49 protein-coding genes (1 of these 49 running past the window's edge) are annotated in these 57,671 nt (G+C 64.0%); 34 read left to right on the top strand and 15 right to left on the bottom strand.

The window, feature by feature from the left end; genetic code table 11:
- Window positions 1–157: the 5' end (the start) of an aquaporin Z gene (aqpZ, locus tag GM676_RS18225; protein ID WP_155465215.1), read on the bottom strand. 530 nt of this gene lie to the left of the window's left edge; only the first 157 of its 687 coding nucleotides appear in the window; the start codon lies at window positions 155–157; its stop codon lies beyond the left edge, outside the window.
- A 342-nt stretch (window positions 158–499) separates the two neighbouring features.
- On the opposite strand from aqpZ, the gene GM676_RS18220 reads away from it, so the two are divergent.
- From GM676_RS18220 to GM676_RS18155, 14 genes are read left to right on the top strand one after another with little or no spacing between them, the layout of a single operon-like run.
- Complete coding sequence (locus tag GM676_RS18220) at window positions 500–1,627, top strand: methyl-accepting chemotaxis protein (protein ID WP_371866283.1); 1,128 nt, start codon at window positions 500–502, stop codon at window positions 1,625–1,627.
- A 12-nt stretch (window positions 1,628–1,639) separates the two neighbouring features.
- Window positions 1,640–2,008, top strand: a complete 369-nt coding sequence (locus tag GM676_RS18215) for a response regulator (protein ID WP_155465211.1) — start codon at window positions 1,640–1,642, stop codon at window positions 2,006–2,008.
- Between the two features lie 15 nt (window positions 2,009–2,023).
- The gene (locus GM676_RS18210) at window positions 2,024–2,320 is read left to right on the top strand and encodes an STAS domain-containing protein (protein ID WP_155465209.1); all 297 of its coding nucleotides are present in this window, start codon (window positions 2,024–2,026) and stop codon (window positions 2,318–2,320) included.
- A 10-nt stretch (window positions 2,321–2,330) separates the two neighbouring features.
- A complete protein-coding gene (locus GM676_RS18205) occupies window positions 2,331–4,499 on the top strand; it encodes a chemotaxis protein CheA (RefSeq protein ID WP_155465207.1) in 2,169 nt (722 codons plus the stop codon).
- A 12-nt stretch (window positions 4,500–4,511) separates the two neighbouring features.
- Window positions 4,512–5,069, top strand: coding sequence for a chemotaxis protein CheW (locus GM676_RS18200; RefSeq protein ID WP_155465206.1), 558 nt, complete (start codon window positions 4,512–4,514; stop codon window positions 5,067–5,069).
- Between the two features lie 11 nt (window positions 5,070–5,080).
- The gene (locus tag GM676_RS18195) at window positions 5,081–5,890 is read left to right on the top strand and encodes a CheR family methyltransferase (RefSeq protein WP_155465205.1); all 810 of its coding nucleotides are present in this window, start codon (window positions 5,081–5,083) and stop codon (window positions 5,888–5,890) included.
- Entirely contained in the window at window positions 5,887–6,405 is a 519-nt protein-coding gene (locus tag GM676_RS18190; RefSeq protein ID WP_155465204.1) for a chemotaxis protein CheD, read from the top strand. Before GM676_RS18195 ends, GM676_RS18190 begins: the two co-directional genes overlap by 4 nt.
- Complete coding sequence (locus GM676_RS18185; protein ID WP_155465203.1) at window positions 6,402–7,475, top strand: protein-glutamate methylesterase/protein-glutamine glutaminase; 1,074 nt, start codon at window positions 6,402–6,404, stop codon at window positions 7,473–7,475. The genes GM676_RS18190 and GM676_RS18185 overlap by 4 nt, the downstream gene beginning before the upstream one ends.
- Window positions 7,476–7,477: 2 nt before the next feature.
- Window positions 7,478–8,737, top strand: coding sequence for an EAL domain-containing response regulator (locus tag GM676_RS18180; protein WP_155465202.1), 1,260 nt, complete (start codon window positions 7,478–7,480; stop codon window positions 8,735–8,737).
- Between the two features lie 25 nt (window positions 8,738–8,762).
- A complete protein-coding gene (locus GM676_RS18175; protein ID WP_155465201.1) occupies window positions 8,763–10,442 on the top strand; it encodes a HAMP domain-containing methyl-accepting chemotaxis protein in 1,680 nt (559 codons plus the stop codon).
- A gap of 18 nt (window positions 10,443–10,460) precedes the next feature.
- Window positions 10,461–10,973 carry a chemotaxis protein CheW gene (locus tag GM676_RS18170; protein WP_155465200.1) on the top strand — a complete coding sequence of 171 codons (513 nt, stop codon included), beginning with the start codon at window positions 10,461–10,463 and terminating at the stop codon, window positions 10,971–10,973.
- Window positions 10,974–10,982: 9 nt separating this feature from the next.
- Entirely contained in the window at window positions 10,983–12,659 is a 1,677-nt protein-coding gene (locus GM676_RS18165; protein ID WP_155465199.1) for a methyl-accepting chemotaxis protein, read from the top strand.
- 9 nt (window positions 12,660–12,668) lie between these two features.
- Window positions 12,669–13,409 carry a substrate-binding periplasmic protein gene (locus tag GM676_RS18160; RefSeq protein WP_155465198.1) on the top strand — a complete coding sequence of 247 codons (741 nt, stop codon included), beginning with the start codon at window positions 12,669–12,671 and terminating at the stop codon, window positions 13,407–13,409.
- Window positions 13,410–13,466: 57 nt separating this feature from the next.
- The gene (locus GM676_RS18155) at window positions 13,467–14,942 is read left to right on the top strand and encodes a methyl-accepting chemotaxis protein (RefSeq protein WP_155465197.1); all 1,476 of its coding nucleotides are present in this window, start codon (window positions 13,467–13,469) and stop codon (window positions 14,940–14,942) included.
- On the opposite strand, the gene GM676_RS18150 is transcribed toward GM676_RS18155, so the two are convergent.
- Window positions 14,943–15,755 carry a class I SAM-dependent methyltransferase gene (locus GM676_RS18150; protein ID WP_155465196.1) on the bottom strand — a complete coding sequence of 271 codons (813 nt, stop codon included), beginning with the start codon at window positions 15,753–15,755 and terminating at the stop codon, window positions 14,943–14,945.
- A 290-nt stretch (window positions 15,756–16,045) separates the two neighbouring features.
- On the opposite strand from GM676_RS18150, the gene GM676_RS18145 reads away from it, so the two are divergent.
- Genes GM676_RS18145 through GM676_RS18100 form a run of 10 tightly spaced genes read left to right on the top strand, consistent with a single transcriptional unit; the run spans window position 16,046 to window position 29,710 of the window.
- Window positions 16,046–17,683: a TldD/PmbA family protein gene (locus GM676_RS18145; RefSeq protein WP_155465195.1), complete on the top strand. Its 1,638-nt coding sequence runs from the start codon at window positions 16,046–16,048 to the stop codon at window positions 17,681–17,683.
- Between the two features lie 18 nt (window positions 17,684–17,701).
- On the top strand, window positions 17,702–19,039 hold the full coding sequence (locus GM676_RS18140; protein ID WP_155465194.1) for a TldD/PmbA family protein: 1,338 nt from the start codon (window positions 17,702–17,704) through the stop codon (window positions 19,037–19,039).
- Window positions 19,040–19,041: 2 nt separating this feature from the next.
- Complete coding sequence (locus GM676_RS18135) at window positions 19,042–20,679, top strand: TldD/PmbA family protein (RefSeq protein WP_155465193.1); 1,638 nt, start codon at window positions 19,042–19,044, stop codon at window positions 20,677–20,679.
- Between the two features lie 3 nt (window positions 20,680–20,682).
- Window positions 20,683–22,020 carry a TldD/PmbA family protein gene (locus GM676_RS18130; RefSeq protein WP_155465192.1) on the top strand — a complete coding sequence of 446 codons (1,338 nt, stop codon included), beginning with the start codon at window positions 20,683–20,685 and terminating at the stop codon, window positions 22,018–22,020.
- Window positions 22,021–22,028: 8 nt separating this feature from the next.
- Window positions 22,029–22,652 carry a DUF4159 domain-containing protein gene (locus tag GM676_RS18125; protein ID WP_371866282.1) on the top strand — a complete coding sequence of 208 codons (624 nt, stop codon included), beginning with the start codon at window positions 22,029–22,031 and terminating at the stop codon, window positions 22,650–22,652.
- Window positions 22,653–22,654: 2 nt separating this feature from the next.
- The gene (locus tag GM676_RS18120; protein ID WP_155465191.1) at window positions 22,655–23,656 is read left to right on the top strand and encodes an AAA family ATPase; all 1,002 of its coding nucleotides are present in this window, start codon (window positions 22,655–22,657) and stop codon (window positions 23,654–23,656) included.
- A 4-nt stretch (window positions 23,657–23,660) separates the two neighbouring features.
- On the top strand, window positions 23,661–24,590 hold the full coding sequence (locus GM676_RS18115; protein WP_155465190.1) for a DUF58 domain-containing protein: 930 nt from the start codon (window positions 23,661–23,663) through the stop codon (window positions 24,588–24,590).
- Window positions 24,587–25,777, top strand: a complete 1,191-nt coding sequence (locus GM676_RS18110; RefSeq protein ID WP_155465189.1) for a hypothetical protein — start codon at window positions 24,587–24,589, stop codon at window positions 25,775–25,777. The genes GM676_RS18115 and GM676_RS18110 overlap by 4 nt, the downstream gene beginning before the upstream one ends.
- On the top strand, window positions 25,761–27,896 hold the full coding sequence (locus tag GM676_RS18105; RefSeq protein ID WP_155465188.1) for a DUF4175 family protein: 2,136 nt from the start codon (window positions 25,761–25,763) through the stop codon (window positions 27,894–27,896). Before GM676_RS18110 ends, GM676_RS18105 begins: the two co-directional genes overlap by 17 nt.
- On the top strand, window positions 27,893–29,710 hold the full coding sequence (locus GM676_RS18100) for a hypothetical protein (RefSeq protein WP_229262755.1): 1,818 nt from the start codon (window positions 27,893–27,895) through the stop codon (window positions 29,708–29,710). The genes GM676_RS18105 and GM676_RS18100 overlap by 4 nt, the downstream gene beginning before the upstream one ends.
- Before the next feature lie 39 nt (window positions 29,711–29,749).
- Here GM676_RS18100 and GM676_RS18095 read toward each other — a convergent pair whose 3' ends face one another.
- Together GM676_RS18095 and GM676_RS18090 are read right to left on the bottom strand one after the other, a co-directional pair.
- Complete coding sequence (locus GM676_RS18095; protein ID WP_155465187.1) at window positions 29,750–32,479, bottom strand: TonB-dependent receptor; 2,730 nt, start codon at window positions 32,477–32,479, stop codon at window positions 29,750–29,752.
- A 179-nt stretch (window positions 32,480–32,658) separates the two neighbouring features.
- The gene (locus GM676_RS18090) at window positions 32,659–33,294 is read right to left on the bottom strand and encodes a pyridoxamine 5'-phosphate oxidase family protein (RefSeq protein ID WP_155465186.1); all 636 of its coding nucleotides are present in this window, start codon (window positions 33,292–33,294) and stop codon (window positions 32,659–32,661) included.
- A gap of 84 nt (window positions 33,295–33,378) precedes the next feature.
- On the opposite strand from GM676_RS18090, the gene pdxR reads away from it, so the two are divergent.
- Entirely contained in the window at window positions 33,379–35,028 is a 1,650-nt protein-coding gene (pdxR, locus tag GM676_RS18085) for a MocR-like pyridoxine biosynthesis transcription factor PdxR (protein WP_155465185.1), read from the top strand.
- Here the strand turns inward: pdxR and GM676_RS18080 are convergent.
- Both GM676_RS18080 and GM676_RS18075 read right to left on the bottom strand, forming a co-directional pair.
- Window positions 34,976–37,411, bottom strand: coding sequence for a TonB-dependent receptor plug domain-containing protein (locus GM676_RS18080; RefSeq protein WP_155465184.1), 2,436 nt, complete (start codon window positions 37,409–37,411; stop codon window positions 34,976–34,978). The two genes, pdxR and GM676_RS18080, sit on opposite strands and share 53 nt — an antisense overlap.
- 257 nt (window positions 37,412–37,668) lie before the next feature.
- A complete protein-coding gene (locus tag GM676_RS18075) occupies window positions 37,669–38,454 on the bottom strand; it encodes a spermine/spermidine synthase domain-containing protein (protein ID WP_155465183.1) in 786 nt (261 codons plus the stop codon).
- Window positions 38,455–38,917: 463 nt separating this feature from the next.
- Here GM676_RS18075 and GM676_RS18070 point away from each other — a divergent pair, with 463 nt between their 5' ends.
- Complete coding sequence (locus tag GM676_RS18070; protein ID WP_229262754.1) at window positions 38,918–39,787, top strand: hypothetical protein; 870 nt, start codon at window positions 38,918–38,920, stop codon at window positions 39,785–39,787.
- Window positions 39,788–39,844: 57 nt separating this feature from the next.
- On the opposite strand, the gene GM676_RS18065 is transcribed toward GM676_RS18070, so the two are convergent.
- The gene (locus GM676_RS18065) at window positions 39,845–40,336 is read right to left on the bottom strand and encodes a hypothetical protein (RefSeq protein ID WP_155465182.1); all 492 of its coding nucleotides are present in this window, start codon (window positions 40,334–40,336) and stop codon (window positions 39,845–39,847) included.
- A 5-nt stretch (window positions 40,337–40,341) separates the two neighbouring features.
- Window positions 40,342–41,382, bottom strand: a complete 1,041-nt coding sequence (locus GM676_RS18060) for a hypothetical protein (protein WP_155465181.1) — start codon at window positions 41,380–41,382, stop codon at window positions 40,342–40,344.
- A 612-nt stretch (window positions 41,383–41,994) separates the two neighbouring features.
- On the opposite strand from GM676_RS18060, the gene GM676_RS18055 reads away from it, so the two are divergent.
- From GM676_RS18055 to GM676_RS18045, 3 genes are read left to right on the top strand one after another with little or no spacing between them, the layout of a single operon-like run.
- A complete protein-coding gene (locus GM676_RS18055; RefSeq protein ID WP_155465180.1) occupies window positions 41,995–42,486 on the top strand; it encodes an Hcp family type VI secretion system effector in 492 nt (163 codons plus the stop codon).
- Between the two features lie 13 nt (window positions 42,487–42,499).
- A complete protein-coding gene (locus GM676_RS18050; protein ID WP_155465179.1) occupies window positions 42,500–42,988 on the top strand; it encodes a penicillin-insensitive murein endopeptidase in 489 nt (162 codons plus the stop codon).
- Window positions 42,989–42,990: 2 nt separating this feature from the next.
- A complete protein-coding gene (locus GM676_RS18045; RefSeq protein WP_229262753.1) occupies window positions 42,991–43,374 on the top strand; it encodes a hypothetical protein in 384 nt (127 codons plus the stop codon).
- Between the two features lie 23 nt (window positions 43,375–43,397).
- Here the strand turns inward: GM676_RS18045 and GM676_RS18040 are convergent, their stop codons facing one another.
- Genes GM676_RS18040 through GM676_RS18015 form a run of 6 tightly spaced genes read right to left on the bottom strand, consistent with a single transcriptional unit; the run spans window position 43,398 to window position 50,722 of the window.
- Window positions 43,398–44,786: a sensor histidine kinase gene (locus GM676_RS18040; RefSeq protein ID WP_155465261.1), complete on the bottom strand. Its 1,389-nt coding sequence runs from the start codon at window positions 44,784–44,786 to the stop codon at window positions 43,398–43,400.
- Window positions 44,786–46,132 carry a sigma-54-dependent transcriptional regulator gene (locus tag GM676_RS18035; RefSeq protein WP_155465178.1) on the bottom strand — a complete coding sequence of 449 codons (1,347 nt, stop codon included), beginning with the start codon at window positions 46,130–46,132 and terminating at the stop codon, window positions 44,786–44,788. Before GM676_RS18035 ends, GM676_RS18040 begins: the two co-directional genes overlap by 1 nt.
- A gap of 28 nt (window positions 46,133–46,160) precedes the next feature.
- On the bottom strand, window positions 46,161–47,396 hold the full coding sequence (locus GM676_RS18030; RefSeq protein ID WP_155465177.1) for an ABC transporter permease: 1,236 nt from the start codon (window positions 47,394–47,396) through the stop codon (window positions 46,161–46,163).
- Window positions 47,397–47,408: 12 nt separating this feature from the next.
- Window positions 47,409–48,725 carry an ABC transporter permease gene (locus GM676_RS18025; RefSeq protein WP_155465176.1) on the bottom strand — a complete coding sequence of 439 codons (1,317 nt, stop codon included), beginning with the start codon at window positions 48,723–48,725 and terminating at the stop codon, window positions 47,409–47,411.
- Window positions 48,726–48,735: 10 nt separating this feature from the next.
- A complete protein-coding gene (locus tag GM676_RS18020) occupies window positions 48,736–49,434 on the bottom strand; it encodes an ABC transporter ATP-binding protein (RefSeq protein WP_155465175.1) in 699 nt (232 codons plus the stop codon).
- Window positions 49,435–49,453: 19 nt separating this feature from the next.
- Window positions 49,454–50,722 carry an efflux RND transporter periplasmic adaptor subunit gene (locus GM676_RS18015; RefSeq protein ID WP_155465174.1) on the bottom strand — a complete coding sequence of 423 codons (1,269 nt, stop codon included), beginning with the start codon at window positions 50,720–50,722 and terminating at the stop codon, window positions 49,454–49,456.
- Window positions 50,723–50,894: 172 nt separating this feature from the next.
- On the opposite strand from GM676_RS18015, the gene GM676_RS18010 reads away from it, so the two are divergent.
- The 5 genes from GM676_RS18010 (at window position 50,895) to GM676_RS17990 (ending at window position 56,147) form a co-directional block, all read left to right on the top strand.
- Entirely contained in the window at window positions 50,895–52,349 is a 1,455-nt protein-coding gene (locus tag GM676_RS18010; RefSeq protein ID WP_155465173.1) for a MutS-related protein, read from the top strand.
- Window positions 52,350–52,397: 48 nt separating this feature from the next.
- Window positions 52,398–52,718 carry a GbsR/MarR family transcriptional regulator gene (locus tag GM676_RS18005; RefSeq protein ID WP_229262752.1) on the top strand — a complete coding sequence of 107 codons (321 nt, stop codon included), beginning with the start codon at window positions 52,398–52,400 and terminating at the stop codon, window positions 52,716–52,718.
- Window positions 52,719–52,769: 51 nt separating this feature from the next.
- Entirely contained in the window at window positions 52,770–54,035 is a 1,266-nt protein-coding gene (locus tag GM676_RS18000; RefSeq protein ID WP_155465172.1) for an SDR family oxidoreductase, read from the top strand.
- A gap of 149 nt (window positions 54,036–54,184) precedes the next feature.
- Complete coding sequence (locus GM676_RS17995) at window positions 54,185–55,774, top strand: methyl-accepting chemotaxis protein (protein ID WP_211923253.1); 1,590 nt, start codon at window positions 54,185–54,187, stop codon at window positions 55,772–55,774.
- A gap of 85 nt (window positions 55,775–55,859) precedes the next feature.
- A complete protein-coding gene (locus tag GM676_RS17990) occupies window positions 55,860–56,147 on the top strand; it encodes a type II toxin-antitoxin system Phd/YefM family antitoxin (protein ID WP_155465171.1) in 288 nt (95 codons plus the stop codon).
- A gap of 81 nt (window positions 56,148–56,228) precedes the next feature.
- Here GM676_RS17990 and GM676_RS17980 read toward each other — a convergent pair.
- Window positions 56,229–57,671: phosphoethanolamine transferase (locus tag GM676_RS17980; protein ID WP_155465169.1), on the bottom strand; the 1,443-nt coding region annotated here is incomplete at its 5' end.

Below are 57,671 nucleotides of genomic sequence, written 5' to 3'. Positions count from 1 at the left end.
TGGCGTAGGCCATGGTCAGCACGGTCAGGCCGAAGGCCAGCGAGACCCCGTGCAGGCCGATGCCGACGCCGGGGAAGGCCGCCGCCAGCACGGCGCTGCCGCAGCCGCCCAGCACCAGCCAGAAGGTACCGAAGAATTCCGCGCCATATTGTTTCATTTGTTCTCCTTGAGTGAATTGCACAATTCTTAACATTGCTAATTTACAGGCTTCGAGCGGAAATGTCGAGCGCGCCCGAGTGATGCAGTTGCGCAACATGTGCCTAGCAAAATGCACGTTATTGCAAACACAGGAGCCCTTTGGCGGCGCGCCCTGGCGCGATGCACGATCATCTATTTTAAGTTCCGGGAAATTCTCCGCGCGGCCAATTTGAACGGCTGCCGCATGCAACTACAGCTACAATGGACTGGCCCGCCGTGATGCGGAAGCCGGGGACATCAGAACTAAAAAATGAGGTGGCGTTCAGTGAAGAATCCAAGCCTTATCAGTAGCAAAACGCTAGTGCCGTTCGCCCTTGCCGGCGGCGGCGCGTTGGGCACCGTCGCGGCAGGCTGGAGCGCCTACGGCTGGTACACCGTGATCTGGGCGGCGCTGCTGCTGGGCGCGGCCTTCTGGCTGACGCGCGACAGCGGTTTCGCCACCGGCGGCGGTGGCGGCGACAACGCCATGATCGACGACTACCTGGCCGCGCGCGAACGCTTCGGCGACGCCGTGCTGCCGGTGTGGTGCCGCCATATCGAAAACTCGCGCACCCAGATGGAGGAGGCGGTCTCCGACCTGGCCGCGCGCTTCTCCAACATCGTCGACCGGCTCGACAACGCGGTGCACGTCTCCAGCGCCGACGGCGCCGGCGGCACCTCCATCACCGAGGTGTTCAGCCACAGCCAAACGCGGCTCGGCTCGGTGGTGACGTCGATGCAGTCGGCCATGTCCTCCAAGCAGGCCATGCTGGCGCAAATCAAGGATCTGGAACGCTTCACGCGCGAGCTGCGCGGCATGGCCGAAGGCGTGGCCAGCATCGCCGCCCAGACCAACCTGCTGGCGCTGAACGCGGCCATCGAGGCGGCGCGCGCCGGCCCGGCCGGGCGCGGCTTCGCGGTGGTGGCGCAGGAAGTGCGCCAGCTGTCGATGCGTTCGGCCGAGACCGGCAAGGAAATCACCAACCGCGTCGGCCTGATCAGCAGCGCCATCCTGGCCGCCAGCCAGGCCGCCGAACAGTCGAGCGAGGCCGAGGACAAATCGATGCAGTCGGCCGAGGGCATGATCGCGGCCGTGCTGAACGAGTTCCGCGGCATCACCGACGCCCTGGTCGCATCGTCCGAGCAGCTCAAGCGGGAGAGCGTCGGCATCCAGGGCGAGGTGGGCGAGGCGCTGGTGCAGCTGCAATTCCAGGACCGCGTCAGCCAGGTGATGACGCACGTGCGCGAGAACATGGAACGGCTGCCGGCGCTGCTGCGCGAGAACCGCGACCGCTACGCCGCCAGCGGCGTGCTGGAGGGGCTGGACCCGGAGCGGCTGCTGCGCGAACTGCAAAAAACCTATGCCATGGCCGAGGAACACGCCGTGCATGGCGGCGCCCGTCTTGCGGCCCCGGCCGCGGCGGAAGCCGATGAAATCACTTTTTTCTGAGGTAGGTGGAACATGGCAAAAACCATTATGGTGGTCGACGATTCGGCCTCGTTGCGGCAGGTGGTGGGCATCGCGCTGAAAGGCGCCGGCTACGATGTGATCGAGGGCCGCGACGGCGTGGACGCGCTGTCCAAATGCACCGGCCAGAAAATCCATCTGGTGGTGTGCGACGTCAACATGCCTAACATGGACGGCATCACCTTCGTCAAGCAGTTCAAGCAGCTGCCGCTGTACAAATTCACGCCGGTGATCATGCTGACCACCGAGTCGGCCGAGGGCAAGAAGGAGGAGGGCAAGGCGGCCGGCGCCAAGGCCTGGGTGGTCAAGCCCTTCAAGCCGGAGGTGCTGCTGGGCGCGGTGGCCAAGCTGGTGTTGCCCTGACTTCCGGAGGCGGCCATGGCGGATGAGATCACGCGGATTTCCCTGGACGGCGAGCTGACCATTTACCACGCCGCCGACCTGAAAGTGACCGTGCTGGACGCGCTGCGCAAGACGCGCGTGCTGGAAATCGATTTGTCCGGCGTGACCGAACTGGACACGGCCGGCCTGCAAGTGCTGATGCTGGCCAAGCAGAGCGCCGCCGCCGACCGGCGCGAGCTGCGGCTGGTGCGGCATAGCCCGGCGGTGGTGGAGATTGTCGAGATGCTGGACCTGGGCGCCTTCTTCGGCGACGCCGTGCTGATCCACGCTTAAAGGGGATGCCATGAACCTGGACGAAGCGCTACAGACCTTCATCGCGGAAAGCCGCGAGCTGCTGGAGGAAATGGAAAACGCCCTGCTCAATGTCGACCTGGCGGGCGACCAGAGCGAGGCCATCAACGCCATCTTCCGCGCCGCCCACACCATCAAGGGCTCGGCCGGGTTGTTCAGCCTGGATCACATCGTCGCCTTCACCCACGTGGTGGAAAGCTTGCTGGACAAGGTGCGCGACGGCAGCGTCACGCTCAACGACGAGATGGTGGTGCTGCTGCTGTCCTGCTGCGACTACCTGACCGGCATGGTGAACGGCCTGGCCGCCGGCCGGCACGAGCAAGACCCCGACACCGCGCCGGAGGGCGAGATGCTGCAACAGCAGCTGCGCCGCCACATGGATGGCGGGGCGGCGCCGGCGATTCCCGCGGTGCCGACGCTGCACGCCGAGCCCGGCGTCACGCGCATCGGCGCCGAACGCCCCGGGCAAATGCGCAGCGACTACTGGCACATCTCGCTGCGCTTCGGCCGCGTGGTGCTGCAAAACGGCATGGACCCGATCGCCTTCCTGCGCTATCTGGGCAAGCTGGGCCGCATTGTCGGCATCGCCACCGTGCCGGACGCGCTGCCGCCGGCCGAGGACATGGACGCCGAGCTGTGCTACCTCGGCTTTGAAATCGCCTTCGACAGCACGGCCGACCGCGAAGCCATCGCCGGCGTGTTCGAGTTCGTGCAGGACGATTGCGAGATCCGCATCATCCCGCCGCACAGCAAGGTGTCGGAATACGTCAACCTGATCCGCGCCCTGCCGGAGCAGGCGGCGCGGCTGGGCGAGATCCTGGTGCGCTGCGGCAGCGTCACCCAGCAGGAGCTGGACGGCGCGCTGCAACAGCAGTCCGGCCAGCACGAGGACGCGCCGGCCCAGCAACTGGGCTCCATCCTGGTCGGCGCCGGCAACGTGCCGCCGGTGGTGGTGGAGGCGGCGCTGGCCAAGCAAAAGCAGGTCAGCGAGCAGAAGGCGCAGGAAAGCCGCTCGATCCGGGTCGACTCCGACAAGCTGGACCGGCTGATCGACCTGGTGGGCGAACTGATCATCGCCGGCGCGCGCGCCAATATGATCGGCCAGCACATCCAGAACAGCGAGCTGCTGGAATGCACCTCCACCCTGAGCGGGTTGGTCGAGGACGTGCGCGACGCCGCGCTGGAGCTGCGCATGGTGAAGATCGGCGCCACCTTCAACCGCTTCCAGCGCGTGGTGCACGACGTCGCGCGCGAGCTGGGCAAGGACATCGGCCTGGTCGTCGACGGCGAGGATGCCGAGCTGGACAAAACCGTGGTGGAGAAAATCGGCGATCCGCTGATGCACCTGGTGCGCAATGCCATGGACCACGGCATCGAGCCGGCCGAGCTGCGGCTGGCGGCCGGCAAGCCGGCGCGCGGCATGATCAAGCTGAACGCCTTCCACGAGTCGGGCAGCATCGTGATCGAGGTCAGCGACGACGGCGGCGGCCTGCGCAAGGAGAAAATCCTGGCCAAGGCCATCGAGCGCGGCCTGGTCGATCCCGAGCGCAAGCTGAGCGACAGCGAAATCTACAACCTGATCTTCGAGGCCGGCTTCTCCACCGCCGAGAAGATCACCAACCTGTCCGGGCGCGGCGTCGGCATGGACGTGGTCAAGCGCAACATCCAGGCGCTGCGCGGCAGCGTCGACGTCGCCAGCCGCGAAGGGCAGGGCACCACCGTCACCGTGCGCCTGCCGCTGACGCTGGCCATCATCGACGGTTTCCTGGTGCAGGTGGGGGCGTCGGTGTTCGTCATCCCGCTCGACATGATCGAGGAGTGCATCGAATACGCCACCGAGCCGGGCCAGGACTACACCAATCTGCGCGGCCAGGTGCTGCCGCTGGTGCGCCTGCGCGCGCTGTTCCGGATAGCCGGGGCCGCCACCCGGCGTGAGAGCATCGTGGTGCTCAAGTTCGGCAACCAGCGCGCCGGGCTGGTGGTGGACACCCTGCTGGGCGAGTTCCAGACCGTGATCAAGCCGCTCAGCCCGATGTTCAGCGAAGTCAAATGCATCAGCGGTTCCACCATCCTCGGCAGCGGCGAAGTGGCGCTGATCCTGGACGTGGCGGCGCTGATGCACACCGTGGGCGGCAAGGGCGCCGTGGCCCTGGCCGCATAGGAGAGGAACAGCATGAGCAACGCCATCGACACCAATGTCGTCACCTACGGTAGCAGCGCCATCGTCGCCCTGCAAAGCGGCGCCGCCCTGCCCAGCCAGTTCCTGACCTTCATGCTGGGCGAGGAACAGTACGCGGTCGGCATCCTGCACATCAAGGAAATCATCGAATACGGCAGCCTGGCCACCGTGCCCATGATGCCGGACTGCGTGCGCGGCGTGATCAACCTGCGCGGCGCGGTGGTGCCGGTGATGGACTTGTCGGCCCGCTTCGGCCGCGCGCAAAGCGCCATCGGCAAGCGCAGCTGCATCGTCATCGTTGAAACCGGGGGCGGGGAGGGCGAGGGCAAGCAGGTGCTGGGCATGCTGGTGGACGCGGTCAACGCGGTGGTGGAAATCGCCGCCAGCGAGATCGAGCCGGCGCCCGCGTTCGGCACCCGCATCCGCCCCGACTTCATCGCCGGCATGGGCAAGCACAATGGCCGCTTCGTGATCCTGCTTGATCTCGGACATGTGCTGTCGAGCGAGGAGATCGTCGAGATGGCGCGCGGCACCGCGGCCGCCGTCGCCTGAGAGGTGGCGCCATGGCCGCCACCATGATCACCGAGCGCGAATTCATGCAGTTCCAGCGCTTCATCTACGATGCGGCCGGCATCACCATGGCGAACGGCAAGCAGGCGCTGGTCAGCGGCCGCCTCGCCAAGCGTCTGGCCCACTATCAGCTGAACAGTTATGGCGACTACCTGAAGCTGCTGGAAAGCCGCGCGCAGCCGGCCGAGTTGCAGATGGCGGTCGACCTGCTGACCACCAACGAAACCTATTTCTTCCGCGAGCCCAAGCACTTCGCCCTGCTGCGCGAGCTGGCCCAGGAAGCCGGCGACCAGAACCGCGCGCTGCGCGTGTGGAGCGCCGCCAGCTCCAGCGGCGAGGAGCCGTACAGCATCGCCATGGTGCTGGCCGACGTCATGGGCGAGGCGGCGCCGTGGGAAGTGCTGGGCACCGACATCAGCACCCGCGTGTTGCAGCGCGCCCGCTGCGGCCACTATCCGATGGAGCGCGCCGCGCAGATGCCGCAGGCCTACCTGAAACGCTTTTGCCTCAAGGGCCAGGGCAGCGAGGCCGGCACCATGCTGATCGAGCGCGGGCTGCGCCAGCGGGTGCAGTTCCAGCACCTGAACCTGAACGCGCCGCTGCCGAAGATCGGCCTGTTCGAGGTGATCTTCCTGCGCAACGTGATGATCTACTTTAACCTGGAGACCAAGCGCCAGGTGGTGGCGCGCCTGCTGGCGCAGCTGCGGCCCGGCGGCTATTTCCTGATCGGCCACTCGGAAACCCTGAATGACATCAACGACACGCTGACCGCGGTCGCCCCTTCGATTTACCGCAAGCCATGAGCGACAAGCTGATCGACATCTTCCTGATGCCCGGCGACTACTTCGTCGGCGACGACCAGTACCGCGTGCGCACGCTGCTGGGATCGTGCGTGTCGATCACGCTGTGGCATCCGGGCCTGCGGATCGGCGCCATGTCGCACTTCCTGCTGCCGGGCCACGGCCGCCGCAAGGCCGACCGCCCGCAGGAGAAGCCGGGCATGTACGCGGCCGACGCCATGCAGCTGCTGCTGGACGGGCTGGCGCGGCACGGCGTGCCGCCGGCCCAGTGCCAGGGCAAGATCTTCGGCGGTGGCGCCATGTTCCCGCGCAGCGCCCGGGTGCGCGACATCGGCACCCAGAACGGCGACTACGCGCGCGGCATGTTGCAGCGGCACGGCATACACGTGGTGTCCGAGAGCCTGTTCGGCGAAGGCCACCGTCAACTCATCTTCACCATCCGCAGCGGCGAGGTGCTGAGCCGGCAGGTGCCGCCGGAACCGGGATGGCGTAACGCGGGAGCAAGGACGCAGGCATGAATGCAATCAAGGTCATGATCGTCGACGATTCCGCCGTGGTGCGGCAGGTGCTGAGCGGCCTGCTGAACGCGGCGCCCGGCATTACCGTCACCCACGCGGTGGCCAACCCGCTGCTGGCCATGGAGCGCATGAAAACCCAGTGGCCCGACGTGCTGGTGTTGGACGTGGAAATGCCCAAGATGGACGGCATCACCTTCCTGCGCAAGCTGATGAGCGAGCGGCCGACGCCGGTGGTGCTGTGCTCGACCCTGACCGAGAAGGGCACGCAGACCTCGATGGAGGCGCTGGCGGCCGGGGCGGTGGCCATCATCACCAAGCCGCGCCTCGATCTCAAGCAGTTCCTGCACGACAGCGCCGACGAACTGGTGTCGGCGGTGCGGGCCGCCGCCGGCGCCCACGTCGGCAAGCTGGCCAACCGGCCGCCGCCGCCGCCGGTGACGGCCAAGCTGAACGCGGACGCCATCCTGCCGCCGGAAACCGCGCGGCCGATGACCGCCACCACCGAGCGCGTGGTGGCGATCGGCACCTCCACCGGCGGCACCCAGGCGCTGGAAGAAGTGCTGACGTCGCTGCCGCGCGTCTCGCCCGGCATCGTGGTGGTGCAGCACATGCCGGAAAAATTCACCGCCGCCTTTGCCGCGCGGCTGGACAGCGTGTGCGCGGTGCGGGTCAAGGAGGCGGCCAATAACGACCGCGTGCTGCAAGGCCAGGTGCTGATCGCGCCCGGCGGCAGGCACATGCTGCTGCGCCGCACCGGCGCCCAGTACTTTGTGGAAGTGGTCGACGGCCCGCTGGTCAACCGCCACCGGCCCTCGGTCGATGTGCTGTTCCGCTCGGCCGCGCGCGCGGCCGGCGCCAACGCGCTGGGCGTGATCATGACCGGCATGGGCGACGACGGCGCCGCCGGCCTGCTGGAGATGCTCAAGGCCGGCGCCCGCACCGTGGCGCAGGACGAGGCCAGCTGCGTGGTGTACGGCATGCCGAAAGAGGCGGTGAAGAAGGGCGGGGTCGAGAAGTCGGTGCCGCTGAACGCGATCTATCGCGAAATCCTGCAACAGCTCCAGTACTGATCATGAACGCCACGCCCGCCATCGCCAGCAACGTGCCTTCGTGGAGCGGACGCCGCGTGCTGGTGGTGGAGGACAGCGTGGTGCAGCGCGGCTACCTGGTCGGTCTGCTGCGCCAGCTGGAGTTCGGCGAGATCCTGGAGGCGGGCGACGGCAACGAGGCCCTGCGCGTGCTGGAGGCGCAGGCGTCGCCGATGTATCTGGTGCTGACCGACCTGGAAATGCCGGGCATGGACGGCATCGAGCTGACCTGCCAGCTGCGCGAGCGCCAGCTGACCGAAAACCTGATCGTGGTCAGCGCGCGCGACCCGCGCCTGCTGGAGATCATCGAGAACATGGCGTGCGAGGATGCCGCCATCGGCCTGCTGGGCACCCTGCTCAAGCCGGTGCAGCTCGATTCGCTGACGCAGCTGCTGTGCAAGGCCGGCGACCGCCCCGGCGACTGCGCGGCGGTGGCGCCGCCGCCGTCGCAAGCCTCGCTGGAAGAGATCGCGCAGGCGCTGGTGCGCGATGAGTTCGTGCCCTTCTTCCAGCCCAAGATCGCCATGCGCAACGGCCAGCTGAAAGGGGTGGAAGCGCTGGTGCGCTGGCAGCATCCGCAGCGCGGGCTGCTGTCGCCGGCCCACTTCATCGACGCGCTGGAGGGCACGCCGCTGATGGCCGACTTCACGCTGGCGCTGGTGCGGCATGTGCTGGAACAGATCCTCGACTGGCAGCGGCACGGCCTGCCGCCGTTGACGGTATCGGTCAACCTGTCGGCCGACAACCTGGCCGACCGCGGCTTCATCGACCGCCTGATGGCGCAGGTGTCGGCCTCCGGCGTGGCGCCGCCGGCGCTGGTGTGGGAGGTGACCGAGACCAGCGTCATGCGCCAGCTGTCGCAGGCGCTGACCAATATGGGGCGGCTGCGGCTGGCCGGCTACGGGCTGGCGATGGACGATTTCGGCATCGGCTATTCGTCCATGCAGCAGTTCGCGCGCTGCCCGTTCACGGAATTGAAGATCGACCGCGCCTTCGTCAACGGCGCGGCGCAGTGGCCGAACCGCCACATGGTGCTGAAAAGCGCGCTCGAGCTGGGCCAGAGCCTGGGCGTGGCCACCGTGGCCGAGGGCGTGGAGACGGTGGAAGACTGGAAGCTGTTGCGCGACCTCGGTTGCGACATGGCGCAGGGGTACTTGCTGGCCAAGCCCATGCCGGCCGCGGAGCTGGTGGGTTGGATCAGGCAGGACAGGCGCAGATTGCGGGCGCTGGCAGGCGAGGAATAACCATAACCACAGCTAGGGGATATACATGCTTTCGACGTTACAGGTCAGGACCAAGATTTTGATGTTGCTGGCGGTGGCCGTGGCCGCGCTGGTGGTGGTGGTACTCATCGCTTTTGCCGGCATGAAAACCCAAAGCGACATGCTGGCGGAAATCGGCAAGAACCGCATGCCGTCGGTGCAGGCGCTGCAAGCCATCAGCGAGGGGCAGACCGCGCTGCGTTCGGCCAGCCGCGCGATCGACGCCATGGCGGTGTATCCGGACGACGTGGCCGGTGTCAGCCACGAACTCAAGCGCAAGCAGGAGGCGTGGGCGCGCATCGACAAGGCCTGGAAAATTTACGATCCGCTGCCACAGACCAGGGAGGAAGAGGCGCTGTGGAGTAGCTTCGTCAAGCAGTGGGACGCCTGGAAGCAGCGTGACGCCGCGCTGACCGACACCGCCGGCCAAATCGTGCGCGCCGAGCCGGCCAGGCGCAAGGAGCTGTTCGCCAGCATGCACGCCGCCATCAAGGACAACAGCGCCGCCTTCCGCGAGGCCGAGGCCAGCCTGAACAAGCTGGTCGACATGAACGTGCAGTACGGCGACGACGCCGTCAAGACGGCCGATGCCGCCTCGGCCAGGGCGCTCGGCTCGATGTACCTGTCGTCCGGCGTGGCGCTGGCGCTGCTGGTGGTGATCGGGCTGTTCATCCTGAACGGCATCATGAAGCAGCTGGGCGGCGACCCGTCCTACGCGGCCGACATCGTGCGCCAGGTGGCGGACGGCGACCTGCGCATCGAGGTCGAGCTCAAGTCCGGCGACAGCGGCAGCCTGCTGGCGGCCATGAAGGGCATGATCGAAAAGCTGTCGCACGTGGTGCAGGAAGTGAACAACGGCGCCGAGGCGCTGGCCTCGGCCTCGGAGGAGGTCAGCGCCACCGCGCAGTCGCTGTCGCAGGCCGCCAGCGAGCAGGCCGCCGGCACCGAGGAAACCAGCGCCTCGGTCGAGCAGATGACGGCCTCGATCGCGCAGAACACCGAAAACGCCAAGGTCACCGACGGCATCGCCAGCAAGGCGGCGCTGGAGGCGCAGGAAGGCGGCGAGGCGGTCAAGTCGACCGTGGCGGCGATGCAGCAGATCGCCAAGAAGATCAGCATCATCGACGACATCGCTTACCAGACCAACCTGCTGGCGCTGAACGCGGCGATCGAGGCGGCGCGCGCCGGCGAGCACGGCAAGGGCTTCGCGGTGGTGGCGGCCGAGGTGCGCAAGCTGGCCGAACGCAGCCAGGTGGCGGCGCAGGAAATCGAGCAGGTGGCGTCGAGCAGCGTCGAGCTGGCGGAGAAGGCCGGCAACCTGCTGGACGCCATGGTGCCGAACATCCGCCGCACCTCCAACCTGGTGCAGGAAATCACCGCCGCCTCGGAAGAACAGTCGGCCGGCGTCGGCCAGATCAACGCCGCCGTCACCCAGCTGAGCCAGACCACACAGCAGAACGCCTCCAGTTCGGAGGAGCTGGCGGCCACGGCGGAAGAAATGAGCGGCCAGGCCGAGCAGCTGCAACAGACTATGTCCTTCTTCAAGCTGGCCGGCGCCTCGCATGGGGTGCGTACGCCGGTGGTGATGAAGAAGCCGCCGCGCGGCGCGCGTCTGGCGAGCGGTGGCGGCAACCGCCGCATGCCGGAAATGCACGAGCCGGACGAGTCGCACTTCGTCAAATTCTAGCCAGTCAGAGGTGAAGCCATGAGCAGCCTGACCGTCGCCGAGCCATCGGAATCCGCGCCGCCGCAGCAGGCGCCGGCGCAATACCTGAGCTTCATGCTGGGGCAGGACATGTTCGCCATGGGCATCCTGTCCGTGCGCGAGATCCTGGAATATGCCGGTGTCACGCCGGTGCCGCAGATGCCGCCCTCGATCTGCGGCGTGATCAATCTGCGCGGCACCGCGGTGCCGGTGCTGGACCTGGCGCGGCGGCTGGAACGCGCACCCTCGCCGATCGGCAAGCGCACCTGCATCGTCGTGGTGGAGGTGGCCGGCGACGAGGGGCCGTTCGTGATCGGCATCCTGGTCGACGCCGTCAACGCGGTGCTGGATATTCCGGCCGCCGAGATCGAGCCGGCGCCGCGCTTTGGCGCCGTCAGGGCCGACCTGTTGCACGGCATCGGCAAGGTCAACGGCCGCTTTGTGCTGCTGCTGAACGTGCAGCATGTGGTTTCGACCTTGCACTTGCAGGAATTCGTCGCGCACATCCCTTGAGGAGACATCATGTTTGCAAACATAACCGTCCGGACCAAGCTCCTGACCCTGATCGGGGCGGCGGTGCTGGCGCTGCTGCTGGTGGTGCTGATCAGCTTCCAGGGATTGAAAAAACAAGGCGACATGCTGGCGGAAATCGGCAGGAACCGCATGCCCTCGGTGCAGGCGCTGATGGCCATCAATGAAGGCAAGACCGGCATCCGCTCGGCCAACCGCGCGGCCGACGCGCTGGCGCTGTACCCGGACAACCTGGCCGAGATCGGGCAGCAGATCAAGCGCCGCGCCGAGATCTTCGGCGAGATCGACAAGGCCTGGAAAATCTACGAGCCGCTGCCGCAAACCGCCGACGAGGCGGCGGTGTGGAAAACCTTCGTCAAGGCGTGGGAAACCTGGCGCCGCAAGGATGAGGAGTTCGGCGGCCTGCTGACCCAGATCCAGAACGCGGAGCTGGCCAGGCGCAAGGAGCTGTTCGTGGCGCTGCACGCCAGCCTGAGCGACAACCGCACCGCCTTCCACGAGGTGGAGGCCAATCTCGACAAGCTGGTCGAGATGAACGTCCAGTACGGCGACGACGCCGTCAAGGACGCCGACGCCGCCTCGGCCGCCGCCACCTCGCGCATGATCACCGCCTCGGTGGTGGCGCTGGCGCTGCTGGTGGCGCTGGGCCTGCTGATCCTGCGCGACATCATGAAGCAGCTGGGCGGCGACCCGTCCTACGCGGCCGACATCGTGCGCCAGGTGGCGGACGGTGACCTGCGCACCGAGGTCCGGCTCAAGCCGGGTGACAGCACCAGCCTGCTGGCGGCGATGCAGGGCATGATTGAAAAGCTGTCGCGCGTGGTGGAGGAAGTCAACAATGGCGCCGAGTCGCTGGCGGCGGCGTCGGAGCAAGTCAGCGCCACCGCGCAATCGCTGTCGCAGGCCGCCAGCGAGCAGGCCGCCGGCACCGAGCAGACCAGCGCCTCGGTCGAGCAGATGACGGCCTCGATCGCGCAGAACACCGAAAACGCCAAGGTCACCGACGGCATCGCCAGCAAGGCGGCGCTGGAGGCGCAGGAGGGCGGCGAGGCGGTCAAGTCGACCGTGGCGGCGATGCAGCAGATCGCCAAGAAGATCAGCATCATCGACGACATCGCCTACCAGACCAACCTGCTGGCGCTGAATGCGGCGATCGAGGCGGCGCGCGCCGGCGAGCATGGCAAGGGCTTCGCGGTGGTGGCGGCCGAGGTGCGCAAGCTGGCCGAGCGCAGCCAGGTGGCGGCGCAGGAAATCGAGCAGGTCGCCAGCAGCAGCGTCGAGCTGGCGGAGAAGGCCGGCAACCTATTGGACGCCATGGTGCCGAACATCCGCCGCACCTCCAACCTGGTGCAGGAAATCACCGCCTCCTCGGAAGAGCAATCGGCCGGCGTCGGCCAGATCAACGCCGCCGTCACCCAGCTGAGCCAGACCACCCAGCAGAACGCCTCCAGTTCGGAGGAGCTGGCGGCCACGGCGGAAGAAATGAGCAGCCAGGCCGAGCAGCTGCAACAGGCCATGTCCTTCTTCAAGCTGGCCGGGGCGGGCTATCAGTCTTACACGCCGCCGCAGCGCAAGCCGGCCCGTGCCGCGCGCCTGGCCGGCATCGCGACCAGCCGCCGCATGGCGGACATGAGCGACCCGGATGAGGCCAATTTCAGCAAATTCTGAGGATGCGTAATGGGTTGGAAGACCTGGGCCGTGGCTTTGCTGCTGGCAACATCGGTGGCGCCGCGGCCTGCGGCGGCGCGCGGACCGTTGCGCATCCTCGGCTCGGATGCGGTGCCGCTGTTCTTCGTGCGCGATGGCGTGACCACCGGCTTTTGCGCCGAAATCGTCAAGGAAATCCAGCGCCGCATCGGCGACCGCACGCCGATTGAAGTGGTGCCCTGGGTGCGCGCCTACCGCACCGCCATGGCCGGCGAGAACGTGATGCTGGCCTGCCCCAAGCGCACGCCCGCGCGCGAGGCTTTGTTCAAGTGGGTGGGGCCGGTGATGGAAACCCACACCTATCTGTATGCGCTGCGCAGCACCGGCCTGCGCCTGCAAACGCTGGACGATGCGCGCAAGCTGGACGGCATCCTGCTGCCGCGCGCCTTCTATTCCTATGAATATCTGGAGCGGGCCGGCTTCACCAATCTGGAGCCGGTCGGCACTTCGCGCACCATGTTGACCATGCTGCTGGCCGGCCGCCGCCAGGCCATGGTGACCGACAGCGAACAGTTGCCGGCCCTGCTGGCGCAGGCCAAGGTGGCGCCGGGTACTGTGGTGCCGGTGCTGTCGCTGATGAGCACCCAGAGCTACCTGACCTTCCCGCCAGACACACCGGAAGCGCAGCTGGCGCCATGGCGCCATGCGCTCGACAGCATGAAACAGGACGGCACATTCGCGCGCCTGACCAGGCAATGGCTGCACCGTTAGTTTTGGTGAGAATTATGCCGCAATAAAGGTTCACAATGGCATGCAGGAGGACTCGCCATGCTCAATCGAATGAAAATGGAGACTCGGCTGCATGCCGGCTTTGGCGGCATTGTGCTGCTGGTGGTGGTGCTGGGCGTGATCGCGTTTGCGAAACTGACGTCGCTGCACGATCACTGGACGGACTTTGAAACCGTCACGCTGGCGCGCAAGAACGCCGTGCTGGAAGGCGTGACGGCCCACGGGCGCGCGGTGCGCCACTTCAAGAATTACATCCTGCGCGGTGCGGACAGCAATGCCCAGTTCCGCAGCGAGCTGGCTGTCATAGACAAAGAGATGGCGGCCTACCGCGACGCCGGGCCGCTGTCGGCCGAGGAACAGGCACTGCTGGGCGAGGTGCAGGCCGGCGTCAAGAGCTATGAGCACAGCATGTCGGAACTGGAAGCCATGCGCGAGAAGGGCATGACGGCGCTGGAGATGGACAAGAACATCAAGGGCGCCGACGAGGCCATCGCCGGTGCCTTCCGCAAGCTGCTCAAGGTGAACGACGCCGAGACCAAAAAAGAATCGGACGCCATGTCGGACGTCGCCAATTCGGCCAAGCAAATGATACTGGGCGTGGACGTGGTGATCGCCGTCCTCGGCTGCGTGCTGGCGGTGTGGCTGACGCGCAGCCTGTCGGGCATCGTGCGCGACGTGCAGCTGGTGGTGAGCAGCCTGTCCAGCGCCTCGCAGGAAGTCAGCGCCACCGCGCAGTCGCTGTCGCAGGCGGCCAGCGAGCAGGCCGCCGGGGTGGAGGAAACCAGCGCCTCGATCGAGCAGATGACGGCGTCGATCGCCCAGAACACCGAGAACGCCAAGATCACCGACGGCATGGCGGCGCAAGCCGCGCTGGACGCGGCGCGCGGCGGTGAGGTAGTCAAGGACACCGCCTCGGCCATGAAGCAGATCGCCGGCAAGATCGGCATCATCGACGATATCGCCTACCAGACCAATCTGCTGGCGCTGAACGCGGCCATCGAGGCGGCGCGCGCGGGCGAGCATGGCAAGGGCTTCGCGGTGGTGGCGGCCGAGGTGCGCAAGCTGGCCGAGCGCAGCCAGGTGGCGGCGCAGGAAATCGGCGAAGTGGCGGCCGACAGCGTCAAGCTGGCCGAGCAGGCCGGCGCCATGTTCGACCAGCTGGCGCCGAACATCCGCAAGACCTCGGAGCTGGTGCAGGAGATCACGGCGGCCTCGGAAGAGCAGAGTTCCGGCGTGCGGCAGATCAACAGCGCGGTGGTCCAGCTGAGCGAGACCACGCAGGTGAACGCGGCCAGTTCGGAAGAGCTGGCGGCGACGGCGGAAGAGATGAGCGCGCAGGCCGATCAGCTGCGGCGCCTGATGGCGGTGTTCCGCCAGTATGCGACCGACGAAGGGCCACGGGTGGCGGCGCGGCGGCCGGCGCTGCTCAAGCCCGCCGCCAGCAGCCGCCCGGCGCGCAACATCGGTCTGGCGTCCGACGGCGCGCCGGACGAAACCAAGTTCACGCGTTTCTGATCAAGGCTTGACGAACTTGAGCGTCATGCGGTCGCTCTCGCCGATGGCCTGGTATTTGGCGCGGTCTTCATCGCCGTTGGTGTAGGTCGGCGGCAGCGCCCACACGCCGTTCTTGTGATCGGCCGTGTCTTTCGGATTGGCGTTGACCTCCGACTTGCCGGCGAACTTGAAGCCGGCCGCCTCCGCCAACTTGATCACGTACTGCTCGTGCATATAGCCGGTGCTGGCCTTCTCATCCTGGGCCTTCGCGACCGGCAGGCGGTGCTCCTCGATGCCCAGCACCCCGCCCGGCTTCAGCACCGTGTACAGGTTGCCGAACAAGTCCTTCATCTTTTCCGGGCCGAGCGGAATCCAGTTGTGGATGTTGCGGAAGGTGACCACCATGTCGACGCTGTTGGGCGGCGCCAGTTCGTATTTGCGGCCCGGCGAGAACACGCCGATGGCCACCTTGTTGTACACCTCCGGCTTGGCGCTCAGTCGCGCCAGCCAGCGCTCCGCGCTCTTGCGCTCGTTCTCGTTGGGCGAGGCCAGGTCGCTGCCGCCGGTGATCAGCTTGCCGTTGGCACGCAGGTAGGGCGCCAGGATTTCGGTGTACCAGCCGCCACCCGGCGACAGTTCCACCACCGTCATGTTCGGCTTGATGCCGAAGAACGACAGGGTTTCATACGGATGACGGTAAACGTCGCGCTTCACATTGTCCGGCGTGCGCGACGGGGCGGCGATGGCCGCCTTCAACGCATCGTCGGCCTGCACGGCGCCGGTCGCGCCGAACATCATCGTGGTGGCCAGTGCGGCCAGTACGTATCGTTTCATGCACAGTCTCCTGTTTTGTTGGATGGGCGCGACGATCATCGGCCAAGCTTGTCACGAGGTCAAGCAAAATGAACGTCCACGCACCGGCCCTGTGCGCGGACACCCGGCGGACACCGCGCGGACACCGAAGCGGACACTCGCACCCGAAAAACAGGCACTTGCACAACATTGTTGGTTGGCATACATTTTGCAATCCGCTCCGGGCGGCAACAGATATTCTGATGTAACGTAAAGTAACAATATAAAAGAAGCTCATGGGCGGCTGGCCCACATACAACGTTGGAGAGAACATGGAACGACGTGCATTCCTCAATATCAGTAGTCTGGCTCTGGGCACGATGCTGCTGCCCGCGTTCGGCCGCGCGATCGCGGCGGAAGAACTGCTCAAGCCGGTGGATGTGAAATTCAAGAAGGCGCTGGCCGATACCGCCATGGGCGCGGCCACGCAGGCGGGCGCCTCGTACTGCGACGTGCGCATCGGCCGCTACCTGAACCAGTTCCTCACCACGCGCGACCTCAACGTCGAGAACGTGGTCAACACCGAATCGGCCGGCGTCGGCGTGCGCGTGATCGCCGGCGGCGCCTACGGCTTTGCCGCCACCAACGACATGACCCCGGACGGCGTGGCCGCCGCCGCGCGCCAGGCCGTGGCCATCGCCAAGGCCAACGCCAAGCTGCAAACCGAACCGCTGATCCTGGCGCCGGTGAAGGGCGTGGGCGAGGTGGCGTGGGCCACGCCGATCGTCAAGGACTGGCGCACGGTCGCCATCAAGGACAAGGCCGACCTGCTGATCGCCGCCAACAAGGCCGGCATGGAAGGCGGCGCCAGCTTCATGCAATCGCTGCTGTTCCAGGTCAACCAGCAGAAGTACTTCGCCTCCACCGACGGTTCCTACATCGACCAGGATATCCATCGCCTGTGGATGCCGTTCTTCGCCACCGCCGTCGACAAGAAGGAAAACAAGTTCCGCACCCGCCAGGGCCTGTCGGCGCCGGTCGGCATGGGCTATGAATACCTGGACGCGCGCCCCGAGCACAAGCTGCAAGCGGCCGGCGGCGTCACCACGCTGTACACCAAATCGTACGACCTGATCGAGGACGCGCGCCTGGCCGGCAAGCAGGCCAAGGCCAAGCTGAAAGCCAAGTCGGTCGAACCGGGCAAGTACGACCTGGTGCTGACGCCGGAACACCTGTGGCTGACCATCCACGAATCGGTGGGCCACCCGACCGAGCTGGATCGCGTGCTGGGCTACGAGGCCAACTACGCCGGCACCAGCTTCGCCACGCTCGATAAATGGCAGACCAAGTCCTTCAAGTACGGCTCGGAGCTGGTCAACATCGTGGCCGACAAGACCACCCCCGGCTCGCTGGGCGCGGTCGGCTACGACGACGAAGGCGTCAAGTGCAAGAACTGGGACATCATCAAGGACGGCATCCTGGTCAACTACCAGGCCACCCGCGACCAGGCCCACATCATCGGCGAAAAAGAATCGCACGGCTGCTCGTATGCGGACAACTGGGCCAATGTGCAGTTCCAGCGCATGCCCAACGTTTCGCTCAAGGCCGGCAAGAAGCGCATGACGCCGGACGAAATGATCAAGGACGTCAAGAAGGGCATCTACATCGTGGGCGACGGTTCGTTCTCGATCGACCAGCAGCGCTACAACTTCCAGTTCGGCGGCCAGCTGTTCTACGAAATCAAGAACGGCAAGATCGGCCAGCAGCTGGAAGACGTGGCCTACCAATCCAACACCCAGGAATTCTGGAATGCCTGCTTGGGCATCTGCGACGAGCGCGATTGGCGCATGGGCGGCTCCTTCTTCGACGGCAAGGGCCAGCCGCCGCAAGTGTCCATCGTTTCGCACGGCGCGTCCACCACGCGCTTCAACGGCATCAACGTGATCAACACCGCCCGCAAAATCGGCTAAGCCCTGGAGAGAGATAAGATGAAATTCCTGAGTCAAGAAGACACCAAGCGTATCAGCGACAAAGTGCTGGCGCTGACCAAGGCCGATCAATGCGAAGTGTCGATCAATGGCAGCCGCAAGGGCAATATCCGCTACGCGCGCAACGCCGTGTCCACCGCCGGCCTGATTGAAGATACCCAGCTGGTGGTGTCGGTCGCCTTCGGCAAGAAGCAGGGCACGGCCACCGTCAATGAGTTCGACGACAAGTCGCTGGAAAAAGCCCTGCGCCGCGCCGAAGACCTGGCGCGCCTGGCGCCGGAAAATCCGGAGTTCATGCCGACGCCTTCGAAACAGGAGTACAAGGGCTCGCAGACATTCTTCCAGAAGACCGCCGACATCGATCCTGAATTCCGCGCGCAAGTGGCGGCCTACAGCATCGAGAACTCGCGCAAGAACAAGCTGGTGGCGGCCGGCTTCTTCACCGATAACACCTCCTTCACCTCGATCGCCAACTCCAACGGCGTGTTCGGCTACCAGCAGGACACGGGCCTGGACTTCACCCTGACCGTGCGCACCGAAGATGGCCGCGGTTCGGGCTGGGTCAAGCGCAGCGTGGGCGACGCCAGCAAGTTCGACGCGCGCGCCGCGTCGGACGTCGCTATCGAGAAGGCGCTGCGTTCGGTCGACGCCAAGGCGCTGGAGCCGGGCCGCTACACCGTGATCCTGGAGCCGGCCGCCACCTCCGACGTGCTGGCCTATATGTTCAACGCCTTCGACGCGCGTTCGGCCGACGAGGGCCGCAGCTTCCTGGCCAGGAAGGGCGGCGGCAATCGGCTGGGCGAAAAGCTGTTCGATGAGCAGGTGAACGTGTGGGCCGACCCTTGGGACAAGGATGTCGCCGTGCTGCCGTTCGACGCGCAGAGCATGCTGGCGCGCGAGCGCCAGGACATCATCAAGAACGGCAAGATCGCCTCGCTGGGTTACTCGCAGTACTGGGCCAAAAAGATGGGCCAGCGCGCCGTCGGCACGCCGGGCAATATCATCATGGCCGGCACCAACAAGTCGACCGAAGAGCTGATCGCCAACACCAAGAAGGGCATCCTGGTGACCCGCACCTGGTACATCCGCATGGTGGACCCGCAATCGGTGCTGCTGACCGGTTTGACGCGAGACGGCACCTTCTACATCGAGAACGGCAAGATCAAGCACCCGATCAAGAACTTCCGCTTCAATGAAAGCCCGGTGACGATGCTGAACAACATCGACGAAATCGGCAAGCCGGAAATCCTGTCGGGCGACGAGTCGCAATTCCAGTTGCTGATCCCGGCCATGAAGGTGCGCGACTTCAACTTCACCTCCCTGTCGGACGCGGTGTAATCATGGAGCGCCGCTCATTCCTGAAAGTAGGCGCCGTCGCTGGCGGCGCCTTGCTGGTGCCGGTCTTCGGCAATGCCATCGCGGCTGAGGAGCTGCTCAACCCGATGGCGGTGCAATTCAAAAAGTCGCTGGCCGACGCCGCCATGAATGCGGCGACCAAGGCCGGTGCCACGTATTGCGACGTGCGCATCGGCCGCTATCTGAATCAATTCATCACCACGCGCGACCTGAACGTGGAGAACATCGTCAACACCGAATCCTCCGGCGTCGGCGTGCGCGTGATCGCCAACGGCGCCTATGGCTTCTGCGCCACCAACGTCATGACGCTGGACGCGGTGGCCGACGCCGCACGCCAGGCGGTGGCGATCGCCAAGGCCAACGCCAGGCTGCAAACCGAACCGGTGGTGCTGGCGCCGGTGAAGGGCGTGGGCGAGGTGGCATGGGCCACCCCGTTCAAGAAGGACTGGCGCGCCGTGCCCATCGCCGAGAAGGCCGAACTGCTCCTCGCCGCCAACAAGGCCGGCATGGAGGCGGGCGCCAACTTCATGCGCTCCATGCTGTTCCAGGTGAACCAGCAGAAGTACTTCGCTTCCACCGACGGCTCCTACATCGACCAGGACATCCACCGTCTGTGGTCGCCGTTCACCGCCACCGCGGTCGACAAGGCCAGCGGCAAGTTCCGCACGCGCGACGGCCTGTCGTCGCCGTCCAGCATGGGCTATGAATTCTTCGACTGCAAAGCGGAGAACCGCATCAAGGCCGCCGGCGGCGTCACCAAGCTGTACAAAGGCGCTTACGACCTGATTGAGGACGCGCGCGCGGCCGGCCGCCAGGCCAGGGAAAAGCTGACCGCCAAGACGGTCGAACCGGGCAAGTACGATCTGGTGCTGTCGCCGGAACACCTGTTCCTGACCATCCACGAATCCGTGGGCCACGCCACCGAGCTGGATCGCGTGCTGGGCTACGAGGCCAATTACGCCGGCACCAGCTTCGCCACGCTGGACAAGTGGAAGACCAAGTCGTTCAAGTATGGCTCGGACCTGGTGAATATCGTGGCCGACAAGACCACGCCAACGTCGCTTGGTCTGGTCGGCTATGACGACGAAGGCGTGGCGTCCAGGCGCTGGGACCTGATCCGCAACGGCGTGCTGGTGAACTACCAGGCCACGCGCGACCAGGCGGCGATGATCGGCGAAAAAGAATCGCACGGCTGCTCGTATGCGGACAGCTGGAGCAGCGTGCAGTTCCAGCGCATGCCCAACGTCTCGCTGGAAGCGGGCAAGAAGAAGCTGACGCCGGACGACATGGTCAAGGATATCAAGAAGGGCATTTACATCCTTGGCCGCGGCTCGTACTCGATCGACCAGCAGCGCTACAACTTCCAGTTCGGCGGCCAGCTGTACTTCGAAATCAAGAACGGCAAGATCGTCAACCAGCTGGAAGACGTGGCCTACCAGTCGAACACGCAGGAATTCTGGAACGCCTGCACGGCGCTGTGCGATGAACGCGACTGGCGCCTGGGCGGCTCCTTCTTCGACGGCAAAGGCCAGCCTAGCCAGGTCAGCGCCGTGTCGCACGGCTCGCCGACCACGCGCTTCAATGGCATCAACGTGATCAACACCGCTCGCAAGATTGGATAAACCATGAAGATGCTGACGCAGGATGAAGCAAAGCGTATCTGCGACAAGGTGATGTCGCTGTCGAAGGCGGACGAGTGCCGCGTGCAGATCAGCGGCAACCGCAATGGCAATATCCGCTATGCGCGCAATGCGGTATCGACGGCGGGCCTGATCGAAAACACGCAACTGACCGTGAGCGTCGCTTTCGGCAAAAAGCAGGGCACGGCCTCGATCAATGAGTTCGACGACAAATCACTGGAAAAAGTGGTGCGCCGCGCGGAGGATGTGGCGCGCTTGGCGCCGGAGAATCCCGAGTTCCAGCCGGCGATCAAAAAGCAGGAGTACAAGCCTTCCGCCACCTTTAGCGAGGCCACTGCCGCCATCGATCCTGAATACCGCACCGAAGTGGCGGCGGCCAGCATCAACGCGGCGAAGAAGCAGGGCCTGATCGCGGCCGGCTTCTTCAGCGACACCACCGGCTTTGAAACCGTCGCCAACTCGAACGGCGTGTTCGGCTACCAGACGTTGAGTAATCTCGGCTTCACCGTCACCACCCGCACCGAGGATGGACGCGGGTCCGGCTGGGTGACGCGCTCCGCCAACGATGCGCGCAAGTTTGACGCGCGCGAAGCCTCGGAAATCGCCATCGAGAAAGCGGTGAAATCGGTGGATGCCAAGGCGCTGGAGCCGGGCCGCTATACGGTCATCCTTGAACCGGCGGCGACCTCGGAAATCATCGGCCGCATGTTTGGCGCATTCGATGCGCGCCAGGCCGATGAAGGCCGCAGCTTCCTGTCGAAGAAGGGCGGCGGCAATCGCCTCGGCGAGAAACTGTTCGACGAGCAGGTCAACATCTGGGCCGATCCGTGGAATCCGGAGGTGCCGGTGCTGCCTTGGGATAACCAGGCCATGCTGGCGCGCGAGCGCGCGGACGTGATCAAGGGCGGCAAGGTCGCTTCGCTGGACTACACGCGCTACTGGGCCGAGAAGCAGGGCCAGCGCGCGGTGGGCCGCCACGGCAATATGATCATGGCCGGCGGCGGCAAGTCGACCGAGGAACTGATCGCGTCGACCAAGAAAGGCATCCTGGTCACGCGTACCTGGTACATCCGCCTGGTCGATCCGCAATCGCTGCTGCTGACCGGTCTGACGCGCGACGGCACCTTCTACATCGAGAACGGCAAGATCAAGCATCCGATCAAGAACTTCCGCTTCAATGAAAGCCCGGTGACGATGTTGAACAACATCGATGAACTGGGCAAGCCGGTGGTGATCGGCGGCGACGAAGTGCGCTACCAGATGCTGATTCCGCCGATGAAGGTGCGCGACTTTAACTTCACGTCCCTGTCGGACGCGGTATAAGGGTTGCCGTGGCCTCGTACGATTTCTATTTCACGCGCCTGACTTACGAGTCGGGCGACTGGGATGTGGATGTCCGCATGCCCAGCAACGTGCTCAATTCGCTGGTCGAGTACACGACCTTGCGGGTCGATCCCGTTGAACGCATCGTCGCGCTGTCCGACCCCAAGATGCTGGAGGCGCCGTTCTGCTATTTCGCCGGCCACAAGCTGGTGCAGTTCACGGCGGCCGAGCGCAAGAATCTGGAGCGCTACATCAAGGGCGGCGGCTTCCTGTTCGTGGACGACTGCAACCACGACATCGACGGGCTGTTCGCGAAATCGTTCGAGGCTGAAATCGCCCGCATCTTCGGGCCGAAGGCGCTGCACAAGATCCCCAACAATCATCCGATCTATTCGAGCTTCTTCAAGTTTGAAGACGGCCCGCCGAATACCGCCGTGGAGCTGAACGGCTGGGGCGACGATCTGGTGCATGACTACCTGAAGGCGATCGAGGTCGGCGGGCGCGTGCGGCTTTTGTACAGCAACAAGGACTACGGCTGCGAGTGGGACTACGACTTCCGCAACAAGCGTTTTCTCGCGATCGACAATACCCGCTTTGCGGTCAATATCATTCAATATGCGTTGGGAGCTTAGGAATGGCTGATGGTGCAATCGCCTGGAGCGAAAAAGAGATAGGCGACTTGACCGCCAAGGTGAAAGCGCTCAAGACCAGCATGGGGCGCGTGATTATCGGCCAGGAGAACGTGATCGATTCGCTGATCATTTGCCTGCTGGCCGGCGGCCATGCGCTGGTGGAGGGCGTGCCGGGCCTGGGCAAGACGCTGCTGGTGAAATCCTTGTCGCAGGCGACGGAGCTGGATTTCCATCGCGTGCAGTTCACACCGGATCTGATGCCGTCCGATATCGTCGGCACCGAGATCCTGGAAGAGGACCATGCGACGCGCAAGCGCGAGTTCCGCTTCCAGCAAGGGCCGGTGTTCACCCAGGTGCTGCTGGCGGACGAGATCAACCGCGCGCCGCCGAAGACGCAATCGGCGCTGCTGGAGGCGATGCAGGAGCGCTCGGTGACCTTCGCCGGCCAGACGCACAAGCTGCCCAAGCCGTTCTTCGTGCTGGCCACGCAGAATCCGATCGAGCAGGCGGGTACGTATCCGCTGCCGGAGGCGCAGCTGGACCGCTTCCTGTTGCGCATCGACGTGGTGTATCCGACCGAGGAGGAGGAGATCGCCATGGTGTCCGCCACCACGCACGCGGGCCTGAAAGACGCCGAGCCGGTGATGGACGTCGCCACGCTGCTGCGTCTTCAGCAGCTGGTGCGTGATATCGAGATTGGCGACCATCTGGTGGCTTACGCCACGCGGCTGGTGCGCGCCACGCGTCCGTCGCTGACGACGGTGCCGGCGGTGCAGAAACATATCGGTTGGGGCGCGGGGCCGCGTGCCGGTCAGGCGCTGGTGCTGGCCTCCAAAGCGCGCGCGCTGATGCAAGGCCGCCTTGCCGTTACGCGCGAAGACATCGGCGAGATGCTGCTGCCAGTGCTGGCCCACCGCGTGCTGCGCAACTTCGAAGCGGAAGCGGATGGCGTGGCCATCGCCGACATCCTGCAAGCGCTGCGCGAGCATATCCGCCCGGACTAAGCGCATGCTCTCATCCACGAAGCCGGCCGCCGGCCCGGCATCGGCCGGCGCCATGACCGCCATGATGGCCCAGACCAAGGATATGGACCTGGTGATCCGTCACGTGCTGGCGGGTCCGGGTCATGGCATCCACGCTGGCCGGGAGCGCGGCGCCGGTGTCGAGTTCTCCGAATACCGTGCCTACGCCCCCGGCGACGAATGGCGCCGCGTGGACTGGAAGCTGCTGGCCCGCGCCGACCGCTACTTTGTGCGCGAAGCGGAGCGCGACAGCCACGTGGCCGTCTGGCTCTGGCTGGACGCCACCGCCTCGATGGCGGAGCCAAGCCGCGACATCAACGGCATCGACAAACTCTGGTTCGCGCGCACCGTGCTGGCCTGCGTGGCCGCCATCGCCCAACGCCAGGGCGACGCCTTCGGCCTTGTGATCTGCACCGGCGGCAAAGTGGAATTCATGCCTGCCGCGCGCGGACCGCGCCAACTACAGCGCGTACTGGCCGCGCTGAACAAGGCCGAACCAGAAGGCAGCCTGCCATCTGCCGAAACGCTGCGCGCCAGCCTGCACTTCGCCCGCTCGCCCAGCATGATCTTCGCTGCCAGCGACTTTCTCGACTGGCCATCGCCGCTGAGCGAAGCCTTGCTCCGCCTGCGCAACATGCGCCACGACGTGCGGCTACTGACCCTGCGCACGCAGGCCGAAGTCGACGCCTCGTTCAAATCCGGCGCCGGATATCGCGACCCGGAGCAGAGCGATGGCTTGCACCGCATGAGCAATGCCGACCGCGAATCCTACAAACAGCAAAGCCGTGCGCACTTCGATGGCGTGGCGGGCAACTGCCGTCAACACAACATCGTCCACTACGAGGCGCGCATCGAGCAGCCCTTGCATGGCGTATTGCGCAGCTGGTTGCAGCTTGCGGGAGCGCGGGCTAAATGATCTTGAGTTCCTATCCTTTGTGGTGGCTGGCGCTGCCGGTGCTGTTGCTGCCGGTGTGGTGGCATCGCCAGAAGCGTCAGCGCATCAAGGCCGAACTGCTGGCCACCGCGCACTTCCTGCCATCCGCGCCACCGGAGCAACTGCGCATCTGGCAATGGCGCGACAAAGTGCTGCTGGTGGTGCGCTGCCTGATGCTGGTGGCGTTGATCGCCTGGCTGGCCGCGACCATCTTCCCGTGGCGCGGCGATACTGTGTTGGTCGATGCTGGCGTAGACAAATCGTGGGCAGAAAAAGAAATCGCCGCCGCCGGCTTTAGCGCCGCCTCTCGTGTGGGATTGCCGCCCAACGCTCTGCAATGGCTGCGCGCCAACGAACGCGATTGGCGCGCCGACGCTCGCCTTCTGATCATCGCTCGCGCCAACCAACTCGCCATGCCGGCCCGACTGCCGCAATATAACCACCACCTGGAACTGCGAACGCAAGCCGTTCCACTTTCTGCAAGTACGCCGTCGGCCGCGCCGATCGAACGTCGCGTTGCACTGGCGGTACCGGACACGCGCGCCGCCGCATGGCGCTCCCTGTTTGCCGCCTTCGGCAGCGCCGGCGAAGGCGTCGCCCACTATGTGCTCGTCCCTGAACCGGATGCCAAGGCCACGCTGATTGTCTGGGACACGCCAAACACCGCGCCGCCCGACAGTTTGCGCGCTCCTCACTGGTGGATCGCCACTGCGCCGGCCACCGCGCAATCGGTCACCGCGCAATCGGTCACCGCGCAATCGGCCACAGCGCAATCGGCCACAGCGCAATCGGCCACAGCGCAATCGGCCACCGCGCCATCGGCCGCTGCCGCCTCGCCGCTGCCGGCCACCTTCCCCGAGTTGGCCAACGCTGCCTCTCTGACGATCAACGGCATCACGCTGAAATACGCCGACTCGCCACGCGGCCGCCTGTGGACTTCGGAGGCCTTCCCGCCGCGCGACGCCGACACTGCCCGCGCGCTGTATGAAGCCTGGCAACTGCTGGCCGCTGCGCCCGCGCCAGCCTACCCAACGCCATCGCAAACCTTCACCGCTGCACGCAACTCGCTGCCCGCCATCGGTGACGCCAAGCCTGCTAGCTGGCTCGCCCTGGCTCTGCTGGCCCTCTTCATGATCGAACGGATACTCACCCATGCCCGGCGCCACTGACCACCTGCGCAGCCGCCTCTGGACCGCCATCCTGCGCCGCCGGGCGCCGCAATGGCTGGCCATCCTCGCGCCACTGGCCATCGCCGCCATCGCCCTGCACCCCGCCACCGCGACGACGACCGCCACCACCACAGCCGCCGCTGCGCCCATCGCCGCCAGCGCCGCGGCTACCGCCGGCGGCGCGGCCGCAGCCGGGGCCACCGCGCCAACCGCCGCATGGCTATTCGCGCTGGCCGCAACGGCGCTTTGTCTCGTCTGGATCGCTGTAGACGCCGCGCGCTGGCGCCACCGCATCAACCAGCAATGGCCGTCCTGGCTGAACGAAGCCATCCCGCAACTCGAGGACAGCAGCACCCTGCTGGCCGAAGAAGCCCGAACATCCATCGCAAAACTCCAGCAACAACGCCTGCAAGCCCGCCTGGCCGACATACTCACAGCCGACGACTACAAATCCATCGCCCGCAAGCGCACCCGCTTCGCCATCCTGCCGCTCGTTCTCAGCTTGCTGGCCGCCGGCAGTGCCGCCGCATGGCACGGCAAGCAAACCGCTCCCGCCGCGCCACCGCAAGCCATGCAAGCCAACAAGCCCATCGTCGACGGCGAAGTCCACCTGCGCGTGACACCGCCCGCATACACCGGTGTCGCCGCCTTCGAGACCGGCGCCCGCGACATCCAGATCCCGCAGTACTCCGAAGTCCGCTGGTGCATCAACAACCCGCGCGGCGCACAGCCCGTGGTCGAACTGGGCGACGGCCAGACACTTCCCGTGACGCCCGACTGCGCAAAACTCCGCATTGAAGACTCGCTGTTCTGGCGCATCCGCGGCACCCGCTACAACATCCGTGTCACACCAGACCAGCCGCCACAAGTCACCATCGCCGAACCAAATGAACTAATCCACCTGCTGGCGAAAGACGCCAAAACCGTCCAGCTCTCCGTCAGCGCCAAAGACGATTACGCCATCACCCGCGCCAGCCTGCACATGACCCTCGCACGAGGCAGTGGCGAAAACATCCGCTTCAGCGACAAGGAAGTCCCGCTGCCACAATCCGCCGATCCCAAAAAACGCGACTGGAGAAAACAGTGGACGCTGGCGGAACTCGGCATGGAACCCGGCGATGAACTCTACTTCTTCGTGCGCGCCACCGACAACGCCCCAAGTCCGCACATCGCGCAATCGCCAACCTACACCCTGCGCCTTCCCGGCCCGGACGCCGAAAGCCTCGACTCCACCGCGCTGCCGACCATGACCAAACCGGAAAACCTGCGCAGCCAACGCCAGATCATCATCGACACCGAACAACTGGTCGCTGACCTGAAAGCCCATCGCGACATGCCGGCCGCCACCCTGCGCAACCGCAGCGAAACCATCGCCGCCGACCAGACCAAACTGCGTCTGCGCTACGGCCAGTTCCTCGGCGAAGAATCCAGCCTGTTCGGCGAAGAAGAACACGAAGAACACCACGAAAGCGGCGGCGCCCCCGAACGTCCGGGCAGCGAAATCTCCGTCATGAAAGCCTTTGGTCACGCCCATGACCAGGAAGGCAACGCCACCATCTTCGACCCGCAAACCAAAGCCATCCTGCGCCGCGCACTGGCCGCCATGTGGGATGCCGAAAAAGCTTTGCGTGCCATTTCGCCCAAGACCGCGCTGCCGCCGGAATACAAGGCGCTGGAAGCGATCAAGGAACTGCAATCCGCCGAACGCGTCTACCTGCACCGCACCGCGTTTGCGCCGCCGGCATTGAAAGAAGAAAAGCGCATGACCGGCGACATTGTCGGCGCCATGAGCTACAAGCGCGAACAGGGCGCGGCCAACGACAGTGTGCCGGCCGAGGTGCGCGATCTGGTGCAAGCCCTGTCGCAAGACGGCGCCCTGCCGGCATTGTGGAGCAAGGCTGCGCGCGACACCATCGGCGCACGCATCACCGACCAGGAACAAAAGCTCAGCGCCCAGCGCACGGTGCAGGACGTGCAGGACGGCTGCGTGCCATGCCGCGCCGAGCTGCGCGCCTGGCTGCGTGGCACGCTGGCCGATGCGCCGGTGCTGCTGCAGGCACGTCCTTCGGCGGAGACGCCGTTCAGCAAGGCGTGGAGCGGCAAGGAGCAAGCAAAATGATCATCGCTACCGATTTCGCGGCGATAGCGCCACCGCTGGCCGTCGCGGCGGCTGGCGCGATCAGCGCCGCGCTGTATGGCCGCAAGAAGCAGTGGCTGAACGCCGCATTGGCCGGCATGGCTGGCGCCGCGCTGGCGGTATCGCTGGCCGACATGCGCATGCCGGCTGCCGCTGCCGCGCCGCTGGCCGTCAACACCGAAGCGGGCCGCATCAGCGATGCCGACCGGCTGGCGATTCCCGCCGCCAGCGCCATCACGCTGAGTGGTGACGGTGTACGTGAGGCGGAGTGGCGCGATCTGCCTGCGCGTCCGCTGCAATGGAAGCCTGCGCCTGCCGACTTGCTGTGGCTCGACTTCCCACGTTCGATTTCGCTGGGCCGTATTTTCACATTGTCGGTGCGCCGTTCGCCAGCGCAGGCTGGATGGCGCTTGCAACTGCTGGCCGAGAATAAGCAAGTGCTGGCGGATTCCGGTCCGTCTTCGTCGGCGCAGGCGGCGGTGCAGTGGCTGCCGCCGGTGGTGGAGAACATGGTGCTTCAAGCGCGCATGCTGGATGCCGCCGGCAAGACTATCGCACAAGGGCCGGTTCCCTTGCAGGTGCATGAGCCGGTGTCCTTGCAAATACAGGGCCGCTTCGATGCACCGTCGTTCGATGCGCGCACGTTGAATCAGTTGTTGTCGGACGGCGGCGCGATATTGGACTGGAATGTCACGCTCGGCAAAGCCATCACACGCAGCGAGACCGCGCGTGCGCCGCTCACTGCGCCGAATGCGATGTTTGTCGATGCGGCGTATGTTGAGCATCTGAGCCCTTCGGCGCGAGGGAGTTTGCTGGCGCAGGTGGGGCAGGGCGTGCCGCTGGTGGTGTTGGGCGGGAATGCTGCGGATGTCGGCGTGTGGCAGCGGGATTTTGGTTTGATGCTGCATCCGCAGTCGCCGACCACGGAGAAAGAGGATGTGCGTCAGTTTGGCGCGCTGGCCATGTCGCCGGCGGGATTGAATCCGGCGGAGAATGCGGCCGATCCTTGGTCGGTGCTGGCGCGCGATGGCAAGCAGCAGCCGTGGATGTGGAGCCGTGCTGTCGGCAAGGGGCGCGTGGTGTGGCTTGGTGTGACGGATTGGCACAAACATGCGATCAGCGCACCGCAGTCGCTGGCGTTGTGGTGGCAATCGGCGATGGACAGGATTGCGCTGGATAGCGTGCGGAAAACCGTTTGGCAGTTGAACGACCCGATGCCCGTGCCGGGATTGCGCAGCGAGGTATGCGCGCAGGGCGTGAAGGCTGGCGTGGCGCTGACGGCCGCAGGCGATGGAATGATGGCTTTGCAGACGCGCGCGGACAAGGCGGATGGCGTGTGCGCGGCGTTCTGGCCACGGAAGGCGGGATGGATCAAGTTCAGCGCGAAGGGCATGGAGGCGCCGGGAGCGGAGTACATCTACGCCGCCAACGACTGGCCGGCCTGGCAACGCGCGCTGCGCCACGAAGCCACCGCGTTATACGCCGCGCGCTCGGCGCCAGCGATCAAGGCGGCGGGGTGGGCGGCGGGTGGGCCGACGAACGGGGCAGCGGGTGGGGCCGCGAGTGGGACAGCGGCGATTGCTGTGAATGCGCCGATCACGGGGAATGCTGCGAACGCAGCGCGGGCGCCGGGAACGGCGGCGCTGGCGGACGGCGGCGCGGAGGATGCCGGTGTACCGGCGGGGCGGCGCTTGCCGGCCGCGCCTTTTGCGGTGCTGTTTGCGTTGTCCATGCTGGCCCTTTGGTATCGTGAGCAAAGCGCTGAAAAAAGCCCTGCACGCGAAGCGCAGGGCTAAAGCCGGCCCATACAACCGGGCCGGCGTCCTTGGCCGGACTTAGAACTTGTAGTTCAGCCCAAACAGGACAGTGCGACCGTACTTCGCATATTCCAGCTGACGGTCCTTGCTGTTAGCGTAGGTTTCATACGCCTCGTTGGTCAGGTTGTTCACTTGCAGCAGAACGCCCAGGCCTTTGTATGCGCCTTCGTTGAAGGTGTAGCCGATCTGGAAGTCGACCGGATGATCGCCCACCACATAGCGCAGTTGACGGTCGCCGGCGAAGTTGCCGATCTCGCCGACGTAGTCGGATCGCTTGCGGGTGCTCACGCGGGTCGAGAAGCCGGCTTTTTCGTAATACAGCGTCAAGTTGGTGACGTTGCGCGACAGGCCAGGCAGCGGGATCTTGCCGATGGTGGAGTTGACTTCCTTGATGTCGATATGGCTCTCGGTGTACGAGGTCGAAGCCAGCACGCCGAAGCCGTCCAGCGCTGGCGTCAGCATTTCAAACGGCACCGATACCGACAGCTCCGCACCTTTCAGCGTGCCGCCATTGCCGTTGTAGGCGGTGGTGTACTGGCCCTGGTTGGTGATGGCGATGGTGCCGGCCGTGTACTGCGAGAAGTCGCGCGTGTCGGAGAAGGTGTAGATGTAGGTGTCGAGCTTTTTGTAGAAGCCCGCCAGCGCCACATAGCCCTTCTTGGCGAAGTACTTTTCCCATGATACGTCGAACGCCTTGGCTTTCCATGGATCGAGCTTGGTGTTGCCGCCGCTGCCGCTAGGCAGGCGGCTGCCGGTATCGACGGTGAAGTTGAAGCCTGCATTCAGCTGGTCCACGCGCGGACGGGCGATCTGCTTGGCCAGCGAGACGCGCAGGGTCTGGTCGTTGGCCAGGCCGAAGGCCAGGTTCACGCTAGGCAGCACGTCGTTGTAGCTCTTGCCGTCGCTGATCGGATGCGCCGCACCGCCGTTGTCCGCATACAGCGATTCCGACGACTGGTTGGTGTGCACCAGCTGCGCGCCGACGTTACCGCGCAGCGAAACGCCACCCAGGTCCGAATCGATATTGGCGCGCACAAAGCTGGTGGTGATCTTCTCGGTCACGTCCCACGCGCGGCTGATGGTGCCGGCGTTGTTGGCCAGGCTGTAGTTGATCGGATCGAAGTACTTGGCGATCACCGCCGGTACATTCCACGACGGCACAATGCCCGAACCGGCGAAGCCCAGGTCCACCGGCGCGTACAGCAGGTCGCTGGAGATGGTCGGATTCCCTTTGGCGAACAGCTGGCCCGAAGGCTGGCGCTTGGTCTTGGTGCGGTTGCTATGGTTGATGCCGACATCGACGTTGTGGAACATGCTCTCCAGCGCATCCGGCACCGGCACGGTGGCCACCAGTTTGAAGCTCTTCAGCGTGTCGACCAGATGCGGCGAGTAAGTGCTGCCGTAGCCGTAGATCGAGTTACCGGTCAACAGCTTGGCCGGATTGCTGTAATCCAGCGTGCCGTGGATGGTGGCGAAGTCGCCGGTCTTCCAGCCCACCGTCATCAGCGGATCGTTGAAGGCGCCGCCGGTGGCGCTTTGCAGTTGCAGATTGTTTTCCAGGTAGGTCTCGTCACGCTTGGCGCGCGAGTAGTTGGCATCGGCCAGCAGGGTCCAGCTGCCGAAGTTGAAGCGGTTGGCCCAGCCAGCGGTGCGGATCTGATCCTGACGGTTGTTGTACTGACCGCGCACCAGCGGGTAGGCGCCGGTGGCGGTGCCGCCCAGCAGCGTGCCGTTCACCACGTTCACGGTCTGGTAGTTGAAGCCGACCGGGTTGTTGCTGCCGTTGTAGCCGCCCAGGTTCACTTCGAACTGGTTGTTGGTGTCGACCTGCTTGAATTCCGAGGCGAAGATGTCGACGGTGCTGGTCCACATTTTCGATGGACGGTATTCCAGCACGCCGATCAGGCCAGTGCGTTTCAGCACGCCGCTCTTGGCCAGCGACTTCACGCCGGCGGTGATGAAGGTGCCGGCCGGGACGCCCGATACCGCGCTTTGTGAGAATGGCTCGTAGGTGCCGGTCTCGTGATCGAGGATAGGCGATTCCAGATGGGCGATGCCCAGCGCCACACCGACCGTGCGGTTCGCAAACTGGTCGATATAGCTGGCGCTGACGCGGTGGCCGGTGTCCTTGGCGTTGGCGATCTTGCCCAGCGAGTTTTTCTCGCCGCGTGCGTTGATCGAGAAGTTACGGCCGCTGAATGCCAGCGGGCGCACGGTCTGCATGTCGATGGTGCCGGACAGGCCTTGGCCGATCAGGCCCGCGTCCGGGGTTTTGTAGATGGTGACGGCGCTCAGCAGCTCGGATGGGTACTGGTCGAATTCAACGCTGCGGTTGTCGCCGGTGCTGACCTGCTCACGGCCGTTCAGCAGCGTGGTGCCGAAGTCCGGCGACAGGCCGCGAATCGAGATCACTTGCGCACGGCCGGCCACGCGCTGCGCCGCCAGGCCTGGCAGGCGGGCGATCGATTCGGCGATCGACACGTCAGGCAGTTTGCCGATGTCTTCGGCGGAGATGGTTTCAACGATGGAGGTCGAATCCTTCTTGACCGAGATAGCGTCTTCGATGCCGCGCCGGATGCCGGCCACCACTACGGTGGTTGGGGCGGCGTCGCTGGCTTGTGGCGTGTCGGCGGCGTTTTCCGCGTGGACCGGCGCGGAAAGGGCGGAAATCAGCACCGCGCAGGCGGCGGCGACAGGGCTGAGCGGCAGCGCGGCACGCAGGCCGCACTGTGGTTGATTGAGCTGCATTGTAGTCTCCAGGGTTGTCGAATTGGCGCGTTCTTGCGACGCTTGAGTTCGATCTTATATTAAAACTAGAATGTCGGTCAAACAATGTTTGTGCCGAAACAGGGTTTTGGTCGACTACTTCGCCTTTGTAGTCGAGCGAAGTTGTATTTGTGATACATAATACAAGAAGATTATGTAACTTAACTACATAAAATCCACCGGCTTACATAATCAGGTTCAGGCAAGGTGCAGGCGGCGTCCGGCTGTGGCGCCAGCGGCGTGCGCGCCCACGGCAGCACGCCGGCCCACACTGGCCAGTTGAGGTCTTCGGGATCGTCATCGACGCCGTCGGAGCGGATTTTGCACGCGGCTTCGGTCAGCGGGATGCGCAACACGGTGGTGGCGGCGTATTCCTTGTCGGAGCCGGGGCGGATCTCCGCCTGGCGGCCAGGCGCCAGCTTTTCCATCAACGCTTCCATCGCGTGGCGCGCGGCGTCGCCTTCCACCGCTTCAAAACGGCCATAGATCATGGCCGAACGGTAGTTCATCGAGTGGTTGAAGGCGGAGCGCGCCAGCACCAGGCCATCGAGGTGAGTGATGGTGACGCAGCATTCGTTTTCCAACAGGTGCTTGACCATGCGGCTGCCGTTGGAGCCGTGGATGTACAGGTGGTCGCCTTCGCGCCAGCAGGCGGTGGGGATGCAGTGCGCGCCTTTGCCGTCGGCGAAGGCGATGTGGCACAGGTAGGCGTCATCGACGATGGCGTGCAGGGTGGCGGTGTCGTAGTGGGCGTTGGTGGCGACGCGGTGAATGCGGGTGCGGTCAGATGGTGCCATGGTTTCCTTTCATAAAAGCGCAATATAATGAAATACTGGCTCTATCAATAGATCCAAGGATTGCAAATTTTATGGAGCCATGAAATGGATTTTTCGCTGCTGTTTAATGGTTATGCCGAGCGGCATGGCGACGCGGGATGGCCGCGCCAGCGCATACTGCATGAGTGCCTGCGCACGGCCATCCGCGACGGCACGCTGGCAGCCGGCACCAGGCTCGCCGCCTCGCGCGCGCTGGCCGAGGAGCTGGGCGTGGCGCGCAACACCGTGCTGTATGCATACGACCAGCTGACCAGTGAAGGCTATGTGGTCAGCGACCGTCGCGGCACAGTGGTCGCGACGTTGACCGCTCCAGCAGCGGAAGGTGCGGCATGGCGTGCGCCGCAAGGGCGCGCTGCGGCGAAGGCGGCGGAGGCCGCAAGGACAGCGCGCGGCGGCGTTGCGAAGGCGGCGGAAGCGGTAGAGGCAGTGCGAGGCGGGGCGACGCGCGCGGTAGGGCTGGGGGCGGCGCCGGTGAGCTTGTCGCAGCGGGTACGCAATCTGCGGCCGTTGCCGGGCGAGGCTGACCGTATGGGCGCGTTTGTGCCTGGCGTGCCGGCGCTGGAACACTTTCCTATAACGCTGTGGCGGCGCATGCTGGAGCGCGCGCTGCGTGGTATGACGGTGCTCCAGCTGAATTATGGCGATCCCGCCGGCGAAGCGCCGCTGCGCGAGGCGATTGCCGATCACCTGCGCGCCTCGCGCGGCGTGCTGTGCGACGCCAGCCAGGTGTTCATCACCGACGGCACACAGAGTAGTCTGGATCTCTGCATGCGCGCCCTGGCCGACGCCGGCGAAACCATCTGGATCGAGAACCCTGGCTATGGTGGCGCATTGGCAGCCGCGCGCGCCGCAGGGCTGGCGGTGGCCGGCATCGACGTCGACGATGACGGCATAGCGCCACAGCCCGACGACTGGCTGCTACGCCCGCCAAAGCTGATCTACACCACGCCCTCGCACCAGTACCCGATCGGCAGCGTGCTTGGTCTGCGTCGCCGCCACGGGTTGATTGAAGCCGCGCGCGCGGCCGGCGCGCTGATTATCGAAGACGACTACGACAGCGAATTCCGCCACGACGGCGCACCGCTGCACGCCATGCAAGGCCTGGCGCCGGACGCGCCGGTGGTGTATCTGGGCACGTTCAGCAAGACCATGTTCCCCTCGCTGCGCATCGGTTTCGTGGTGGTGCCGGCATGGTTGGCCGGAGACTTCGCGCAGATGCGGGCGCAATCGTCCGCGCGCGGCCGCGTGGCCGAGCAGCTGGCATTGGCGGAGTTCCTGCGCAGCGGTCATTTCCTGCGCCACCTGCGCCGCATGCGCAGGCTGTATCGCCAGCGCCGCGATGCACTGGTAGCCGCATTACAAAAACATCTGGGATCGGTGGCCACCGTGCATGGCGGCTCGGCCGGCATGCACCTCTCATTGCGCTTCAACGACGCGCGCATCGACGACGTCGAGGTCACGGCGCAGGCGGAGCGGCACGGCATCGCCGTCAACGCGCTAAGCCAGCACGATACGCAGGGAGATTCGGGATGGAAGGGTTTGATGCTCGGCTACGCACAAGTGCCCGCCGAGCAGATGGAAGGACTGGTCAAACAGTTGGCGGCATTGATCCACCTTGCGGCGTATGCCGCCAACCGTTCAATCAAAACGCCGTATCAGCACGCACGTAGAACGAGCGGCCGTTCACGCCGATAGGGCAGGTTTCCCAGCAGCGGGTGAAGCCCAGTTTCGGGAACGAGCCGCCGTTGGTCCACTCGTTAGGCAACTGATTGAACACGTTGTTCACGCCGAAGCCCAGGAAGGTGCGCTTGCTGAACGCGTAGCGCACGGTGGTGTCCACCAGCCAGCGCGCATCCCACTTTTGCAGTGGGCTGAAGTTTTCAGCATACACTTCGCCGAAGTAGTTGGCGCGTGCGTTCAGGTTCCATGGGCCCACGGTGTAGTCCGCGCCCACCACGTGGTGCTTGCGTGGCTGGCCGCGTTCGATCAGGGTCACTTGCGACTGGTCGAACAGCTTCTCGCCGCTCAGCACCGAAGACGTCGAGTGGCGCTTGGTCACTTCGGTCTTGTTGAAGCCCAGTTGGCCCGACAGCACCAGGGTGGAAGCGTCAAACTTGGTGGTGTGCTCCGCCACGATGTCCAGGCCACGGGTGCGGGTGTCGACAGCGTTGGTGAAGAACTGTGCCTGGCCCACGCCCAGTGGTTTCAGGATGTTGGCGATCGGGCCGCCGCCGGCTTCAGGCGCGATCTCGCTGGAGAACACGATGCGGTCCTTGATCTTGATCTGGTACGCATCGGCGGTCAGCGACATATTCTTCGCCGGACGCAGCACGATACCGCCGCTGATGCTGGTCGAGGTTTCCTCTTTCAGCGGCTTGATGCCGAAGGCCTGGGTCACGGCGCTGCCTTGGCGCGCGGTCAGGGTTTCGGTCAGCACGCCGTTATTCAGGTTGGTCGACACGGAGCTGTAGAACTCCTGCTGCACGCTTGGTGCGCGGAAGCCGGTCGAGGCGCTGGCGCGGAAGCCAACTTCCTTGCTCGGGTCGAAGCGCGCACTCAGCTTGCCGGTGACGGTGTCGCCGAAGTCCGAGTATTTTTCGTAGCGCACCGCGCCGCCCAGGGTCAGCTCTTTCACCGGCTTGGTTTCGGCATCGAGGAACAGGGCGATGTTGTGACGGCCCGAATCCACCGCGGTACCCGGCGTGTAGCCCGGGAAGCCCTGGATGCCGGCAGCCGCCGTGGCGCCGCTCGGCGTCTTGATGATGATGGCCGGGTTGTTGGTGCGGCCGTACTGGTAGGAGATCGGATCGCCGGCGACGATCTGGTAGTTATCCTGGCGGTATTCGAAGCCGGTGGCCAGCGACACCTCGGTGCCGCCCAGTTGCACCGGACCCTTGACGTCGGCGTTGAAGGTCAGCTGGTTGAATTTCAGCGTGCCGGTATCGGCTTCGCGTGCCGATTCGGCGTAGATGCCGCCACCCGGTTTCGGCTCGTACCAGTAGGAGACGTTCAAGCTGTTGGATTCGTGGAAGGCCAGCTCGCTCTGGCCGTAGTTGATGCTGATGTCGGCCTTCCAGGTGTCGCTCAGGTCACGGCGGTAGCCGAAGGCGAACGAGGCGTCCTTGATGGTGGTGTCGATGGCCGGCAGGAAGCCGTTCGGGTACACGGCCGGCACGGTGCGGTCATCGCCGGCCGAGCGGAAGAAGCCATACGAATCGCTCTTGCGCTGCGAGACGCCGCCAAAGGCGTAGAACTCGCTGCGCGCGTCGATCGGCAGGGAGCCGTTCCACCACAGGTAAGCGTCCTTGGTGTTGCTGTCACCGATGTGCTGGGTCACGCGCGGTGGGCTCACGCGCAGCGAGTCCGGGCCGGCGCGGTTGGTCTCTCCGCGCTTGCGCCATTCGGCGGTCAGGTTGATGTAGCCGCCGTTGTCGCCCAGCGCGAAGCCGCGATTGACGCTGGCCGAGTACATGTCGCCGTCGCCTTCCGAGGTGGTGCCGACCTGGCCGCTCAGCGCGGTCTCGCCGATGTTCGATTTGAGGACGATGTTGATCACGCCTGCGATCGCGTCCGAGCCATATTGGGCGGCGGCGCCGTCGCGCAGCACCTCGATGTGGTGGATGGCGGCCAGCGGGATGGCGTTGATGTCGGTACCGGCCGAACCACGGCCGATGGTTTGCTGCACGTTGACCAGCGCTTGCTGGTGGCGGCGCTTGCCGTTGATCAGCACCAGCACCTGGTCAGGACCCAGCGAACGCAGGGTGGCCGGACGAATCGAGTCGGTGCCGTCGCTGATGAAGGTGGTGGAGAAGTTGAACGACGGGTCCAGCGTTTGCAGCAGCTTGCCCAGCTCCAGCGGGCCGGCGGTTTGCAGGTCTTTCAGGCCGATCAGGCCTACCGGCGCCGAGGTGTCCAGCGCGGTTTTGGCGACCGAGCGTGAGCCCAGTACGACCACGGTTTGTTGATCATCCGCTTTGCTGGCGTTGTCGGTGGACGATTGCGCGAAAGCGGTTTGCGCGGCCAACAGCAGGATGGCGCTGGCCAGCAAGGTGCGTTTGAATTGTGGTGCTCTTTGCATTGGTTTTCTCTCTAGGTATTTGAAGACGGCCAGCGGAGTAGGGCCGTTGATAAAAATACTAAAGGGAGGCTTCAAGGAGCGACAACGCGGCTCGCACCACAATGTTGCGGAATGTGTACATTTACCAATATTTCGTGCACTGTAACGCAATGTATCGTAAAGTGACCGGCGGCCCGGCACGTGCATGGTGCGCATATGCACAAAAGTGTGGCGTGCATGCATCGGTATGACGCGGGCGCATATCGATATGCGGAAAACTACTGGTGGTCGCGCATCCAGCCTTTCAGGCCGTTGACCCAGTTTTTCGCCGGCAGGTTCAAGGTTTTCCTGATCTCCGACGCCCGTTCATACAGCACGCTGAAGTCCAGCGAGGGCGCGTTTTTAAACGCGATGACCACGATGTTGGCGTCGTGGACTTCCGGCAGCCACACCACGGCGTCGAACACCAGCTCCATGGTTTGCAAGTTCTTGTCGTAGTTGGTGAAGTCATCGCCGAACACATTGGTGGTCATCATGCCGCCGTCGCGCAGCACGTTGGCGCAGCCTTCGTAAAACTCCTGCGAGTCCAGCACCGGACCGCGCGCCTCTTCATCGTACAAATCCACTTGCAGGATGTCGACCGTGTTGCGGTTGGCCGGATCGAGCACGAAGTCCATGGCGTTCATTTCGCGCACGTTGAGGCGCTCGTCGTTGGGCGGCAGCGCGAACTGCGATTCGCACATGGCGATCACGTTGGGATTGAGTTCGATGGCGGTGACGCGCGCCTGCGGCAGGCGGCGATAGCAGAATTTGGTGAGCGCGGCGCTGCCCAGGCCCAGTTGCACGATGTGCCGCGGTTGGTCGTTGAAGAGCAGCCACATCATCATCATCTGCACGTATTCGAGCTCGATGTTGTCTGGCTTGGCGATGCGCATCGCCCCCTGCACCCATGAGGTGCCGAGATGCAGGCTGCGCACCCCTTCAAACTCCGTGGTGGTAGCGGGAGGATAACCGGGCTGATCGAACCGAATGTTGGCCGTATATGAGTTTGAAGACTTGGACATAGCCCGCTAGTTTAGCAGGCTGGTTATGGACGTGGCCCTTCTTCTTTGCGGCGCTAACGGCGCGATCGAACTCACATTCGCTTAGTGTGAGCTTCCCGCATGGGCGGACCTCCGAATTTTTAGATTGTCATTGATGTAAACGCCCTATCCAGTCCTTGGGGCTTAGTACATTGGGAAAGTGGCTTAGGCAGTCACAATGGTTATTAATTGTATTTGGCACACATTCTCGTCTGATTGGCTTGGGTCGTGCGTCTGATTGTGGCCTGAGCACTATAGGACACCGCCACTGACGTTCCCGCAGGTTAGCCGATATCGTTATCCGTAGTAGACCTAGGTGCATTCAGGCGATGACTGGCAGTCATGTGCCGCTTGAGAAATTTATCTAATAGAGAAGAAAAACTTTCCATGTGGTAACTTATGCTGTATATTAAAACAGTATTTTTGAAGCTGAGGGGAAGAAAATATGCTGGAAGCATTGGTTAGCGTACTTGGCAACTCACATTTTGAAGCATGGGTGGCTGGTCCATTGGTTGGCGTCATTTTTGCGTGCATTTTTTCGGCTTTGGGCACCGCTCCACCAAGCGATGGAAGAGCAAGTCACCTATCGCCGCAAGATGCACGAGAACGAATTGAGGATTCCCGAGACCGGCGAGAGCGCCGCAACAGTAAGGAAGTCCACCACCATCATTACCACAGAGGGGGAAGTAATTCGAATGATGATGGCTCATCCCTCTTCATTATTGTGGGGGTTGCGTTACTGATCGCAATGTTTTTATTCGCAGCGTTCCTGCCACAGATCGCGTTCGCGCTTTACTGCTTTATTTCCGGCGTCGCGATGTTTTCGATGACGGCATCATTGCTGGCGTGGTTGACCGGGCAGTTCAACACTATTGACTGGTGGCGACATGCCATTTTTCCGTTCTTCGTATCGGTTGGCTGTTTTTGGGTCACGGAACAGGCCATTCAGGCGATTAGTCCAGATGTGGTCGCATTTGCCCAGCGGCTGCTCGGCAACAGTCCACTGTCCGTCGCCGTCGTCATCAGTGGATCGTTCAAATTCTTCCATGTGCTGGGCGACCGTTATGTTCATTGGATGATGTTTGATATGCTTGCTTTTCTTTGCATCGCGCTTTGTGCCGTGGTAACGCTTTTTCAATGCGTATATTACGTGGCCTTATCGAATACTCGAGTCAGCGGCGGCACTGGATGGCAGTTGTTGACGGCTTGGACTGAACGATTCAGCGGCATGGGTACGGTGATTTTTGTATCACTTCTATTACTTGCTGGATGGTTTCTCGCCACAGGAGGGATGTATCGGCTAGTCCACCAGTAGCGCCGGATGACAATCCTGGTCGCACACGAAATAAGGGCCTCTGATGAGGCCCTTTTTCTATCCTCGACCGTTAGAATGGATCGCCCGTCGTAGTCGGTCACGCGCTGCTGCCACGGTCGTGTTGGTCATCAAGATGTCCATCGGCAGCAATACCATCTGCAAAATGATGACTTGCCAGTAGGTCAGCAAGCAAAAGAGGCAAAACAGCGCCTGCTGCATTCCAGTGTCGGCGGGAGTCGTAGCCTTGATCCAGGCGAACACCGGTCCCAGGACAACAAGTACGACAAGCAGAAGTGCAGAATTGGCGCAAGGCATCAGCACACGGCGCAGGTTGCTCTCGCCCATGGGCACGCCAGCGTTGCGCAAACCGAATTTTAGTACTTCGGGAAACACAACAGCCAACAGCGCACCCATGACGCCAAACACAATCGAGGTGGTCGTGCGGAGCGCTTCAAAGTAGGGCCACTGGTCTTCCAGCTTGATGACGGCACCGAAGTGGTAGCCGATGTACCCGGATAGCGCGCCGAACACCATGTGGAACCAGATCATTTCATCTACCCCAAAGCAAGGATTTCCGCTCGGTGAACTTGAAGTTGCCCGAGCAGAGCGGCGAGGTTAATCAACTCGTCATCCACCCATTCTACGTCAAGTCGCTTGTTTTCGCGCGCGTGAGACTTGCGCAGCCACTTCTTCTGGCCGTCGTTAAGACGGAATCCCAAATCGTTCTCACTTGAATCGCTGATGTCTTCCTCCCACTCAGCGATGCTTGCGTTAAGCTCGTCCAGCGTCAACGCAATTGGGAATTCGACACGGATGGGCGCGTCTACAACGTTTGGCGCTGGTGCCTTTGCAATGCGTGCCACGTCGAGCATCGATTGAAGCCAATTCCGCTGTGCCGGTTCCATGGTTGAGATCACAGTTTTGCACATCACCTTGGATATCGCGCCAACGTTTTGGCGCAAGTAGTCAAGATCGCCGCCACGGGGGATCGACTTAATGTTAAACGTCGGCCGAATCCCAGCAGGATGAACGTCGGCATCAGGTGCTGCGCGGTAGCCATTGATGACTAGCTCGTTGTTCGGCCCTTCGTCGCCGAGTACCACATGATCGGGATTGATGAACTTCAGGAAGCCCGTCAGGTAATTGCCGAAGTTAATAAGGCCGTGGCTCAGGTGCTTGAGGCCAATGGCCGCCACGCGGCGCTCGGCCGGCATCACCCAGAAATACGTCGCAAAGCCGGGAATGCGATCACGGTCGAGCTCGGTGACCTCGGCCGAAGCCGCCCCAACCACGTCGCCGATACCTACAGAAGAAACGTGATGTCGGTTGCCTGGGAGACGGTTCCAGATACCCACCAAGTAATCACCGTGCGCACCATGATGGATATCCAACAGATAGGACTCTGCGACTTCGTCTCCTTCATTGGCGCCATAGGTTGCGGTCTGCCCCAGCAGTTTGCCGTCCACCCAGTTCTCTAATGCGGCAAAGGTCGTGGTCACGCCGCCGAACAATGGGGCGCGGTCTTCTGCACCACGGTACGCGTAGTAACCGCATCGGCTGATGTCATAGACCCAGATGGATACGTCCTGAAGCATGGGATGTCCTAGAAAAGATCCCATTATATGAAAATTTCCATGATGAAAAGTCTCAAATAATCACAGCCCCGAACGGGTTGCATCTGAATGAGGCGCTAAAGCTCCAAGGCTTTTCATCGGTGATCTCCGCATTGAAGACTATCGTAGGCAGCACGACTGGAGTGCGCGGCCATCTATGACCATCGCCGATCAGAGTTCGACGATTTGGTGAACGATGGCCTGTATCAAGCGTTATATGACCCATCCTAATTCCTATTGCCTTAGACAGCTTGCTCTTGTTGGCGCTGTCCACGCACACGAAATAGTCTGGTCGTTTCAATGCCAACAGGCGACTGGCAGTTGCCACGCCGCCTCCACGTTCAGCTTCATCAAACGCAATAAGAAATTTGCGTTTAAATCCCTCAAAGTCTGCTTCGTTGATTACGCTTGTTCGTGGGATAAAATCCAGTGCGGCACTTAAGCGGTCTGCGCGCGATCTGAAGATGGCGTGTTGTCACGCCTTGATGCGTCATGTTGCGGCTGCCCAATTTGTTTTTTGCTTGATGTACCCCAATTTATCCAAGTGAGGTCTACGCAAGAATGCTCTGACACACCTCTTAATTTGGAGTCATCATGGCAATCGACGTATACCTGCAAATCGACGGCATAAAGGGCGAATCGGCCGATTCATCCCACATAGGCTGGATCGAAGTAACCTCAGCGTATTTAGGCGTGGCGCAACCCAAGAGCGCAACGGCATCGACAGCTGGGGGCCATACCGCCGAAAGATGTGAACACCGGACACTCTCTATCACTAAGCTTACCGACCTGTCTTCGCCAATTCTGATGCAGACCAGTTCCGCAGGCAGGACGATTCCTAAAGCTAGGATCGAATTCATGCGCGCTGATGGGCAAGGCGAGCGGGTAAAGTATTACGAAGTCGAGTTAGAGAATGTGCTAATCGCCAATATGGAACAGGTGGTGAGTGAGGGGAATATTCTGCATGACTCCGTCGGACTGAAGTTCTCGCGGGTGAAATGGAAATATACGCAACAGAAAATTGGCGGCGGTGCTGGAGGCAGTACCACCGGCGGTTGGGATCTCGCCACCAATAGAATCATCTGAGGGGGCTTCTATCATGGTAGAAGATGATTCGCTGCGTCCGCCAGAGGATTCGCGCCACTTTTTCATGTTGCCTCAGACTCCGATGGACTCGGGCTACTATGTCTACGGTGAGCTACATAAAAAGCCAGCGAGAGGCGCATACCAGTACGCTTCCCCGCTGATGATGACCGCGATTTTGCGAGTGGCGTTTGAGTGGCAGGCTATTGATAAGCGCAGATTTGGCGTTGGAGACATCAGTATCGCCGGGGGGGGCGCAACCCCAGATCATCGCTCACACAAGAACGGCCTTCAGGTGGACGTTCGTCCGTTGCGTAAAGACGGTCTTGAAGAGGGTGTGATTTGGTCGGACTCGCACTACGACAAAGAGGGGACGAAACGGTTGATCGAAATGTTCCGTACCTTTGCGCCTGTCGTTCAGATATTCTTCAATGACCCGAACATCCCCTTCGTGAAGAAGATGAAGAATCACGATAATCATTTTCATGTCGAATTGCGAGGCTAAGCATGAAAAAATGCATCTGGCTGATTTCCGTCTTGAGCACAGTTCTTTTCTCAGTGCTGGCATATGCAGGCGGTGGCGAGTGGCGCCCCTTGCGTGCAAGGTACTTGATTCATTCTGAAACCGCTACGTATCCCGAAGCGCCGACGAAGGCCGATAGCGTGCTAACGGTCGTCATTGATGGGCAAGCGGCGAAAGAACTTTTCGATTTGGTCGGTCCAGATTCTCATCCAACTTGCAGTTCTGAGAATGGGGATCGCGACCGGCGTAAAAAAGGAGTCGAATGCTCATATACAGCGAAGCTGAGTGATCCGAAGGAAAGTCACTATCGTTGTTGGATCGGCCTCAATCTTCGGACCGGTGAGGGCGATGTGAGGGTAAGCTGTTAATGCTTTCCCATGTGCCCCTGTTCTCAGGCCAGCGGCAGGATCATGGTGACGGTCAGGCCGCCGCCGTCGCGGTTGGTGAGGGTGATGCGGCCGCCGTGGGCTTCGGCGATTTCGCGCGCCAGGGCCAGGCCCAGGCCGGTGCCGCTGCGCTTGGTGGAATAGAACGGCACCAGCGCGTTGGTCAGCACGGCGTCGCTCATGCCGGGGCCGCGGTCCTGCACGTCGATGCGCACCCCTTCGTGCAGGCGGCGCACTTCAAGGCTGACCTGATCGGCGGGCGAGCCGGATTCGTGGGCGTTCTTCAGCAGGTTCAATAGCGCTTGCTCCAGCTGGGCGGGGTCGAAGGCGCATGGTTCGGCGGGCGCTTCGCCGATCTGCTGGAATACGACTTGCTCGCCCAACTGGGTCAGGAAGGGTTGCCAGTGCTGGGCTTCCAGTCGTGGCGCCGGCAGCTTGGCAAAGCGCGCGTAGCCGAGGATGAAGCTTTCCAGATGACGCGTGCGCTCTTCGATGGTGGCGAGGATTTGCGGCAGGCGTTCGGTCTGGCCACGCCTTACCAGTTCCGCGCCGGAGTGGGCCAGCGAGGTCAATGGCGCCAGTGAGTTGTTGAGCTCATGGCTGATGACGCGGATGACTTTCTTCCACGTTTGCACTTCCTGCCGGCGCAGTTCCATGGTCAGTTGGCGCAGCAGCAGCAGTTCGTGTTTGCGGCCGTTCAGGTTGAAGCTGCGGCGGGCCAGGTGGTAGACGTCTTCGTCTTCGCCGTCCTTGGTGGTGAACAGGCCGTCGCCGCCGCGCGCGAGGGCTTCCAGCAGGGCGGGCGAGGCGTGGTTCAGCACCTCGTCGAGTTTGTGGCCTTCCAGCTTGCGGCCCTGGTTCAGCAGCTGACGCGCGGCGATGTTGGCGTAGACGATGGGACCGGACTCGCTCACCAGCAGCATGGCGACCGGCGTGTTTTGCACCATGGTGTCGAGCAGCAGTTCGCGCTGCACGAGGTCGAGGCGCTGCTGGCGCAGCACGTCGCCGAGGGCGTTGTGGGCGGTGACCAGATCGCTCAGTTCATCGTTCTGCGGCCAATGCAGGCTGAAGGAGAAGTCGCCGTCCTTGTAGCTGGTGACGGTGCCGGTCAGGGCGCGGAACAGCGACAGCATGCGTTCCAGTTCGGCGCGGATGGTAATGATGGAGATCGGCACCACGCACAGCAGGCAGATCGCCAGCACCAGGCCGGGGTTGTGGGGGAAGAAGTGATCGCTCGCCAGCGCGATCAGGATGCCGAGCGTGAGCAGCGTGCCCACCAGCGCGGTCCAGCGCGTGAGCAGCGAAAGCCGCAAGCCGCGCGGCCGGCGCGCCTCCGGCCCGAGCGGCGCGCTTTGGCGCGGCGGTGTGGGGCGGTCGTCGCCGGGGGCGTTCATCACGGACGAACGATGCCGAGCCGCTCCATGCGGCGGTAGAGGGCCTGGCGCGACAGGCCGAGTTCCGCCGCCGCTTGCGCCACCACGCCGCCCGCGCGGCTCAGTGCCAGGCTGATGGCGTCGCGGTCCGGCTCGCGGCTGGCTTCATCGCTGCCGTTGCCGCCGCCCACCGCCGGCGGCAGACCGAGGTCCGCCACCTTGATCACATCGCCGCTGGCCAGCAGGCCGGCGCGCATCATCACGTTCTTCAACTCGCGCACATTGCCAGGCCACTGGTGCGCCAGCAGCGCCGCCTGCGCGTCGGCATGCAGCTGCTTTTCCGGCCCGAGGAAGTGCATCGCCAGCGGCAGGATATCCATCGGCCGCGCCGCCAATGGCGGCAAGCGCAACTCGATCACATTCAGGCGATAAAACAAATCCTCGCGGAAGGTGCCGGCCTTGATCATGGCCTGCAAGTCCGCGTTGGTGGCGCTGACCACGCGCACCTTCACCTGCCGCTCGCGATTGGACCCCAGCCGCTCGAAGCGCCCGGTCTCCAGCACGCGCAGCAATTTCATCTGCCCCGCCAGCGGCAGGTTGCCGATTTCGTCAAGGAACAGCGTGCCGCCATCGGCCGCCTCGAACTTGCCCTCGCGCGCCTTGGAAGCCCCGGTGTAAGCGCCAGCCTCCGCGCCGAACAACTCCGCCTCAATCAGCTCGGATGGAATCGCGCCGCAATTCAACACCACGAACGGCCCGTTGCGCACCGAGGAATTGGCCTGGATGATTTCCGCAATCCGTTCCTTGCCGGTGCCATTGGGGCCGGAGATCAGCACCGGCACATCCGCCCGCGCCACCTGGCAAGCCAGGTGAATCACCCGTTCCGTGGCCGGGTCCTGGAACACCATGCCGCGCAAATCATGGCCGCGTTCCAGCTCGCGGCGCTGGCGCAACTCGCCCCGCACGCGCTGCTGCAAGGCGCGCTTGGCCTGACCCAGTTCGATCAGATTGTTGACGGTGGCGATCAGCTTGTGGTCATCCCACGGCTTGGCCAGATAGTCGGCGGCACCGGCCTTGATCAGATCCACCGCCGCGTTCAGATGCGTCCACGCGGTGAGCAAAATAACCGGCAGGTCCGGATAGCGGTCGCGGATCGCATTGAACAGCGCCGTGCCTTCCTCGCCCGAGGTGGTGTCGGCCGTGAAGTTCATGTCCTGGATGACCAGGTCCACACTGTGCTGTTCCAGCATCGCCAGCCCGGCTTCGGGCGAGGCCGCGCGCAGCGCCTCGATATCGTGCAGCGAGAACAGCACGTCGAGGGCCACGGCAACGGCGGCATTGTCGTCAATGATTAATACGGTAGGCATGCCGCAAGCATAACATTCCCGCGCGCGTTCAGGCGCTGCGCGTGGCCGTCGCCGGCGAGATGCTGGCCGCGCGCCATGCCGGGCCGTACACCGCGCTCACGCCCAGTGCCCAGAAGATGGCGGCGCCACCCAGCAGATAACCGGTCGGCAGGCGCGGCATCTCCAGCTGGCTGACCAGCAGCTGATTCAGGCCGAGCGCGATCAGCAGGCCGGCCGCCACGCCGGCGCTGGTGATCATGAAGTTCTCGGTGATGAAGTAGCGCAGGATGTCGATGCGGCGCGCACCCAGCGCGCGCCGCACGCCGATCTGCTTGCGGCGCTGCGTCACCCACAGGCTGGCCATGCCGACGATGCCGCTGGCGGTGATCAGCAACAGCAGCACGCTCACCGTCACCAGCATCCACGCCAGCGCGTTGTCGGCGCGATAGCGGTCGGTGCGGAACTCGGTCACGCTCTTGGCGCGCGTGACCACCGGCGACGGCGACGCCTTGCGGATGGCTTCCTCGGTTTCCTTCATCACCCGGTCCAGCTGTCCCGGTTCGGCGCGCACGGTGTAGCTGACCACTTCATTGCCCGTCAGACGCGCGGGCGTGATGATGGAGTATTCGCCGGTGTCGCCGATCTGGGCGTTCGGGCTTTGCAGCCGATCCACCACCCCCACCACCTGCACGCTGCGCGACTTGTCGCCGACGCCGAAGTACACCGTCTTGCCGACGTAGCTGCTTTGGCCCGGCCACATTTTCTCGGCCAGGGTGCGGGTGACGATGCCCACTTTCGGGAAGTCGTCGCTGGTGTTGACATCGATCTCCGGCACCTCGTTCGGATAGAAGTCGCGGCCCTCGGTCAGTTTCAGGCCCCAGGTCTTCACCAGCGAGTCGGCGCTGTTGTAGCTGGTCGAGGTGGCGGTGGTGCGGGTCTGCTTGCGGTCCACCGCCAGCCCGGTGTAATTCCCGGAGCGCGACAGCGGCATCTGGCTGGTCTCGGCCACCGACAGCACACCCGGCACAGCGCGCAGCGTGGCGGCGTCCCTGCGCTGCGTGGCCAACTGGTCTTCGTGGCCGCCTTGCTTGAGGTGGCGCACCGAGATCACGTAGATCTCCTGCTCGCGTTCCAGCCCGGTCGGACGGGCCGCCACGGCTTGACGCACCTGCACGATGTGCAGCGCGTTGGCGAGGATGCCGAGGCTGAGCGCGACCTGGATCGCCACCAGGATCGGGCCGGTTTTATTGCGCAGCAGCGCGGAAAGAATAGGGCGGATTTCCATGATGGCGTTCGCTTATTGGGATTTGAGTTGCAGGGCCGGCGTCACCTGGCAGGCGCGCCAGGTCGGCAGCAGGCCGGCCAGGATGGCGGACAGCACGGCCAGCGCGAAGGTGGTCAGCAGCATCACCCAGTCCATGTGCGCCACCAGCGTCAGCGCCTTGGACTGCATGGCGATCAGGGCCAGCGCGCCGAAGGCCAGCAGCAGGCCAAGCACGCCGCCCACCAGTCCCACCACCGTGGTCTCGATCAGGAACTGCGCGAAGATCTCGCGGCGCGAGGCGCCCAGCGCGCGGCGGATGCCGACTTCCGCGGCGCGCACCGAGAACTTGGCCAGCAGCAGGCCGATGGTGTTCACCAGGCACAGGACCAGGAAGCCGAACGCCAGCCAGGCCGACAGCTTGTTGTCGTTGCCGACCACCTTCATGTAGTCCAGCCATTCGCGCACGTTGTACAGCATGTTCGGGGCGGCGCGTTTCAGGCGGCCCAGCTTGCGCTGTTCGGTGGCGTAGGAATCGAGGAAGCTTTGCAGCTCGGCGCGGTCGGAGGCGCCGCGGGTTTCGATCCAGGCCTGAATCCAGGTGCACTCGGAATCAAGGAAGGCCTGGTAGCCGGGCGCGACGTCGTCGTAGCAGCTGGTGCTGCCGTTGCGCTGGAATTCGTGGCGGATGGCGCTGGCGAATGGAATGAACATTTCATCCTCTTCGCTGAAGGCGCCGTCGTTGCTGCCGATGATGCGGTGGAAGCGCGGGACCACCTTCCATGTATCGAGCACGCCCACCACCTGGTACTGGAAGCCGCCCATGGTCAGGCGCTTGCCCACCGGGTCGGCGTCGCCGTAGATCTTTTCCGCCAGCTTGCGGCTCAGGACCACAACGTCGGCGCCGGTCTTGTCGTCCCCCGGGTTCCAGCCCTGGCCGTGCAGGAAGGGGGCGTCGAACATATTGAAGAAGTCCGCGGTCGGGGCGATGCCGCGCGCGTTGAACACGCCGATGTCCTTGCGCTCAGGTTCGATCGCCAGGCTGATGCCGAAGATGATGGTGCGGCGTTCGCCGGCCTTGCTGTTCAGCAGATTGGTGGCGTCGCGGTAGCTCAACTGATTGTCGTCCGGCTTGTCGCCCGGCTTGTAGTTGTCGGGCTGACCGTTGTCGATCAGCGGTACGAACAGGCGGTCGCTCTTGTGCGGGATCGGGTCGCCCGACATCACGTGCAGGATGGTCAGGGTGGCGATGCTGGCGGCCACGCCGACCGCCAGCGTCAGCACCATCAGCGCGGTCAGCGCCGGGTTGCGGCGCAGGCTGCGCACGCCCAGCAGGAAATAGTATTGGAACATGCCGGGCTCCTCAAGCAACGTTGGACAGCGACGGCGCCTTGCGCACCAGATCCGACACCTGGCCGTCGATGATGTGCACATTGCGTTGCGTGCGCACCGCCAGTTCCGGATCGTGCGTCACCATCAGGATGGTGGTGCCCTGGGCGTTGATCTCTTCCAGCAGTTCCATCACGCCGCGCGCCATCTGCGTGTCGAGGTTACCGGTCGGCTCGTCGGCCAGCAGCAGCTTGGGCGAACCGGCCAGCGCGCGCGCGATCGCCACGCGCTGCTGCTGGCCACCCGACAGTTCGGCCGGGTAGTGCTTCATGCGCGAGGCCAGGCCCACCTTGGACAGCGCGTCCTCGATGCGCTCCTTGCGTTCGGCCGAGTTGAAGCCGCGATAGCGCAGCGGCACGTCGACGTTATCGAACAGCGACAGGTCGGGTATCAGGTTGAAGCCCTGGAAGATGAAGCCCAGCTTCTCGTTGCGCAGGCGCGAGCGGGCGTTGTCGTCCATGCCTTTGACGTTGATGCCGTCGAGGATGTACTCGCCGTCGGTGAATTCCTCCAGCAGGCCGGCGATGTTGAGGAAGCTGGTTTTGCCGGAGCCGGAAGGGCCGGTGACGGTGACGAATTCGCCTTGCTTGACGTCGATCTCGAAACCGCGCAGCGCGTGGGTCTCGATCATGTGGGTGCGATAGACTTTGCTCAGGTTTTTCATGCGCAGCATGGAGGGCCTCTTCAGAAAGTTATTGATTGATCGAGACGCGTTCGGCGTTCTCAAAGGTTTCGGTGCCGGCGACGACAATCTTGTCGCCTTGTTTCAGGCCGCCGAGGATTTCCACGGCGGAGACGCTGGTGGCGCCCAGCTTGACCGGGGTGCGGATGGCGATGCCGTCGCGGACCACGTAGGCGTAACGGCCGCCTTCCGATTCCACGAACGGGCCGCGCTGCACCATCAGGGTGTTGGGTTTTTCGTCGATCAGCAAGCGCGCGGTGACGCGCTGGTTCTGGCGCAGGCCGGCCGGCTGTTCGCCATTGAAGCGCACCCGCGCCAGCACCTGGTTCTTCACCACTTCCGGCGACAGCGCGGACAGCTTGGCGGTGGTGGTGCCGGTGCCGTAGTTGACTTCCGCGTTCATGCCAAGGCCGATGTCGGAGACGTAGGTTTCCGGGACTTCCAGTTCCACTTCAAGGCGCGACAGGTCGACCAGCGTCATCAGCGGCGTGTTGGCCGGGACCACGCTGCGATCAGCCACGGACAGCGTGCCGATGAAGCCATCGACCGGCGCGCGCACGGTCAGCTCGTCGACGCGGCGCTGGGCGTTGGACAGGGTGCTGCGCTGCTGGTCCAGCTGCTTGATCTTGGATTCCAGCTCCAGCGCCACGTTATCGTTTTCCAGCGCGGAGGCTTCCTTGGCGTGCTTGGCGCGGATGACGGCGGAATTGACCGCATCCTTGGCGCGCTGATATTCGATCTTGGCGACCGCGCCTTCGTTGGCGACGGCGTCGTAGCGCTCCAGCGTGCGCTGGGCCGAGACCTGGTCGATTTCGGCGGTGTCGGCGTCGCGCTGGGCCAGCAGCTGTTGTTTGCGGGCCAGGATGCGCTGGCGCGCGACGTCGGCTTCGATCTGGGCGTAGGCCGCCTGTTCGCGCTTGAGGGCATCGGTCAGGTCGGGCGACTCCAGCACGGCGAGGACGTCGCCTTTCTTCACCGTGTCGCCGGCATGGACTTTCAGAGTGACGGTGGCCAGCGAAGGCGCGTACAGGGTCGGGCTGACGGCGGCCACCACGCGGCCGTTGACGGCGGCGTCGCGGACCAGCGTGCCGCGCCCGACTTCGGCGATGCGCAGGCGCGAGGCGTTGACGGAATGGTCGCTGCCGCGCCAGGTGTGCACCAGCGACCAGCCGATGGCGACCAGCGCCACGGCGCCGGCGGCGATGAGGAGGCGCCGCCTGTTCCCGTGGCCTTTGGGCGGGGTGATGACGGCGTCTTGATTGGAGGTGTCGCGGATCATGGCTTGCTCGTTTGTGAGTGAACGGGCAACGTTATGCAGAAAGCGTGCCACACGCTAAGTGATTGATTTGTAAGGGTAGCGTACCCATGTCCGCTGTCCGTACAGCGTCCGGCCTGTCCGCGCTGTCCGGCGTGGACTTGAAAAACTGTCCATCATGCGCACCTAGGCCGGCATGAACGATTATCCTTTTGTCCCCAGCGACGTCGCCATGTACCGCCGCATGCGGTCCGGCGCCGATGGCGTGATGGATCAGCAGACCTGGGACGATCTGCTGCTGCCCGCCTACAGCGCGCATCTGGCGCGCGAGACCAGCATCTTCGGGCAGCAAGAGCTGCATCGGCGGCTGCATGCGGAGGAGGACGTGTCCGCGTCGGCCGCCCGCGTACGCGGCCTGATGGCGGACGACGCCGGGCGCGCGCGCCTGCAAACCGCGACCGCCGATTTGCGCCGCGCCGACCGCGAGATCAGCGAAACCTTGTTTGGCGCGCCGTTGCCGTCGTCGCCGCGCTGGCTGCCTTTGCTGGCGTGGCTGCCGGTGGCGTTCCTGCTGTCGGCCGTTGCCGCGCTGGCGCTGGGATGGTTGCCGATGTGGGGTGTGACGCTGGTCTTGTGGCTGACGCTGTGCGCGGTGCAGGTGCGCTATCACGATGCGGTGCAGGCGTGGCGCCGCATCCTCGACGCCACCCAGCTGATGCTGCGCGCGCACTCGCTGCTGCCATTCGACGACGCCGTGGAGGCGGGCAAACTCAATCGCCGCCTGAGCCGCTCGCTGACGGCGGACATGCCGGGGGTGAGCGATTACAGCGACTGGCTCTTCCTGCAAAACGTGCGTCACTACTTCCGCAGCCGCGCGGTGGTAAACCAAAACATCGCCTTCCTGCGCGCCAGCTTTGAGCGGGTGGCGGTACTCGATGCGGATCTGGCGCTGGCGCGCCACCTGTCGCAAACCGTGCATTGCTGGGCGGAGCGGGGCGACGCGGTGGAGCTGGCGCAGGTAGTGCATCCCTTGCTGTCCGACGCGGGCGCGCTGGATTTCGGCATGGCGCGGCAGGGCGTATTCATCTCCGGCCAGAACGGCGTTGGCAAGAGTACCTTGCTGCGCACGGTGGGCCTGAGCCTGATCACCGCACGCGCTTTCGGCTTCTGCTACGCGGCGCACGCGGTGACGCCGTTGCTGCCGGTGTACTCCAGCATGCAGAACGAGGATGCGCTGGGCGAGGGCGAAAGCTTCTACATGGCCGAGCTGCGGCGCGGGCGGGAATTGCTGGCGCTGGCGGCGCAGCGGCCGGCCATCTTCATCATCGACGAAATCTTCCGCGGCACGAACTACCTTGAATCGGTATCGGCGGCTGGCGCGGTGCTGCACGCGCTGGCGCAGCAGGGGCGGGTGGTGGTGGCTTCGCACCATCTGGTGCTGGCGTCCTTGCTGTCCGACTGCCTGCAACCCTGGTGCGTGCGCCGCGATGGCAATGACTGGCAACTGACGCAGGGCCTGCTACAAGACACCAACGGCATCGCTCTGCTGAACCAGCAAGGCTACGCCCCCGCCATCACCACCAAAGCCAACCGCATCCACACCTGGCTGAGCGACTATATGGCCCATCCCGCCGATCAAATACCGATTTGACTTCGCCCAAATAGAAGTAGTCTGAAAGAGCTGCAAAGCTGGGGGCTGGTGCGTATTACGCACGTCGCCGGCGACCGGCGTGATCACCTCCTCGCCTTGCAGGACGTGTGGGAAATCTTCCGCGTCATCGTCGAGGAGCGCAAGAAGCGCGAGATTGATCCCACCCTGACGGTGCTGCGCGCCTGCGCCGTGGAGGCGGAGAGCGATCCGCAACTGGAGCAGGCCACCAAGGTTAAAATGGAGCAGGTGCTGGACTTCCTGGAAATGCTCACCACCACCTACGACGATTACAAACACTTGCCGCCGGCAACCATGCAGCGCTTTCTCAAAATGGGCGGTAAAGTGGCTCGCTTGCTTGGCGGCGACTAAAAAATTTGATCGATCATTTCTGTTTTTACAGAAATAACAGACGGAGGCGGTATGAAAATCCTGATACTTGGCGCCACTGGTTTGATAGGCGGTCACGCCCTGCGGGCCTTGCGCAGCGCCGGCTGCACGGTTATCGGCGCCAGTCGTCGCCGTCCTGCGGGTGAGCATCCTCAGCACTGGCTGGAGGCGGACTTTGGCGCCATGACGTCCGAACAGGACTGGTTGCCGCTGCTGGAAGGCTTTGATGCGGTGGTCAACTGCGTCGGCATCATCCGCGAGGCGCGCGCCGGCGATTTCGATCGCCTGCATCGGGCCACGCCGGTGGCGTTGTTTGCCGCCTGCGAGCGACTCGGCGTGCGGCGCGTGGTGCAGGTGTCGGCGCTGGGCAGCCATCCCGATGCCGCCACCGGCTACTGGCGCAGCAAGGGCGCGGCGGAAGTGGATCTGCTGGCGCGCGATCTGGAGCCAACCATCATCCGCCCGTCGCTGGTGTATGGTGAGGAAGGCGCCAGCAGCGTCATGTTTCGCATGTTGGCCACGCTGCCCACGCTGATGATGCCGATGGCGCACGGCGCCAGGGTGCAACCGATACACGTTGACGATCTGGCGGCGGTGATCGTCAGGCTGGTGACGGCCAGCGCCGCTGGGCCACGCGAGCTGGCGGTGGTGGGGCCGCGCGCCACCACCATGGCCGGCTATCTGGGCGATCTGCGGCGCGGCATGCAGGCTGCGCCCGGCCTGGTGCTGGACCTGCCGCTGCCCATCGCGCGCGTCGTTGCCCGCGTGGCCGCGCTCATCCCGTCCAGCGCACTGACGCCGGAATCGCTGCTGATGCTGGAGCAAAGCGCGGATGGCGGCAATACCGCCGATGCCAGTCCCGTTGCCGCGCTGCTGGGTCGTCCGCTGCGCGACCCCGCCCACTTCGCGCGGCCGGCTCAGCGCGTTGCCGCCGCCTGGGATTGGGCCGCCACGCTGATCACGCTCGCCATGGCCGCGCTGTGGCTGTGGACTGCCGCGGTATCATGGTTCGGCTGGCCGCACGCGGAAAGCCGCGCGTGGCTGGCGGCGTGCGGCGTGCCGGTCTTGGCACAGGAGCCCATGCTGCTGGCCGCCAGCCTGACCGACGCCACGATCGGCGTGCTGTTGCTGCTGCGCCCACGCCGCTGGCTGTGGGCCGCGCAGCTGGCGCTGGTGGCCGGCTACACAGTGGTGATGAGCGTCTTCCTGCCCGAGTTCTGGCGCCATCCTTTCGGCCCGCTGAGCAAAAACCTGCCCTTGCTGGCATTGATGTTCTTTATGTGGAGAGCGAGCAGATAATGGAATACCTTGCGATCAAATGGCTGCATATCCTGTCGGCCACGCTGATGTTCGGCACGGGCTTCGGTACGGCCGTGCTCTAGATTCGGAAGGTATTTTATTAGCGTATAATTACTGCATTGCAACTTTTTAAATGCAAGGGATCGGGCGTGAAAAATATAACTGTGAAGACGAGCTTGCTGGGCGTGTTGGTGTTGTTTGCGGGGATGCTGCTGGTCGGTGCCGCGCTTGGCATCTTCGCCTTGCAGCAGTCGAACCGCTCGATCGCGGACGTGCATCAGATCGCCAAGCAGATCATCACCATCAACGACGCCTACAAGGACACCACCCGCACCCGTTCCGCCCTGACGCGTGGTTACGCCGCGCTGAAAGAGAGCGACAACAAGGCCGAACGCGACTCCGCGCTGGCCAGCGCCAGGAAGTCCTACCAGCGCACGCTGGATTTCCTCGACAAGTTTGAAAAGACGCCCGATTACCCGGGCCAGGATGCGCAGCTCAAAAAGGATCTGGTCGACGCCGGCCGCAAGCTGTCGGTGGTGCTGGAGCGCGCCTCGGCCGCGCTGGCCAAGGACGACACGGCCGCTTACTCCGCCATCAACGCCGGCGAGCTGACCCCAACCGGCGCCGCCTTCTCCGCGCTGCTGGAGAAATTCCAGAAGACTGGCGATGAAGAGATCAACACGCTGGCCGACAGCCGCGCCAGCGAATACAAGGTGGTGATGTGGCTGGTGGCGCTGGGCTTGCTGATTGCGCTGGCCGTGGTGTTCGGCGCCCACCTGCTGCTGCGTTCCACGGTGCTGGTGCCGCTGGAAGGCGCGGTCGAGCAGCTGGACCGCGTGGCCAGCGGCGACCTCACCGCGCAGATCGAAGCTGCCGGCGAAAACGAGATCCAGCACCTTCTGAAAGCGATCCAGCGCATGCAGCGCGATCTGCTGTCGACCGTGTCGCGCGTGCGCCAGGGCGCGGAGGTGATCAACACCGGCTCGCAGGAGCTGGCGGCCGGTAACATGGAACTGTCCTCGCGCACCGAGACGCAAGCCAGCTCGCTGGAGGAAACCGCCGCCTCGATCGAGGAGCTGACCAGCACCGTCAAGCAGAACTCGGAAAACGCCCAGCAGGCGCGCAAGCTGGTGGAGGGCGCGTCGGCCACGGCGGCGCAGGGCGGCGAGGTGATGCAGCAGGTGGTCTCCACCATGAACGACATCAACGACGCCTCGCGCAAGATTGTGGACATCACCGGCGTGATCGACGGTATCGCCTTCCAGACCAATATTCTGGCGCTGAACGCGGCGGTGGAAGCGGCGCGCGCCGGCGAGCAGGGCCGCGGCTTCGCGGTGGTGGCGACCGAGGTGCGCAATCTGGCGCAGCGCTCGGCCGCCGCGGCCAAGGAGATCAAAGTGCTGATCGATGACTCGGTGCAGAAGATCCAGCTCGGCACCAATCTGGTCGAGCAGGCCGGCACCACCATGACCACGCTGGTGGGCGACGTGCATCAGGTGACCCAGATCGTCGGCGAAATCGCCGTCGCCAGCCGCGAGCAGAGCGAAGGCATCGACCAGGTCAACCAGGCCGTGGCGCAGATGGATCAGGTCACGCAGCAGAACGCCGCGCTGGTGGAGGAAGCCGCCGCCGCCACCCAGTCGCTGCAAGACCAGGCCGGCCAGTTGCAGCAAACCGTCAGCGTGTTCAAGATCGGCGATGCCGGCACGTCTGGCTCGCGCAGCCTGGCGCTGCGCTAAATCAATGTTTGGCAGGGACGCTGCTGGCGTGTGGGATTTTTGAGGTTACACTGTTAGCCTCAACTTGGCCGACACGGAGGGGATCATGAAGACTATACAGTTTTCGGAAATCGGTAATGACTTGAATGCGCTGTTGGAGTGCGTAGCCGGTATCAAGGATGGACTCAAAGTGATGCGAGCGGACGGTTCTGCGTTCGTCATGATGACGAATGAAACTTATCGGTCGTTGAGGGAGACCGCATACCTGCTGAGTTCCCCCGCGAACGCCGCTCGCTTGGCGCAATCTCTGGCGGAGTTGCGTGCGGGGCAGGTTTCGTCGCATGAGCTCATCGAGGCGAGCGATTCTGATGCGCAATCTCCAGTTCACAAATAGAGGCTGGCAGGATTATTTGGAATGGCAGTCGCGAGACAAAAAAATGCTCAATCGTGCATCAATCATTATTAGAAGTCCTCGCTACTTTTCCTGTTTGAGCGGTTTGCCCTTGTCCATCACTTCGCGGCAGTCGCCCTTGAAGTTAGCGTTGTCGTAGTTGGACCAGCCGTAGCTGTCGACGTAGCGCTTGTGCTGCTTGAACTGTTTGTTGAGGAAGCTCCACTCCAGCTTCTGGTCGTCGTATTGAATGTCGCCCAGGTCCAGCAGGGTGTGGAACATGTTCTCGGTGGCCAGGCGCGCCTTGCGGTGGCGTAGCAGCTGCCGCACTTTCTCCGGGTAGCGGTCCTTGTACTCGTCCGAGTACCACACCAAGGCCGGCACATGGAATTCATATTGCGTGTTGTGGCCGTGGAAGGCGAGGTTGCAGGCGCCGTCATACAGCGTCTGGCCGTGGTCGGCCACGTAGACCATGGAGGTCAGCTGCCGCGTGGCTTTCAACTGTCCGATCACCTGCGACAGGAACCAGTCGGTGTACAAAATCGAGTTGTCGTAGCTGTTGTTCAGCTGCGGCTTGATCTTCAGGTCCGTGTACACCGGCTTGTCGACGCCGAACAGCGATGGCTGCCATTGGTCGAATTCCTTCGGATAGCGCTGGCTGTAGTTCCAGTGATTGCCCAGCGTGTGCAGCACGATCAGTTTTTTGGGCGCCGGATCGCTGATCGCGTGTTGCAGCGGCTCCAGCAGGATCTGGTCGAAGTTGGAGTTGTTGGTGAAGCCGCCCAGGTTCATGAACTGGATCACATTGGCTTCCTTGGCAAACACCGACACCGGCGTGTCGAACTGGCCGAACGAGATCTGGTTGGACAGCCAGAAGGTCTTGAAGCCGGCTTCCTTGTAGGCCGTGAGGAAGGATTTTTCGGAGAAGCCATCCTTCAGGCTTTGCATGGCCGGCTTGCGCGAGATGATGACCGGTACCGACAGCCGCGTCGCCGACACCGAGGTGATCACGTCCGGCAGCGTCACCAGATTGGGCTCCTGGCGCAGCAGCGGGGTGGTGTCGCGCGCGTAGCCGTTGATGCCCCAGCGGTCGTAGCGCGACGATTCGCCGATCACCATGATGACGATTTCCTGCGCCGCGTTCTTTTCCGGCTGGTGCGCGCCAAAGGTGAAGCTGCTGCTGCGCCGGCCCAGATCGGCCAGGTACTCGCGCTCCTTGTAGAAGTCGATGCCGCGCGCGGTCAGGCCGAACGGCCAGGAGGAGGCGAAGTCGCCGAACGCCAGCGGCGAGCGCAGCCGCCACGGCAACGCGCCCCAGTGCCAGCCGGTGCGGCCGGCGCCGGCGATGGCGGCGTGCTCCGGATCGCTGTCTTCCACCGCATCCTCTTCCGCCGCCTCGTCCTCGCTGGCGGCGGTGTCGGCCGGGGTGACGCCGACAAAGCGCAATGCGGAGCTGAGCGCCGAGCCGATGGCCGAACCCGCCGAGGCGGCCGGCGCCGGCGCGGCCCCGCTGCCGGCGCTGGCATG

The sequence above is a fragment of the Duganella radicis genome, from assembly GCF_009720825.1.
GTDB classification, from domain to species: domain Bacteria; phylum Pseudomonadota; class Gammaproteobacteria; order Burkholderiales; family Burkholderiaceae_D; genus Rugamonas; species Rugamonas radicis.
The sequence above is the reverse complement of the archived record's forward strand: the minus strand, read 5'-3'. Positions and strand labels throughout refer to the sequence as shown.

What these genes read in the sequence shown, in the direction of transcription:
- GM676_RS18215 (WP_155465211.1), top strand. Translation starts at nt 1,640, where the DNA reads ATGGCAAAAACCATTATGGTGGTCGACGATTCGGCCTCGTTGCGGCAG.
- GM676_RS18210 (WP_155465209.1), top strand. Translation starts at nt 2,024, where the DNA reads ATGGCGGATGAGATCACGCGGATTTCCCTGGACGGCGAGCTGACCATT.
- GM676_RS18205 (WP_155465207.1), top strand. Translation starts at nt 2,331, where the DNA reads ATGAACCTGGACGAAGCGCTACAGACCTTCATCGCGGAAAGCCGCGAG.
- GM676_RS18200 (WP_155465206.1), top strand. Translation starts at nt 4,512, where the DNA reads ATGAGCAACGCCATCGACACCAATGTCGTCACCTACGGTAGCAGCGCC.
- GM676_RS18195 (WP_155465205.1), top strand. Translation starts at nt 5,081, where the DNA reads ATGGCCGCCACCATGATCACCGAGCGCGAATTCATGCAGTTCCAGCGC.
- GM676_RS18190 (WP_155465204.1), top strand. Translation starts at nt 5,887, where the DNA reads ATGAGCGACAAGCTGATCGACATCTTCCTGATGCCCGGCGACTACTTC.
- GM676_RS18185 (WP_155465203.1), top strand. Translation starts at nt 6,402, where the DNA reads ATGAATGCAATCAAGGTCATGATCGTCGACGATTCCGCCGTGGTGCGG.
- GM676_RS18180 (WP_155465202.1), top strand. Translation starts at nt 7,478, where the DNA reads ATGAACGCCACGCCCGCCATCGCCAGCAACGTGCCTTCGTGGAGCGGA.
- GM676_RS18175 (WP_155465201.1), top strand. Translation starts at nt 8,763, where the DNA reads ATGCTTTCGACGTTACAGGTCAGGACCAAGATTTTGATGTTGCTGGCG.
- GM676_RS18170 (WP_155465200.1), top strand. Translation starts at nt 10,461, where the DNA reads ATGAGCAGCCTGACCGTCGCCGAGCCATCGGAATCCGCGCCGCCGCAG.
- GM676_RS18165 (WP_155465199.1), top strand. Translation starts at nt 10,983, where the DNA reads ATGTTTGCAAACATAACCGTCCGGACCAAGCTCCTGACCCTGATCGGG.
- GM676_RS18160 (WP_155465198.1), top strand. Translation starts at nt 12,669, where the DNA reads ATGGGTTGGAAGACCTGGGCCGTGGCTTTGCTGCTGGCAACATCGGTG.
- GM676_RS18155 (WP_155465197.1), top strand. Translation starts at nt 13,467, where the DNA reads ATGCTCAATCGAATGAAAATGGAGACTCGGCTGCATGCCGGCTTTGGC.
- GM676_RS18150 (WP_155465196.1), bottom strand. Translation starts at nt 15,755, where the DNA reads ATGAAACGATACGTACTGGCCGCACTGGCCACCACGATGATGTTCGGC.
- GM676_RS18145 (WP_155465195.1), top strand. Translation starts at nt 16,046, where the DNA reads ATGGAACGACGTGCATTCCTCAATATCAGTAGTCTGGCTCTGGGCACG.
- GM676_RS18140 (WP_155465194.1), top strand. Translation starts at nt 17,702, where the DNA reads ATGAAATTCCTGAGTCAAGAAGACACCAAGCGTATCAGCGACAAAGTG.
- GM676_RS18135 (WP_155465193.1), top strand. Translation starts at nt 19,042, where the DNA reads ATGGAGCGCCGCTCATTCCTGAAAGTAGGCGCCGTCGCTGGCGGCGCC.
- GM676_RS18130 (WP_155465192.1), top strand. Translation starts at nt 20,683, where the DNA reads ATGAAGATGCTGACGCAGGATGAAGCAAAGCGTATCTGCGACAAGGTG.
- GM676_RS18120 (WP_155465191.1), top strand. Translation starts at nt 22,655, where the DNA reads ATGGCTGATGGTGCAATCGCCTGGAGCGAAAAAGAGATAGGCGACTTG.
- GM676_RS18115 (WP_155465190.1), top strand. Translation starts at nt 23,661, where the DNA reads ATGCTCTCATCCACGAAGCCGGCCGCCGGCCCGGCATCGGCCGGCGCC.
- GM676_RS18110 (WP_155465189.1), top strand. Translation starts at nt 24,587, where the DNA reads ATGATCTTGAGTTCCTATCCTTTGTGGTGGCTGGCGCTGCCGGTGCTG.
- GM676_RS18105 (WP_155465188.1), top strand. Translation starts at nt 25,761, where the DNA reads ATGCCCGGCGCCACTGACCACCTGCGCAGCCGCCTCTGGACCGCCATC.
- GM676_RS18100 (WP_229262755.1), top strand. Translation starts at nt 27,893, where the DNA reads ATGATCATCGCTACCGATTTCGCGGCGATAGCGCCACCGCTGGCCGTC.
- GM676_RS18095 (WP_155465187.1), bottom strand. Translation starts at nt 32,479, where the DNA reads ATGCAGCTCAATCAACCACAGTGCGGCCTGCGTGCCGCGCTGCCGCTC.
- GM676_RS18090 (WP_155465186.1), bottom strand. Translation starts at nt 33,294, where the DNA reads ATGGCACCATCTGACCGCACCCGCATTCACCGCGTCGCCACCAACGCC.
- pdxR (WP_155465185.1), top strand. Translation starts at nt 33,379, where the DNA reads ATGGATTTTTCGCTGCTGTTTAATGGTTATGCCGAGCGGCATGGCGAC.
- GM676_RS18080 (WP_155465184.1), bottom strand. Translation starts at nt 37,411, where the DNA reads ATGCAAAGAGCACCACAATTCAAACGCACCTTGCTGGCCAGCGCCATC.
- GM676_RS18075 (WP_155465183.1), bottom strand. Translation starts at nt 38,454, where the DNA reads ATGTCCAAGTCTTCAAACTCATATACGGCCAACATTCGGTTCGATCAG.
- GM676_RS18070 (WP_229262754.1), top strand. Translation starts at nt 38,918, where the DNA reads ATGCTGGAAGCATTGGTTAGCGTACTTGGCAACTCACATTTTGAAGCA.
- GM676_RS18065 (WP_155465182.1), bottom strand. Translation starts at nt 40,336, where the DNA reads ATGATCTGGTTCCACATGGTGTTCGGCGCGCTATCCGGGTACATCGGC.
- GM676_RS18060 (WP_155465181.1), bottom strand. Translation starts at nt 41,382, where the DNA reads ATGCTTCAGGACGTATCCATCTGGGTCTATGACATCAGCCGATGCGGT.
- GM676_RS18055 (WP_155465180.1), top strand. Translation starts at nt 41,995, where the DNA reads ATGGCAATCGACGTATACCTGCAAATCGACGGCATAAAGGGCGAATCG.
- GM676_RS18050 (WP_155465179.1), top strand. Translation starts at nt 42,500, where the DNA reads ATGGTAGAAGATGATTCGCTGCGTCCGCCAGAGGATTCGCGCCACTTT.
- GM676_RS18045 (WP_229262753.1), top strand. Translation starts at nt 42,991, where the DNA reads ATGAAAAAATGCATCTGGCTGATTTCCGTCTTGAGCACAGTTCTTTTC.
- GM676_RS18040 (WP_155465261.1), bottom strand. Translation starts at nt 44,786, where the DNA reads ATGAACGCCCCCGGCGACGACCGCCCCACACCGCCGCGCCAAAGCGCG.
- GM676_RS18035 (WP_155465178.1), bottom strand. Translation starts at nt 46,132, where the DNA reads ATGCCTACCGTATTAATCATTGACGACAATGCCGCCGTTGCCGTGGCC.
- GM676_RS18030 (WP_155465177.1), bottom strand. Translation starts at nt 47,396, where the DNA reads ATGGAAATCCGCCCTATTCTTTCCGCGCTGCTGCGCAATAAAACCGGC.
- GM676_RS18025 (WP_155465176.1), bottom strand. Translation starts at nt 48,725, where the DNA reads ATGTTCCAATACTATTTCCTGCTGGGCGTGCGCAGCCTGCGCCGCAAC.
- GM676_RS18020 (WP_155465175.1), bottom strand. Translation starts at nt 49,434, where the DNA reads ATGCTGCGCATGAAAAACCTGAGCAAAGTCTATCGCACCCACATGATC.
- GM676_RS18015 (WP_155465174.1), bottom strand. Translation starts at nt 50,722, where the DNA reads ATGATCCGCGACACCTCCAATCAAGACGCCGTCATCACCCCGCCCAAA.
- GM676_RS18010 (WP_155465173.1), top strand. Translation starts at nt 50,895, where the DNA reads ATGAACGATTATCCTTTTGTCCCCAGCGACGTCGCCATGTACCGCCGC.
- GM676_RS18000 (WP_155465172.1), top strand. Translation starts at nt 52,770, where the DNA reads ATGAAAATCCTGATACTTGGCGCCACTGGTTTGATAGGCGGTCACGCC.
- GM676_RS17990 (WP_155465171.1), top strand. Translation starts at nt 55,860, where the DNA reads ATGAAGACTATACAGTTTTCGGAAATCGGTAATGACTTGAATGCGCTG.